This window comes from Nocardia sp. NPDC059154, assembly GCF_042755705.1.
Classification (GTDB): Bacteria; Actinomycetota; Actinomycetes; order Mycobacteriales; family Mycobacteriaceae; genus Nocardia.
This window is the reverse complement of record NZ_JBHZCS010000034.1, coordinates 1-55301: the sequence shown is the minus strand read 5'-3', so window position 1 is coordinate 55301 and position 55301 is coordinate 1. Positions and strand designations below refer to the sequence as shown.

Here is a 55301-nt window from a genome sequence, read left to right as displayed (position 1 = left end):
CTCGATCAGCGGGGTGTTGAACAACTGCTCAGTCTTTGGCGCCGGTGAGGTAACTGCGCAGCATCGACGTCACCTGGGTGATCTGCTCGACGGGCAGGTGCTCGTCGCGCTTGTGGGCCAGATTCGGGTCGCCCGGGCCGAAATTGACCGCCGGGATGCCGCGGGCGGCGAACCGCGAGACATCTGTCCAGCCGTACTTGGCGCGGACGCCGCCGCTGCCGTGCGCGTGCGCGATCTCGATGAGGTCCTTGGCAGCCGGATTGGACAGGCCGGGCAGGGCGCCGGGCGCGCCGTCGGTGCGCTCGAAATCCAGTTCCAGACCCGCGAATACCTCACGCACGTGCTCGGTGGCCTGATCGAGGGTGCGGTCGGGGGCGAAGCGGAAGTTCACGTCCACGGTGGCCACGTCCGGCACCACATTGCCGGCCACGCCGCCCTCGACGCGGACCGCGGACAGGCCCTCGCGGTAAGTGCAACCGTCGATCTCGACCGCGCGCGCCCGGTAGCGGGCCAGCCGCTCCAGGATCGGGGCGAGACGGTGAATGGCGTTGTCCCCCAGCCAGGCTCGCGCGGTGTGCGCACGCACGCCGGAGGTGGTCAGCCGCACCCGCAGGGTGCCCTGGCAGCCCGCCTCGATCCAGCCGCCGGAGGGCTCGCCGAGAATGGCCAGATCGCCCGCGAGCCACTCGGGCAGTTCGCGTTCGATGCGGCCCAGGCCGTTGAACTCGGCCGCGATCTCCTCGCAGTCGTAGAAGATCAGGGTCAGGTCGTGGACCGGATCGGCCACGGTGGCCGCCAGGTGCAGGAAGACCGCGTCACCGGACTTCATGTCGACGCTGCCGCAACCCCATAGCTGCCGTTCGCCGTCCGCGGTGGTCTCGAAGTGGCCGGGGACATTGTCGGCGATGGGCACGGTGTCCAGATGCCCGGCGAGAATGACGCGAGTGGGCAGCCCCCGATTGGTGCGCGCCAGCACGGTATTGCCGTGCCGCAGGATTTCGAATCCGGTGGTCTGTTCGTGCAGCGCCGTTTCGACGATGTCGGCGATGACCTTCTCGTTCTTCGACACGCTCGGAATGTCCACGAGCGCGGCGGTGAGTGAAATGGGGTCGGCACTCAGATCGATGGTCACTTGATCCACCATAAAGGAGGAATAACCTCCGCTCTTCGCACGGCCGCTGCGTTGGCACAAATCGGCACCGCATGCGTTATGAATTCACAGCCCGGTAACGTAGGGGGACGTGAGTACACAGGGAGCATCTGCAGTCGGCCTAGCCACCATCACAGTCAACGGCACAGTCCTGGACACCTGGTACCCGTATCCCAGCCTCGGGACCTTCTCCGCCGACGAGGTCGGCACCGTCCGGCTCGACGCCTCGGATCCCGAATTCGCGAAGTTCGCCGCGTCGGTCGGCACGGACGAGGCACGCCGCGTGGAGGTCGTCGCGGTGCGCACCGTCATCGCCGATCTGGCCGCCGCGCCGATCGACACGCACGACGCCTACCTGCGTCTGCACCTGATCTCGCACCGGCTGATCCGCCCGCACGGCGCGAACCTGGACGGCATCTTCGGCCTGCTGGCCAATGTGGTGTGGACCAACCACGGCCCCTGCTCCAACGAGGAATTCGAGCTGACCCGGCTGAAGCTGCACGCCCGCGGCCAGGTCACCGTGTACGGCGTGGACAAGTTCCCGCGCCTGGTCGACTACGTGCTGCCGTCGGGGGTGCGCATCGCCGACGCCGACCGGGTGCGGCTGGGCGCGCACCTGGCCTCGGGCACCACGGTCATGCACGAGGGCTTCGTCAACTTCAATGCCGGCACGCTCGGCAATTCCATGGTGGAGGGCCGGATCTCGGCCGGTGTGGTGGTCGGCGACGGCTCCGACGTCGGCGGCGGCGCGTCCATCATGGGCACCCTGTCCGGCGGCGGCAAGCAGGTCATCTCGCTCGGTGAGCGCTGCCTGCTGGGCGCGAACTCGGGCCTGGGCATCTCGCTCGGCGACGACTGCGTGGTGGAGGCGGGCCTGTACGTCACCGCCGGCACCAAGGTCGCGCTGCCGGACGGCGCGGTCGTGAAGGCCGGTGAGCTGTCGGGCAAGTCGAACCTGCTGTTCATCCGCAACTCGCTGACCGGCGCGGTCGAGGTCAGGCCCCGCAAGGGCACCGGTATCGAGCTGAACGCGGCGCTGCACGCCAACGACTGACTCCAGTGCCGCGAAAACCCCTGCCGGCTCGCGCCGCAGGGGTTTTCGTCATTTCGCGCTCAGTGGTAGAGGCCGCACCAGGGCGCCGCGGAGCCGTCCATGACGGGGAACGGGATGCCGCCGGAGTTGCACTGGCCCGACCCGGTCTGGAACGCCTTGATCAGGTTCGACGAGCCGGTGGACGACGGGTCGAAGGATCCGGTGCCGGTGGGCCCGGTGTTCACCGAGCCGGTGCCGGTGGTGCCGGCGATCTGCTCGGCCGGCTGCTGCATGGGGGTGAGGGGCAGCGCATCGGCGGTGGCCGCGGCGGCGGGAGCGAGCAGGCCGGCGAAGACGGCGGCGGCCGCCACGGTGGTGCGCAGAGAGGTGTGCATCGAGCGAATCTCCTTGGGAACGTGACTATTTCGCTTCACGTAAGCTAGAGGTTCGCTCACGGACCCGACGAGACCCCGAAACCTCCGGCACCGGAACTCCGGTGTCAGAGGCCGAAGGCGATGACCCGTTCGGGGGTGATGCGGATCAGCTCCGGGGACAGGCCCGGGTACCACGGCTCCACGTCCCGCAACGCCTGCGCGGTGCCGCGGATTTCGAGGCACCGCACCGTCCAGGGATCGACGGAGGGGACGTCGTCGACCACGAAGGCGACCCGCTCCTCCTTCAGCAGATTGCGGAACTTCTGGCTCGCGCCCAGATCGCGTCCACCGATGTCGATGGTGCCCAGGGCCGGGTTGTAGCGGAAGCCCACCGGATTGTTCTGCGGTGAGCCGTCGGGACGGATGGTGGCCAGCCGCCCCAGTCGCTGGCTGTTCAGGTACTCGATCTGGGCGGGCGACAGAGATGCGGTCATACCGATCACGGTAGGACCTCGAGTGCACTCGAGGTCAAGACAGCAGTTTCTTCTGGACCTTGCCCATGGCATTGCGCGGCAGGCCGTCCACCACGCGCACCTCGCGTGGCCGCTTGTGCGCCGAAAGTTCGCCCGCCACATGGGCGATGAGCTCGTCGGCGATCGCCGCGCCCGCCCCGGGGCGCAGCACGACATAGGCGACGATGCGCTGCCCCAGATCGTCGTCGGGGACGCCGACGACCGCGGTCTCGGCCACCGCCGGATGCCCCAGCAGCGCGGTCTCGATCTCGCCCGCGCCGATGCGGTAGCCGCCGGACTTGATCAGGTCCACCGATTCCCGGCCCACGATGCGGTGGAAGCCCCCGGCGTCGATGACCGCCACGTCGCCGGTCCGGAACCAGCCGTCGGCGGTGAAGTTCTCGGCGGTGACCTCCGGCTTGTTCAGATAGCCGTCGAAGAGCATGGGGCCGCGCACCTGGAGTCCGCCGACGCTCTCCCCGTCGTGCGGCACCGGGTCGCCCGCCTCGTCGCGCAGCCGGGTCTCGACGCCCGCCACCGGGGTGCCGACCCAGCCCGGGCGGCGTTCCCCGTCGGGCCGGGTGGAGAGGGTGATCATGGTTTCGCTCATGCCGTAGCGCTCGATCGGGGCGTGCCCGGTGAGCTCGGCGAGCCGCTCGAACACCGGCACGGGCAGCGGCGCGCTGCCGGAGATCAGGATCCGCGCCTTCGCCAATTCCCGTGCGGCGTCGGGGTCCTCGGTGATTCGCGACCACACGGTGGGCACGCCGAAGTACATGGTGCCGTGCGCGTCGGCGTACGCCTTCGGGGTGGGCTTGCCGGTGTGGACGAGCGGACTGCCGGCCCGCAGCGGGCCCAGCATGCCGAGGATCAGGCCGTGCACGTGGAACAGCGGAAGGCCTTGCACCAGAACATCTTTCGATGTCCAGCCCCACGCCTCGATGAGCGCGTCCAGGCCCGCCGCGATGGCGTCGCGACTGAGCATCACGCCCTTCGGCGCGCCGGTGGTACCGGAGGTGTAGAGGATGAAAGCCGTTGCCTTCCCGGCGGGTTCGGCGTATCGATGCCAGGACCGCGCGTGCTTGCGCACCGGGATCACCGGCAGGTCGGAGCCCTCGGGAGCCTTGCCCAGCCAGGCCTGCGCACCCGAATCCCGCAGGATGTGCGCCAGTTCCGCACTACCCGAGTCCGGCGGCACCGGCACCACGGTCACCCCGGCGATCAGGCAGCCCACCACGGCGAGCACGGTGGTGACGGTCGGTTCGGCCAGCACGGCCACCCGGCGCGCCTGGGCCACGCGTTCGGCGACGGAGGTGGCCGCGCCGAGCAGATCACTGCGCGACAACGTCTCCCCGTCGATGGTGACGGCATCCGGGATATCGGCTCCGGCGGCGATGGCGGCCGGGTTCAACGAGCTCAGCAACAGCGGCGACACGGGCCCACGCTACCGGAGCCGCTCGGCAACGAATCGCTTGCGAACCCGCCGAGCCGGTTGACAGGCGACCCGAGTGGGTAAGAAAGTTTCTATATAACTTTCTCACCCGAGGATGTGGTCGACGATGACCAGGCCGCTGCCCGACCGGTTCGAATCCGCAGCCCCCGCACCGGAGATCGACGTCCGCCGCTATCTGGACGGTGCGGCAGGCTTCTTCGGCGCGGCGGCGAACGTGATCATGCAGCTCTCGCACCCGCCGGTCGGCTACGGCGTGGTGGAGAGCCCGGTGGAATCCGGGAACGTCATGGTCCATCCCCTCAAACGGCTGCGCACCACCCTCACCTACCTGGCCGTGGCCCTGCTGGGCACCGAGGAAGACCGCGCGGCCTATCGGGAGGCCGTCGATTCCGTACACAAGTACGTCCGGTCCCGCACGAGCAGCGCCGTGAAGTACAACGCCTTCGATCCCCGGCTGCAGCTCTGGGTCGCGGCCTGTCTGTACTGGGGTGCGCGTGATCTCTACGAGCGCATGCACGGACCCATGGCCGACTACGACGCCGATGCCTTCTACCTCCACGCCGCAAGGCTCGGCACCACGCTGCAGGTGCGCCCGGACATGTGGCCCGCCGATCGCGCTGCCTTCGACCGCTATTGGGACGAGAACCTCGCGACGACCCGCATCGACCCCAAGATCCGGGCCTACTTCGAGGATCTCATCGACCTGAAGATGCTGCCCCGCCCGTTCCAGCTGGCCTTCGGCGGCGTACACCGCTTCTTCGTGACCGGCCTGCTGCCGCAGCACCTCCGCGACGAGATGGGCATGACCTGGACGCCGCGGCAGGACCGCGCGCTGGCCCGGATGCTGCGGCTGGCAGGTGCGGCCGAATCGGTCGTGCCGCCGTCATTGCGGGCCTTCCCGCTGAACGTCTATCTCACGGATATGCGTCTGCGGCGCAGGCTGGGCCTGCGGCTGGTGTGAAACCCGGTGCGGGTCAGAGGATCCGGAATCCGGGAATGATGTGGTCGCGAGCGAACTGCCGCAGCGCGACGGGATCGTCGAGCGGAATGACCGTCTGCGGCGTCAGCGCCAGCGACAGCGCCGCGCGGGCGATCATCTCGGCCAGCGGCAGTGGATCGTATTGCGGCAGTTTGCCTTCCGCCTGCAGGCGGGCGATGAACTCGGCAAGGTAATCGCGGCCGAGTTCGATGACCGGCGCGCCCTGCACGGTCAGATAGGGCAGCACCACCTCGGGCTCGGTCTTGAGCAGGCGGCCCAGCAGCTGATTGCCGCGCAGACCCTCGATGAACGCGATGAACAGGACGGTGATCTGCTCCTCGGCGCTGGCGTCGCGTTCGACCGGAACCTGCACCGCGGCGTCGATGTCCTCGACGAGCTGGCGGGCCTGACGCAGGCCGACGGCCTGGATGAGGTCGTTCTTGCCCGCGAAGCGACGGTAGAGGGTGGCCAGCGACAGCCCGCCACGGCGGGCGACCTCCACCATGCTGGTGCGTTTGATGCCGAAGTCCAGGAACGCCATGAGTGCGGCATCGAGGACCTTGGCCTGGTTGTGATCCTCGGGGCCGGATCCGCGGACGAGCGGCAGCAGTTTGGCCAGTTTGGCCATGGTCCGGACCCTTTCCGGTCGCAAAGAAACGGTGAGGCACTAATCTTCGCACATTGACATGACCACCTCGCGGTGAGAAGGTGAGTAACGAAATTTCTCACACTCTCCTCATGGGCGAGGAGTGACGACGAGGAGCCGAGTCGACGATGACCGCCCCCCTGCGCAAGTTCGACGAGTTCCCGCCGGCCTACGAGCCGATGACCCCGGAATCCGTGCGTGAGCACATCGACGGCGTCGCGGCCTTCCTCGGCGGTGCGGCCAATGTCGTCATGCAGCTGTCGCTGAAACCCGTCGCGTACGGCGTCATGGAGAGCGACGTCGACAGCGGCAAGGTGACGCTGCACCCGATCAAGCGGCTGCGCACCACCCTCACCTATCTGTCGGTCGCGCTGCTCGGGAACGAGGATGACCGCCGCGACTACCGCGAGGCGGTGAACCGCTCGCACCGCAGCGTCCACTCCAAGCCCGGCAGCGCGGTCAAGTACAACGCCTTCGACCCCAAGCTGCAGCTGTGGGTGGCGGCCTGCCTCTACTGGGGCGTCGACGACCTCTACCACCGCATGCGCGGCCCCATGAATCCCGAACTGGCGGAAGCCTTCTACCGGTACTGCGCGCGGCTGGGCACCACCCTGCAGATGCGCCCCGAGATGTGGCCCGCCACCCGCGACGAGTTCTACGTGTACTGGGAGGAGAACCTCGCGACCAAGTCGATCGATGCTCCCACCCGCAAGTACTTCAACGACCTCACCGACCTGAAGATGCTGCCCTGGCCCCTGCAGATCACCCTGGGCGGGCTGCACCGCTTCATCGTCACCGCCCTGCTCCCCCCGCACCTGCGCGAGGAGATGGCCATGACCTGGTCCGCCCGCGACGAGCGCATCTTCGCCGGCTTCCTGCGCCTGATCTCCGCGATCTGGACCCGCATGCCCACCCCGATCCGCCTGTTCCCCTACAACTTCTACCTCGCCGACATGCGCCTCCGCCGTCGCCTCGGCCGCCCCCTGGTCTGAACCAACTCTCGGACTCTCAGGGGTTTCACCCCTGAAACCCCGTCCGGAGGAGGGCCGCACGCTCGAGTGTGCGGCCCTGGCGCGCGCCGGGAACGACCCGCGACCGCGAATTCTCAGGCGCGGTCAGCTAGGGCACGCAGGAAGAAGGCGAGGTTGGCGGGGCGTTCGGCGAGGCGGCGCACGAGATAGCCGTACCACTGGGTGCCGTAGGGGATGTAGACGCGCAGGGAGTGGCCGTCCGCGACGAGGCGGCGCTGTTCGGCGTCACGGACGCCGTAGAGCATCTGGAACTCGAAATCGCCTGGGTTGCGGTGGTTTTCGATGGCGAGGGCGAGGGCGGCGTCGATCATGGCCGGGTCGTGGGAGGCGATCATGGGATACCAGGCGCTGCGAAAGAGGACGCCGAGGCAACGCAGGTAGGAGACGTCGACCTCGGCGCGGCGCTGATAGGCGACGGTCGCCGGTTCCTGGTACGCGCCCTTGCAGAGGCGGACGCGGGTGCCGTCGGCGGCCAGGTCGCGGGCGCGGTCCTCGGCCTGACGCAGGTACGTCTGCAAAGCGACTGCGAGCCAGGGGAATTCGGCGCGGGCCTGGCGGACCGCCTCCAGGGTGCCGGCGGTGGTGGTGTGGTCCTCGGCGTCGACGGTCACCCAGACGTGCCGCTCGACGGCCTTGGCGCACAGCTTGTGCAGGTTCTCCGCGGCGATGGCGGGCCCGTCATGACCCAGCGACTGGCCGAGCGCCGACAGCTTGAGCGAGACCTCCACCCGGGGGATGTCGGTGTGCGCGCCGGGCCTCATCTGGTCGGCCTCGGCCAGATCGTCGATGAGCGAAAGGTATTCCGCCACCGCGGCATCGGCCTGGGCGTGCTCGGTGGTGTACTCGCCCAGGAAGTCGACACTCACCGCGCGGCCGCTCGCCAGCAGCTCACGCGCCACCGGCACCAGCTCGGTCCGGCTCTCCCCGGCCACGAACCGCCGGACCACCGCGGCGGTGACCGGCACCCGGGTGATGGCGTCCTTCATCCGCGACGATCCGGCCGCGGCCAGAATCGCGGGCCGCAGCGGATTCATCGCGTCTCCATGTGGGGGTAGCGGTAGTCGGTCGGTGGAACGAAGGTCTCCTTGAGCGTGCGGGGCGCGACCCAGCGCAGCAGGTTGAGGTAGGAGCCCGCCTTGTCGTCGGTGCCGGAGGCGCGGGCCCCGCCGAAGGGCTGCTGCCCGACCACCGCGCCGGTGGGCTTGTCGTTGATGTAGAAGTTGCCAGCGGCGAATCGCAGTGCGTCCGCGGCGGTTTCGACGGCCTTACGGTCGCGGGCGAAGATCGCACCGGTGAGAGCGTAGGGCGAGGTCCCGTCCACCACCTCGAGGATCTCGGCGAACGAGTCGGGGGCGCTGTCGTCGTAGACGTACACCGACAGAATGGGCCCGAAGTACTCGGTGGCGAAGGCATCGTCGCCCGGGTCCTCGCCGAGCAGCACGGTCGGCCGGACGAACCAGCCCTCGCTGTCGTCGTAGCCACCGCCCGCGGGCACCGTGAGCCCCCGGTCCCTCGCCTTCTCGATGGCGGCCACGCACTTGTCGTAGGCGCGGTTGTCGATCACGGCCCCACCGAAATTCGACAGATCGGCGACATCGCCGTAGGTCAGCGACTCCACCTCGGACAGGAAGTCCTGCCCCATGCGCTGCCACACCGACCGGGCGATATAGGCGCGCGAGGCGGCCGAGCACTTCTGCCCCTGGTATTCGTAGGCGCCGCGAATCATGGCCGTGCGCAAGGCATCCGGGTCGGCGGACGGGTGGGCGAGGATGAAGTCCTTCCCGCCGGTCTCCCCCACCAGCCGCGGATATCCGTGGTAGCGGCCGATATTCGAGCCGACGCTCTGCCACAGGTACTGGAAGGTGCGGGTGGAACCGGTGAAGTGGATGCCCGCCAGCCGCGGGTCGGCCAGCGCCACCTCCGAGAGCTGCGCGCCGCTGCCGGTCACCATATTGATGACCCCGGGCGGCAGGCCCGCCTCCTCCAGCAGCCTCATCGTGTAGTACGCCGAAAGTGTCTGTGCCGAAGAAGGTTTCCAGACGACGGTATTGCCCATGAGCGCGGGCGCGGTGGGCAGGTTCCCGGCGATGGCGGTGAAGTTGAACGGAGTGATGGCGTAGACGAAGCCCTCCAGGGGCCGGTAGTCCATCCGATTCCACACGCCCGCCGCCGATTCCGGCTGGACCGCGAGAATCTGCCGGGCGAAGGCGACATTGAAGCGCCAGAAGTCCACCAGCTCGCAGGGTGCGTCGATTTCGGCCTGCTGCACCGTTTTCGACTGCCCGAGCATGGTGGCGGCGGCCAGGGTCTCGCGCCAGGGCCCGGCCAGCAGGTCGGCGGCCCGCAGCAGAATGGCGGCCCGTTCCTCGAAGGGCATGGCCTGCCAGCCGGGCGCGGCGGCCGTCGCCGCGGCGATGGCCGCGCGCGCTTCGTCGTGGGTGGTGTGGGTGTAGGTCCCGAGTGCCTGGCGGCGCCGGTGCGGCATCACGATGGTGTGCCGCTCGCCGCCGCCGGGCTGATGCTTGCCGCCGATGACGAGCGGCACATCCACGGGGTCGGCGGCGAGAGCGGCGAGCCTGCCGGCCAGCAGCTCGCGTTCGCGGCTGCCGGGGGCGTAGGTGTGCACCGGTTCATTGCCGGGAGCAGGGACAACCGTGACAGCGTCCATATCCAAGGCTAACGCGATCGCCGCTGCCCGACCGGAACGAACACGCCCCGGCCGGCCCCGCCGACGGAATTTCTCCGTCGGCGAGGCCGCTTCCTCAGTGGAAGTCCTGCGAAATGATCGTCTCGATATTGCGTTCCGCGAGCGCGGTGATCGTGACGAACGGGTTGACGGTGGTGAGGCCCGGAATCAGGGAGCCGTCGATGACGTACAGGCCCGGGTACTGGGTGAGCCGCCCGTAGTTGTCGGTGGACACGTTCAGCACGCAGCCGCCGAGTGGGTGGTAGGCGAAATCATCGCCCCAGGTCTTGTATTCGCCGAACAGGTCGGTCCGGTAGATGGTGGCTTCCTTGCTGTTGATCTTGTCGAAGATGCGCTTGGCGCAATCGATGCTGGGCTGGTTCCAGGCGGTCTGCCAGTTCAGGTCCACGCCACCGGTTCCCGAGTTGTAGGAGAAGGTGCCGCGATTCGGGTTCTTGGTGATGGCCAGGTACAGGCTGGCGAAGGTCTCGATGCCGGCCGGGAACGGCGATACCTCCGCGAAGGCCGGGCCGCCACTGTCGGCCCAGTTGTCGATGCCGACGCAGGGGATGCAGGACTGCAGGCTGCCGGTGGCGTCCCAGGCCTGGTTCTGCCGGGCCACCATGACATTGCCGTTGTTGCCCCAGCCGGCGCCGATCGAGTCCGGCAGATTGCCCAGCTTACCGGTGGCCTTCTGGGTAACCAGCAGCTTGCTGGTGCCGACACTGCCCGCCGCGAAGAAGACCTTCTGCGCCGTAACGGTTTTCGCCTTGACGGTATTGCCGCTGGTGTCGATCTGGTTCATCGACACCGAGTAGCCGCCGCCATTGGCCGGCGCCACGGTGGTGACCACGTGCTGCGGCACGATGGTCACCTTGCCGGTGCCCGACGCCGCCGCCAGATAGGTCTTGTCCAGCGAGTTCTTGCCGTAGTTGTTGCCGTAGATGACCTCGGCGTTGAGCGCCGACCGCGGGGCGGTGCTGGCCTGCTCCTGTTTCATGTAGTTGAAGTCGTAGACGTTGGGCACGAAGGTGTACGCGAACCCGGACCGCTGCGCCTGCTTGATGCCGACCCGCGCGAACTGATAGCAGTCCGCGCCCTGGAACCAGGTCTGGTCGATGTTGTTGACCTTCAGCCCGGCATTGGCGCGCGGGTAGTAGGTGCTGTACATCGAGCCGGCGTCCACCGAGGGCAGGATGCTCGCGAAGTTCTCCTGCTTGGGCGTCACCGCCATACCGCCGTTGACCAGCGAGCCGCCGCCCACGCCGCGGCCCTGGTAGATCCGGATCCCGCTGAACTGTTCGGAATCCAGCACACCGGTGTAGCTGGAGATGGACTTGTTGTAGGGCGCGCCCATGAAGTGGTTGATCGGCTGATCGGTCTCGGTGCGCAGCCAGAAGGACCGGCCGTCCGGATTCAGCATGTTGCAGAAGACCTTGCCGTCGGACCCGGGCTGGGTCCAGGACATGCCCTTCTCGACCATGATCACGTTCTGCCCGGCCTGCGCGAGCCGCAACGCCGCGACCGCGCCACCGTAGCCGGTGCCGATGACCAGGATCGGCATCGTATCGCCGTCATTGATCGATCCCGTGGGTAGCGCCCGCGCCAGAGGCGCCTTCGGTAGTAGCGCAGCCGCCCCCAGAATGACACCTGTTGCAGCTAGGAACCCGCGCCGGCTGACATTGCTGCCATAGACACTCTTACCGGGGGTTTCGTAAGACAGACCACGCACTGAAAGACTCCTCATCGAGTTGCGATGAGAACCTGTTATAGAGGTTGTGAAGAGAACGTGTGTCAGTTTTGCGCAAAATTAGGGAGGCAACAGCTGATTTCGCGAGATGGGGGTAACTCCCCGGGCACGCCCAGAATGGTGTCGGCACCCAACCGCCGGCACGGATTGCCGGCTATGAACGGCTCCCAGCCCCCCGCTGAATATGCGGGGAGGCGGAACCGTGAGGCGGAACAGTGCGACCCTGACGGGACTCGAACCCGCGACCTCCGCCGTGACAGGGCGGCGCGCTAACCAACTGCGCCACAGGGCCTTGCAAATCGCTCGGCCACCGGGCCTTGCAACGTCGTAGACGCTATCACGGGCCCGGTGGTAACGGGAAATCAGCTGGTCAGACGATCAGCGGCCGCGGTGATTCGTTCGTCCGTGGCGGTAAGGGCAATGCGCACATGCTGATTGCCGCGCGGGCCGTAGAACTCGCCGGGGGCCGCCAGGATGCCGCGCTCGGCCAGCCAATCCAGGGTCGTGCGGCATTCCTCGCCGCGCGTCGACCACAGGTACAGACCCGCCTCCGAGTCGTCGATCCGGAATCCCGCGCGCTGCAGGGCATCTCGCAGCACGACCCGCCGCGCCCGGTAGCGGTCCTTTTGCTGAACCTCGTGCGCGTCATCGCCGAGGGCCGCGGTCATGGCCGCCTGGATCGGGAAGGGCAGCATCATGCCGGAGTGCTTGCGCACCTCCAGCAGCTCCGCCACGAGCGCCGGATCACCGGTCACGAAACCGGCCCGGTAACTGGCCAGATTCGAGGTCTTGGACAGTGAGTGGATGGCGAGCAGGCCGGTGTGGTCACCGTCGCTGACCTCGGGGTCGAGGATCGACACCGCGCGGCCCTCCCAGGCCAGCCCCAGGTAGCACTCGTCCGAGGCGACGATGGCCCCGCGCTCGCGGGCGAACTGCACCACCTTGCGCAGGTGGTCGACGCCCAGCACCTTGCCGGTCGGATTCGACGGCGAGTTGAGGAAGATCAGCGCGGGCCGCTCCGGGCCGAGCTGCGTGGTGCCGTCGGCGCGCACATAACGAGCCCCGGCGAGCAGCGCGCCCACCTCGTAGGTCGGGTAGGCGACCTCGGGGATGACGACCAGATCCTGCGATCCCAGGCCGAGCAGCCGCGGCAGCCCGGCAATGAGCTCCTTGGTGCCGATGGCCGGCAGCACCGCCGCCGGGTCCACCCCCGTGATCCCGAATCGCCGCTTCAGCGCCGCGACAACGGCTTCGCGTAATTCGGGCGTACCGTGCGTGGTCGGGTAGCCCGGCACCTCCGCCACCGACGAGAGTGCCGTGCGGATCAGCGGATCCACCGGATCGACCGGTGTCCCGACCGAGAGGTCGACGATGCCGTCCGGATGCGACGCCGCCTTCGCCTTCACGGAAGCGATGGTGTCCCAGGGGAAATCGGGTAGCAGAGCGCTGACCCGGCCACGCGCGGTCAAATGCTCGTCCTACTCGCTGGCCATCGGCGGCAGCGCGGCGATGAACGGCGGGTCGTAGTCGACCTTGCCGACCTTGGCGGCGCCACCCGGCGAACCCAGGTCGTCGAAGAAGTCGACATTGGCGTTGACGTAACCGGCCCACTGATCCGGGGTGTCGTCTTCGTAGAAGATGGCTTCCACCGGGCAGACCGGTTCACATGCACCACAGTCCACGCACTCGTCCGGTTGGATGTACAGCATGCGGCCGCCCTCGTAGATGCAGTCCACGGGGCATTCCTCGATGCACGCCTTGTCCTTCACGTCAACGCACGGTTCAGCGATGATGTACGGCACTGCCGTTCTCCTAGTCTGTCCTCACATGCGGGATACTCCGCCCGGCAAAACCCTATCCCGGCCTGACAACATTACTCCCGCAGAGCCTGCCCTAACTTCCGCCCTCCACCACAATGGTGAGCGGCTCTCAGCCGTCCGCCGAAGTCACGGAGAGGCGGGTCCGTGGCACACCGTAGGTGGTGGTGCGCTGCCGGACCGGGCGGCCGATACCCGACGCGATCTCCGTCAGTTCCTCGATCGTCTTGGCTGATCCATGTTCGGAACCGGCCATGCGGGAGATGGTTTCCTCCATCAGCGTGCCGCCGAGGTCGTTGGCGCCGCCGTTCAACATGAGCCGGGTTCCGGTGATACCAAGTTTGACCCAGCTGGTCTGAATATTCTCGATCCGGCCGTGCAGCATGATCCGCGCCAGGGCGTGCGCGGCCCGATTCTCCCGCACGGTCGGGCCGGGCCGGGAGGCGCCCGCGAGGTAGAGCGGGGCGCTCTGGTGCACGAACGGCAGCAGCACGAATTCGGTGAATCCACCGGTCTCGTCCTGGATTCCGCGCAGCACACGCAGGTGGCCCACCCAGTGCTTCGGATTGTCCACGTGGCCGTACATCATGGTCGAGCTGGAGCGCAGGCCCAGCCGGTGCGCGGTGGTGACGACATCCACCCAGGCCGAGGCGGGCAGCTTGCCCTTGGTCAGCACCCAGCGCACCTCGTCGTCCAGGATCTCGGCGGCGGTGCCCGGAATGCTGTCCAGCCCGGCCTCTTTCAGCGCCGACAGCCAGTCGTGCACCGACTGCCCACTGCGGGACGCGCCATTGACGATCTCCATCGGGCTGAACGCGTGCACGTGCATCCCGGGGACACGAGCCTTGATGGCGCGCACCAGGTCCGCGTAGCCGGTGACCGGCAGCTCGGGATCGATGCCGCCCTGCATGCAGATCTCGGTCGCGCCCTCGACCCAGGCCTCCCAGGCGCGGTCGGCGACCTCGGCCGGGCTCAGGCTGAAGGCGTCGGCATCGCCCTTGCGCTGCGCGAACACGCAGAAGCGGCAGCCGGTGTAGCAGATATTGGTGAAGTTGATGTTCCGGTTGACGATGTAGGTGACCTCGTCGCCCACGGTGTCGCGGCGCAGCTGGTCGGCCAGCGCGGTCACGGCCTCCAGGGCCGGGCCGTCGGCGGTGGCCAGGGCCAGGTACTGGTCGTCGGTCAGGCCCGCGGGGTCCTGCTCGGCGGCCCGCAGGGCGGCCATCACGTCGGCGTCGATACGCTCCGGGGCGGAACCGGCCAGCTCGAGCACCTGCTCACGGACGCTCTCCCAGTCGCCGAACGCCCCCAGCACTGTGTCTTTTTCAAGCGCATCAGCAATCCCTGCGTCACTGCGGGATTCGGTCAGGCGGCCCTCGGCGTCGATGGCGGTGTGCAGGTCGATGCGGCCGACCGATTCCCAATCCTGGTCGGGCTCCTGCCAGGGCAGGCCGGACGGCTTCACGTCCGCGGCCAGGCCGGTCTTCGGATCCATCAGTGCCGCAACATGTTCGGAAATCCGCGGATCGATCCACGGATGGCCCGCCAGTACATACTTCGGGTGGGCGGTGATGCGCTCGGTGAGGACATAGCCGCAGTCGGCGGTGATCTGCGCGAGGGTCTCCAGATTCGGCCACGGCCGTTCCGGATTCACGTGGTCGGGGGTGAGCGGCGAGACCCCGCCCCAGTCGTCGATACCCGCCGCCAGCAGCGCCCGGCATTCCTCCAGCGACACCAGATTCGGCGGCGCCTGGATGCGCATCTTCGGCCCCATCAGCAGCCGGGTCACGGCGATGGCGGCCCGGAACTCCTCCATCCCGGCATCCGGGCTGTGGCGCATGGCGGTGTTCTGCTTGGCCAGGAAGTTCTGCACGATGACTTCCTGCACGTGCCCGAAAGCCTTGTGCACCTTGCGAATCGCGAGAATGGACTCGGCGCGCTCGACCACGGTCTCGCCGATGCCCACCAGGATGCCGGTGGTGAACGGCACCGACAGGCGTCCGGCGTCGGTGAGCGCGCGCAGCCGCACCGCCGGGTCCTTGTCCGGCGAACCGTAGTGCGCCTGACCGGGTTCGGTGAACAGCCGCGTCGAGGTGGTCTCCAGCATCATGCCCATGGACGGCGACACCGGCTTGAGCCGCGACAGCTCCTCCCAGCTCATCACGCCCGGATTCAGATGCGGCAGCAGGCCGGTCTCCTCCAGCACGCGAATCGCCATGGCGCGCACGTAGTCCAGGGTGGAGTCGTAGCCGCGCTCGTCGAGCCACTGCCGCGCCTCGGGCCAGCGCTCCTCCGGGCGGTCACCCAGGGTGAAAAGCGCTTCCTTGCAACCGAGTTCGGCGCCCTGCCGGGCGACCTCGAGAATCTCGTCCGGCTCCATGTACATGCCCTTGCCCTGCGCGCGCAGCTTGCCGGGCACGGTGACGAAGGTGCAGTAGTGGCAGCGGTCGCGACACAGATGCGTGATGGGGATGAACACCTTGCGGGAGTAGGTGATCGGCAGCACCTCACCCGCGTAGCCGGACTCCCGCAGCCCGGCATCGCGCACCCGAGCGGCCGACGCGCACAGATCCTCCAGATCGGCGCCACGCGCATGCAACAGCACCACGGCCTCGTCGAGATTGAGGGTCGCACCGTCCCGGGCCCGGCGCAGCGCGCGGCGCATCGCGGAATCGGTGGGCACAGCAGTATCGGCGGGCACAGCGGAACCATCGGACATGGCGGAACCCGCGGGCGCAGCCGAACTGCTGGTGGGCCTCGGCGGCAGACTCGGGTTCGGTAGATCCGTCACGGTCTCGATCATGCGCCATCCATCCGGCTGTTCCGACTCGGGTGCCATGGAACGAGCCAACCTGCCGCCCACGTCCGGTATTCCGAGTTGATTATTCGTATCCTCGAGTTCATCTATTCAAATCTCGGTTCCGATGAAATAGCCTCGCGGGCGTCCACTTCGCAGAAGAAGAGGGAGACCTTCGTGCTCGCGAAAATCCGCCGCGCCGCTGTCGTCGCCGGGCTGGGCGCCACCGCCCTGCTGACCATCGCCACCAGCACCGCCTCCGCATTCGGACCGGTGCCGCCCGCCAATCCGTACCTGGGACCGGTGGGCACCGCGACCATGCACGGCGACGCCGAGGCCTCCGACACCACACCACTGCCCGGCGTCGGCACCGGCGGCGTGAACGCGGACTTCCATGAGGAGGGCGCGGCCTGCCCGACGATCCTGCAGGGCGCGGACGGCTTCCCGCAGGCGCTGTGCACGAAGATCACCGATCGCGCGCCGGAAGTGCTGCTGCTGGACCCGAGCAACGGCAACACCCTCGCGCACCTCGACCTGGCCAAGGGCAGCCTGCTCGGCGGGGTCTACGCCTACCTGGACAACCACGACCAGATGGTTACCGTGGACGGCTCGGGCAGCCTGCTGCGGATCGGGCACCAGCGCGGCTCCGACGGCTCCTGGTCGCTGTCGATCGCCTCGAAAACCGATGTGACACAGGCGGTCACCGGACACTGCGGCGGCGGCACCTGTGACGCGGTCAGTTCGGTGTCCCCCGACTACCAGGGCCGGGTGTGGTTCGCCACCGACAGCGCCGCGGCCGGATTCGTCAACACCGACGGCACCGCGCACTCGATCGTGCTCGCGCCCGGCGAGAACGTGGCCAACAGCATCGCCACCGCGCCCCAGGGCATGGCCGTGGCCACCGACCACGCGCTGTACCTGCTGAACGTGGACGGCAGCGGCAACCCGCAGATCGTGTGGCGGCAGGCCTACGACCGCGGCCCGGCCCGCAAGCCCGGCCAATTGAGCTGGGGCACCGGCGCGACGCCGACCTTCTTCGGACCCGGCGACGGCACCGAATACCTGGCCATCACCGACAACGCGGCCACCAAGGAGAACCTGCTCGTCTTCGACACCGCCACCGGCCGGCCGGTGTGCTCGGTGCCCGCCATCGACGGCACCGAGAACTCCCCCATCGGATCGGGCAACAGCGTGTTCGTGGCCAGCACCTACGGCTATCCCTACCCGGCGCTGCCGCCCAACGCCGGCACCAGTCAGCCCGCGAGCGCACCGATTTCGGGCGGCATGACCCGCATCGACGTCACCGGCTCCGGCTGCACCGTGGTCTGGACCAACACCGTGCCCTCCTCGGCGGTGCCGCGACTGTCGGTGGCGGACGGCAAGATCTACACCTTCACCCGGCACTCCCTGCTCGGCAGCGGCAGCGGCGCACTCGGCAGTGGCAGCAGCAGCGGCAGCAGTGGCCTGGGCAGCGGCAGCGCGGGGGTGACCGACAACTACAGCTTCGCGGTGATCGACGCCGATACCGGCAAGGTCGACACCGAGCAGTTCGTCGGCGCGACCACCGTGAACGACACCCTGGAAATGGTCGGGACCATCGCTCCCGGCCGAATCCAATACCAGGGCACCACGACCGGACTGTTCCGCATTACGCCCAAGTAGCGGACCCACGCCGCGGCGGAAAAACCGGGCGTCCGGTCCTCTCCGGTACAACCGCCTCCGCGGCCGGATTCATGCAAGCATGGGCAGCATGTCCCAGCCCCTCGCTCCCGGCGGCATCCTGGCCGACCCGTCGCGGCGTCCCAGCCCACGCGCCAAACTGCTGTGGGCGCTGAGCGCCGCGCTGTCGTGGGCGGTGCCGATCCTCGGAGTGGGGGTCTGGGCGCTGTTCGACTCGCACCGGCGCGGCCTGCAGGCGCTGGTGTTCGGAATCGTGCTGCTGGCAGCGATATTCAGCATCGTGGCCATCCCGCTGTGGCGCTACGCCGTGCACCGCTGGGAGATCACCGACGAGGCCGTCTACACCCGGACCGGCTGGTTCACCCAGGAGAGCCGGGTCGCGCCCATCACCCGCGTGCAGACCGTGGACACCTACCGCGGACCGCTGGAACGGCTGCTCGGACTGGCCACCGTCACCGTCACCACCGCCTCCTCGGCCGGGGCCGTGCACATCAGCGCGCTCGCCCTGGCCGACGCGCGCGACACCGTTGCCCAGCTCACCGCCATCGCCGCACAGCACCGGGGGGACGCCACATGACCCAGCCGCCACCGCCGGATCCGGACGTGTTCCCGGATTCCTATCCGACGGAAGTGCTTTCACCGATCACCGCGGCATCGGGGCCGGGCACGCCCCTCGGCCCGGACGCCGAGAACTGGCAGCGGCTCGACAAGCGCATGCTGCTGGTCCACCCGGTCACCGAGCTCATCCGCTTCATCCCGGTGCTGATCGCCACGCTGGTGGCGGGTGCGAGCCGGGACAATCCCGGGTGGAGCCTGGCCGTGGTGGCGATCATCGTCGGCTTCGCGCTCACCCGCTGGTTCACAACCACCTATCGCATCACCCCCGACAATGTGGAGCTGCGCACCGGACTGATCCAGCGCAAACGACTTTCGGTGCCGCGCAACCGGGTCCGATCGGTCGACGTGCAGGCCGACCTGCTGCACCGGGTGCTCGGACTGGCGGTGCTGTCCATCGGCACCGGGCAGCACGCGGAGAAGCGGGAACAGTTCAAACTGGACTCGCTGGATGCCAAACTGGTGCCGGAACTGCGGCTCACACTGCTGGCGCACACCCGGGCAGGCACGGAATCCGTTGATGCCCAGTCGGTTACGACCGAAGGTGAAGCACCGGATGCGACGCGCGGCCATCCCGTTGTGGAAGTCGCGCACTGGCAACCGGATTGGGTGCGGTACGCGCCACTCTCGTTGACCGGCTTCGCAATCATCGCGCCGGTCGTCGGCCTGGCCTTCCAGTACGGGTTCGCCCAGCTCTTCCTGAAATCCGGTACGGTCCAGGATGTCGGGCACCGTAGCGCGACCGTCATCGCGGGGGTGATCGCGCTGCTCGTCGTGATCCTGGTCGTGGTGGTCAGCCTCGCCGCCTGCGCGCGCTACCTCATGACCTGGTTCAGCCTGAACGTACTGGACGACGGCAAGACCCTGACCGTGCGGCACGGGCTGTTCACCACCCGCCAGACCACCCTCGACCTGGCCCGCCTGCGCGGCGCGACGGTCAACGAGCCCCTGCTGCTGCGCCTGGCCGGAGCCGCCGAACTCGAAGCCATCATGACCGGCACCAGCCCGCGGCAGAAGATCCTGCCGCAGGCTCCCCGCGCCGCCGTGCACCGCACCCTCGCCCATCTGCTGGGCACCTCCACCGTTCCGGCCGAAGCCACCCTGCCGGTACCCCCACTGGTGACCGTGCCGCTGGTCCCCCACGGCCCGGCCGCCCATCGCCGCCGCTACACCCGCACCCTGAGTCCGCTCGCGGCCATCGCGGCGCTGCTGCTCGTCATTTCCTTTGCGGGCGGCCACATCCCGCTCTGGATGTGGATCACACTCGCCATCGCCACCCCCATCGCCGCCGCCCTCGCCTGGGACCGCTACCGCGGCCTGGGCCACGCCGTGCTCCCCGCCGCCGACGGCAAACCGGCCTGGCTCATCACCCGCAGCGGCTGCCTGGACCGCGACCGCGACTGCCTGGAGGCCCCCGGCGTCATCGGCTGGACCGTCCGCCAGACCCTCTTCCAGCGCCGCGCGGGCGTGGCCACGGTCGTGGCCGCCTCCGCCGCGGGCAAGAAGCGCTACCGCGTCATCGACCTGCCGATCGACCAGGCGTGGTCCCTCATCGACGCGGTCACCCCCGGACAGCTGGGCACCCCCGCCGGGCGGTGACCGAACGGCTCGGCGGCGGATCGAATGCTCTACCGCCGAGCCGGAATTCAGCACGGTCAGCCGAGCACCGGGTAGTTCGAGCGAATCACGTTCTGCGGGTCTCGCTCACGCTTGATCGCGCGCATGCGGTCCATGGTCGCCGCGTCGAAGGCCGCGGCGGCCGACTCACCGGGGGCCAGGAAGGTGAAGGGCTTCTTGCCCGTCACCAGCGCACCGAACTCCGCCACCAGCGCATTTGTCCTGGCGTGCACCGCCTCTCGCAGGTGGGGCAGACCGAGGCCGAGGGTGGAGACGAGATAGCGGTCGGAGAGCGCACCGCGCGCACCCGCGGCCGGGCGGGCCAGCGCGCCGCCCAGATGGCGGACCTGAAGGCTGACCAGCGGTGCGAGGGATTCGCCGAGAATGATCTTCTCCGCCGCCGGGGACAGGTCGTCGAGGAGTTCGCCGCGGGTGATGGCCGGGCTGGGATCGACCGGCTCCTGGGTGATGTCGCCGAGATCGGCCACCGACAGAGCGGCCCGCGTGTCGGTGAGCGCGCCGCCGATCCGGTCCAGCGCGGACACCAGGGTCCGGCCCTGCTCCGGATCGCCCAGATAGGCGAGGTCCACGCCCACCATCTCCGGCGCCTGCGGAAACTGGAAGCGGTTGAACCACACCGACAACTCGTCGGGGGCCCGAGAAGTCAACTCGCGGAAGGCTTCCCACACCTCGGGCAACCGATCGGCGGTCCAGGTGATGCGGCCGCCGTACAGCCCCGGCGCGGGGAAGAGCTCGAACTCGAGACCCGTCACCACGGCGAAATCGCCACCGCCACCGGACAATGCCCAGAACAGGTCCGGATCGCTGTCCGCGGTCACCCGGGCCTGGCGGCCCTCGGCGTCCACGATCTCGAAGGCGCGCACCGCATTCGACGCCCAGCCGTACTTACGGCCGAACCAGCTCTTGCCGCCGCCCAGCGTGTAACCCGTCACGCCGACCACCGGATTACTGCCCGCGAGCCCGGTCAGACCGTGCCCGGCCGCGGCCGCCTGGACCTGCCCCCACCGCACGCCCGCACCGACCCGGGCCACCCGCGCGACCGGATCGATCTCGAGGCGATTCAGCGCCCCGGTCCGCACCAGGATCGCGGTGTCGACGCCACCGGCCGCACCGTGCCCGGTCGGCTGGGTCACCACCGAGCGGCCCGCGGCGCGTGCGTACCGCACCACGGCGGCCACATCCGCGGCGTCGGCGACCTCGGCGACCGCCGCCACCGGCTGCGTCACGGCCAGGCTCCACGGCCGCGCGGCCTGCTCGAAGTCCGCGTCACCGGACTCCAGGACGCGGCCCCGGACAGCATTGCGCAGTTCGTCGAATCCCATCGTCTTCCCTCGTTCCTGATCGTGATTGCGATTCACGAGGGGGACGAGACAGGGCGCCGAAGTGTGACAGCGCGGCGGAAAAGAGTCGAAAAACCGCAGGACGGTCCGGTCAGGCTCCGGTCCGGGCCAGACGGACGGTCGCCCGGTAGTAGAGGTACATGCCCGCGGGCAGCAGACCGCAGATGAGCAGCAGCATGGTCGGCCAGTCACCCATGAGCAGGGCGTACCCGCTGGGACTGAAACCCGCGCAGATCAGGAAGCCCAGGACCCACACCAGGATCGGCAGGGCCATCACCCCGATCCGCTTGGTGATCACACCCATGCCCATCACCAGCAGCACGTTCACCACCGCGGCCGCCAGAGCCGTGAGCGGCACCGCGATCGCGCCGTCGGTCATGCTCGAGGCCAGGGTGCCCGCGGCCAGCACCGGCGTCGGCTCCGGGATGTGGGCCCGGCCGGCGTAGATCGGCAGGAACAGCACCTCGAACCCGAGCGTGATCACCGCGTCGGCCAGCAGCAGCGTGCCGATCAACGCAGTCAGCACCCCGCGCACCGGCCCCGCCGCCATCACCGCATCGCCCGTCCGGGCACCGACGGCCGCCGTCACGGCACCGGCGGGAATCCGAGCAGCGTCAGCAGCTGACTCTGCATGTCCACGAAGCCGTAGAGCACCGAGAGGTACAGCTCGTGCTGCCACTCGAAGTAGGGGCGCTGGCTCTCGACGAACGCCGCGATCGCGTTCTGCAGGTCCCAGTTGTACATAGCCTCAGTCTCTCATTCCAGGCCACCGAGAAGATCATGTTCGCGGCCGTCGGGGCCCAGCGGGCCGCGCTCGCCACGCACCAGAATGTAATGCTCCTCCGGCAGCACCGGCTGGGCGACATCGTTCGACAGCGCGAACTCCCGGCCCGAGGGGGCCACCGTCACCTGGGTCGCGTGCGCCCGCAGGGCCGCGCGCTTGGCCGCCAGCACATCCGAGACATCCACCGTGGTGGTCACGGATTCCGCTGGCACACAAGCCAATTCACCCGTATGCGGCAGCCGCCAGCCGCGCGGCAGCGCACCCGGCAGCTGATCCACCGTGCGGCGCTTCAACGACTCGGTGTGCATGGCCAGCACCGTGCGATCGGTGACCGTCCAGTACACCTTCGGGACCGTCCAGCCCCAGTCCGAGGCGGCGTCGATGGCCGCCATGGTGATCTGGTGCGCGCGAACGTGATCCGGATGCCCGTAGCCGCCGCGCGGGTCGTAGCCGATCACCACGCGCGGGCGCAGCTCCAGGATCACCTGCACCAGCGCGTCGATCGCGGCGGTACCGGAGTTCACGAAGGCGCGGGGATTGCGCGCAGACGGCGTCCCGGCCATGCCCGAATCCCGCCAGCGGCCCGCGCCGCCCAGGAAATGCGGCGCCCCGGCATCCAATTCGGCCAGCGCCCTGGTCAATTCGAGAATGCGGTAACCGCCCAGCTGATCGGCCTGCCCGGCCACCAGATGCGCGTAATCGTCGCCGATGACCTCGCCCTCTTCGCCGAGCGTGCAGGTCACCACGGTGACCGGGAGGCCGCGCTTGCGATAGTGGGCGATGGTGCCGCCGGTGGTGATGGACTCGTCGTCCGGATGCGCGTGCACCAGCAACAGACCGTGCCGGGAAGCATCGAGAGGATTCACGGCAGCCTCCGCCAGTTGGCGGCATCACCGAAGATGCCGGTCTGAATGGCGCCGCTCAGCGAGGCCCCGTCCACCCGCGGGCCCGCGGCGGCGACCTGGGTGTCCTGCACGATGGGCAGCACCGTCGCCAGTTCCCACAGCTTGGGCTCGGTCTCGCCGATCACCTTGCCCACATCGATGCCGCGCAGGGCCGCGTCGATGGCGGGCTGCAGGGTCGGATCGCACACGCCGGACACATTCGACGGGGACTTCTTCGCCCCGTCCGCGACGGTGGTGTCCGCGGTGTCACCGGGCGGCGCCACCGGCGTGCACCCGTACCGCGACGCCAGCACGGTGGCCGGATCCTCACCGGTGCGTTCCCAGCCGACCACGGCGTCGACCCCGACGTCGGTCAGCTCCTTGCCGTACAGCTGCGAGGCCGTGACACTGCGCACGACGACATCGATTCCGGCACTGCGCAATTGGTCGGCGGCGGTATTGGCCACCGCCAGCGTGGTGGTGTCGCCGTCCACCGCGCCGATCCGCACCGTCAGCGATTTACCGTTCTTGGCCAGCGACCGCGGCTGCGGGGCGGGCGAGGTCGCCGACTGCGTGGCCGGCGTCTCCGCGGCCCGCGCGAATCCGGCCTCGGCCAGCAGTCCGAACGCCTCCTCCTGGCTCAGGCGCGGCGGCTGGGTCGCGACATAACCCGGATCCGAGGGCGAAAGTACCTGCGCCCGAGCCGGTTCCACCCAGCTGCCGGTCTGCGCGCCGACCGTGGCCAGCAGCACCGGATCCAGCAGCGCCAGCACCGCGCGCCGGACCCGGACATCGGCCAGGTCGCCGCTGCGGCCGTTGAGCGCCAGCTGCATCTCCCGCGACTGCGGCATGGTGGCCGTGCGCACCGACGGAATCGCCGCCAGCTGCGCCTGCAACGCCACACCGCCGTGCACCAGCGCCATCTGCGCGTCCCCGACCCGCAGCGACTCCGCCACCTGCGCGGGAGTTCCGCCGCGCCGCAACAGAATCTGATCCGGCACCGCGGGCTGACCCCAGTACCGGTCGTTGCGTTCCAGCAGGATCTCCTCGCGGCCGCGGTCGGCCTGCTTGATCCGGAACTGGCCGCCGGAGATCCGGATGGTGTCGATCAACCCCTGCTCGAAACCCGAGTCCTTGACCAGATGCTGGGGCAGCAGATCCGAGAACAGCTGCCGCCAGGCGGGATACGGCTGCGTCATGGTGACCGTCACCGTCTTGCCGCCCGCCGACGAACTGACATCCGAGATCAGCCGATAGCCCGCGGGATCCACCGTGCCCGGCTGCGTGATCATCTGCTGCCAGAGGTATTTGAAGTCCTCGGCCGCGATGGGCGCGCCGTCGGACCAGGACGCCTCGTTCTTGAGCTGATAGGTGATGGTGAACGGCTCCTGCGCCGTCACATCCGCCGACACCATGAGCGCCGGATCCAGCATCCAGTCCGTGCCGCCCGGCACCCCCGGCGTCGGGCCGGGCCGGAACGGGCTCGGCAACACCATCGACGCGACCGCCGCCGTCGCCGGCGACTGCTGCGACCGCAGATGCGGATTGAACCCGATCCCGATGTCGTCGACCGCGACCACGACGGAGTTCTTCCCCGGCTTGGCCGGCTGCGTCTTCGGACTGTCGGTGGATTCGATGGGCGGTGGCGGATTCGCGGTGCATCCGGTCGCGACCGCCAACAGGGTCGCCACCAATACCAACACCGCGCGCCACGATGCACGCATCCGCGCCCCCGTTCTCACGTTCGGCACTTTACTGGATCTACCCTTCACGACCCGGCCACGGCAGCTGTCTGCGGGTTCGCCCAGCGCCCGATACCAATCGGCGAGCCACTCGAAAGCGGCTCGCCGAGAGGTCGGAGCGTTGTTACTGGGCGGCCTTGTCGCGGGCCTTGCGGCGCGAGATCTCACGCTGGCGGTCGTTGGCATTCAGGGTGACCTTGCGGACCCGCACGATCTCCGGGGTGACCTCGACACACTCGTCGTCGGTGCAGAACTCCATCGCGCTCTCGAGATCCAGCTGCAGCGGCTTGGCCAGGGTCTCGAGCACGTCACCGGTGGCGGACCGCATATTGGTCAGCTTCTTCTCGCGGGTGACGTTGATGTCGAGGTCCTCGGCACGCGGGTTGATGCCGACCACGTGGCCCTCGTAGGTGTCGGCGCCCGGCTCCACGAAGAACTGGCCACGGTCGGCCAGCTGGATCATGGCGAACGGGGTGACCGAACCATTGCGGTCGGAGACCAGCGAACCGGTGTGGCGGGCGCGGATCTCACCGGCCCACGGCGCGTAGCCGTCGAACACGGCGTTGGCGATACCGGTGCCGCGGGTCTCGGTGAGGAAGTCGGTGCGGAAACCGATCAGACCACGCGACGGGACGATGAACTCCATGCGCACCCACCCGGCCGAGTGGTTGCTCATCTGGACCATCTTGCCCTTGCGGGCGGCCAGCAGCTGGGTGACGGCGCCCAGGTACTCGTCCGGGCAGTCGATGGTCAGCTCTTCGAAGGGCTCGTGCACCTTGCCGTCGACGGTCTTGGTGACCACCTGCGGCTTGCCGACGGTCAGCTCGAAGCCCTCGCGGCGCATCTGCTCGACCAGGATGGCCAGCGCGAGCTCACCACGGCCCTGCACCTCCCAGGCGTCCGGGCGGCCGATGTCGAGCACCCGCAGCGACACGTTGCCGACCAGTTCCTGGTCCAGGCGCGACTTCACCATGCGGGCGGTCAGCTTGTGGCCCTGCACCCGGCCGACCAGCGGCGAGGTGTTGGTGCCGATGGTCACCGAGATGGCCGGCTCGTCGACGGTGATCCGCGGCAGCGCGACCGGGTTGTCGACGTCGGCGAGGGTGTCGCCGATCATGATGTCCGGAATGCCCGCGATGGCGACGATGTCACCGGCCACGGCCTCTTCGCCGGGCTGACGCTCGACGCCGATGGTCTTGAGCAGCTCGGTGATCTTGACAGTCTTGACGCCGTCACCGTGCATCCATGCGACGTTCTGGCCCTTCTTCAGGGTGCCGTTGTGGATGCGCACCAGGCCGATTCGGCCCAGGAACGGGGAGGCGTCGAGGTTGGTGACGTGCGCCTGCAGGGTGGCCTTCGGGTCGCCCTTGGGGGCGGGAACGTACTTCATGAGGACCTCGAACAGCTCGTCGAGGTTCTCCGCGTCCGGCACCTGGCCGTTGTCGGGGCGGCTGGTGGACGCCACGCCCGCGCGGCCGGAGGCGTAGAGCACCGGCAGGTCGAGGGCCAGCTCGGCGGCCTCGGAGGCCTCGTCGTCGAGGTCGGAGGCCAGGTCCAGCAGCAGGTCGTGGGATTCCTCGACGACCTCCTCGATGCGGGCGTCCGGGCGGTCGGTCTTGTTGACCACCAGGATCACCGGCAGCGAGGCCGCGAGGGCCTTGCGCAGCACGAAGCGGGTCTGCGGCAGCGGACCCTCGGACGCGTCGACGAGCAGCACGACGCCGTCCACCATGGACAGGCCGCGCTCCACCTCACCACCGAAATCGGCGTGGCCGGGGGTGTCGATGACATTGATGACGGTGACCGATCCGTCGGCGTTATGCCGGTGAACAGCGGTGTTCTTGGCGAGAATGGTGATGCCCTTCTCGCGCTCGAGGTCACCGGAGTCCATCACTCGGTCGACGAGTTCGGCACGTTCGGCGAACGCACCGGATTGCCGGAGCATGGCGTCGACCAGTGTTGTCTTGCCGTGGTCGACGTGCGCCACGATGGCGACGTTGCGGAACTCGACAGACGACACGTTTGATTCCTCCTGGTGAAAAAGTCTGTTGCCGACCCGGATGGGTCTCATGCGTGGGGCTGCCTACGACGAGACATGGCGAACTCCACCGGGCATGCGGCGAGCTACAGACTACCGGGCGCACTAGATCACATGGTCAATGGGCGGAGGTTAGGTTAAGCTAACCAACCATGGGCAAGGTGAAGGCCAAACATGTATCCGGTCTGAAGCCGAAGAAGAAATGCTGCCGCAAGAAGACGCGATGCCTGAAATGCCCTGTTGTGATTACGCGGATGAAGAAGGCCGAAGCCGCAGGCTGCTGCGGCAAGGAACTCAAGAAGTGCCTGAAACTCGCGCGGGCGGCCTGAATCCGGAGTACACCGGAGTCATGAGTCCTGCGCTGCTCTCCGACGACGACATCGCCAAGGCCCTCACCGAACTGCCCGAATGGACCCGTGAGGGCAACAGCATCACGCGCACCATCAAGGCCCCCTCGTTCCTGGCCGGCATCGAACTGGTGCGCCGGGTGGCCGCCGCGGCCGAGGCCGCCGACCACCATCCCGATATCGATATCCGCTGGCGGCGGGTCACTTTCACGCTGTCCACCCACTCCGCGGGCGGTCTCACGACACGCGATATGGCTCTCGCTCACGAGATCGATCAACTACACGCTCAGAGCTGAGCCGCCCGGCCCGGATCATCCACGCATAGAGGGCCAGCACCCCGATCGCGTTCGCCGCGCCCAGCCAGGCCAGATAGCCCGGACGCGAGATATCCCACATCGACTTCTGCAGGGTGCCCAGCATCCAGGGCACCCCGATCACCGTCGCGAACAGCCAGTATGCGGCCATCAGGCGCGCACCGGCGCCCTCGCGCAGCGGACCGTGGAGCAGCCACAGAATCAGCGGGACCAGGCACACCCAGTGGTGTGACCAGGAGATCGGCGACGCCATCAAACCGAACAGCTGCACGATGATCAGCGTGCCCAGCCGATCGTCGGAACGCAGTGCGCGCCAGGCGAAGAACGCGAGTACGGCCGTCACCAGCACGGATGTCTTCCACAGCAGCCCGGACCCGATGTCGTGGCCGGCCAGGCGGCTGAGCGCCCCGCGCAGCGACTGATTGATCACCGAACCGACCGGCCCGATACGGCCCGGGTCGCCGACCAGTTCCCCGAAGTACCTCCTGGTCTCACCCGGCGTCAGCAGGAAGGTCAGGCCGATGGTCCCGGCAAAGGCCACCGCCGACCAGATCACCGCGAGCCACTGCCGGCGGGCCACGAAATACAGTCCGGTCACCGCCGGGGTCAGCTTGACCCCCACACCCAGGCCGACCAGCGCACCCGACACCCACCACCGGGCACTGCGCGCCGCGACCATGGCGAGCAGCACCAGGAACACATTGACCTGGCCGTAGTCGAGGGTGGACCGCACCGCTTCCAGCCACATGCCGCCCGCGGTCCACGCCACCGCGGTGGTGCGCCAGGACTGTTCGTGCATGGCCTCCCGGCCCACGGTCATCTCCAGCGATATCCACACGATGCCGAACAGCGCCGCCGCCGTGGCCAGCAGCCAGCCGACGGCCACCATGCCGAAGGGCAGGAAATGCAGCGGATACAGGACGAGCGCCGCGAACGGTGGATATGTGAACGGCAGCGGAAATTGTGGTGACCGACTGGAATCGGTCCAGTCGTAGAGGTTCCCGCGGAACAGATTCGCGGCCCCTTCGACATACACGTGCAGGTCCACGAGGATCAGATTGCTGGGCCAGAACAGCGCCCACAGCAGGCGGACCAGCACCGAGATGCCGAGGGTCGGCGGCAGCCAGGCGGAAACGTCGATTCACGGCACGGACTTTCGGTCGGGTGGATCACCGACCGGAATTCACGGCTGGCGAGCAGGCCTTTCAGGCGCTCGATGAGCGTAACTGGACCAACGATTATCCCGCGCACCCCAAATATTAAGGGCACCACCGACATTCGAGGCGCCCGAGATATTCGGGACGCGGCTCTCGCGCTGAAAATCTCACCTCACCGGTCGGACAGCTCTTGCTCGCGAGATCGATCGACCGGATGTCCGGGGCTGAGCCGGCCGGACCGGATGATCCAGGCATAGAGCGCCAGCACGCCGAGCACGTCCACCGCGCCCAGCCAGGACAGGATGCCCGGACGCGAGATGGTCCAGATCGAATCCTGGAAGAAGCCCAGCACCCAGGGCACGCCGATCAGCGTCACCACCAGCCAGTAACCGGCCAGCCCCCGGGCGCCCGCCGCCTGCCGCAGCGGGCCGTAGCACAGCCACAGGATGACCGGCAGGAGCCAGATCCAGTGGTGCGACCAGGAGATCGGCGACACCATCAACCCGAACAGCTGCACGATGATCAGCGTGCCCAGCCGGTCGTCGGAATCCAGTGCGCGCCAAGCGAAGAACGCGAGCACGGCCGTCACCAGCGCGGCCGCGATCCACACCGGCCCGGACACCACGTCGTGGCCGAGCAGCCGACTGAGCGCGCCGCGCAGCGACTGATTGGTCGCCGATCCGACCGGCCCGATGCGATGCGCGTCGCCGAGCAATTCGCGGAAGTACTTGTTGGTCTCACCGGGGGCGAACAGATAGGTCAGCAGAATGGTCCCGAAGAAGACCACCGCCGACCAGATCGCCGTGAACCAGCGTTTACGAGCCGCGAAATACAGCCCGGTGACGGCCGGGGTCAGCTTGATGCCGGCGGCCACGCCGACCAGCGTGCCCGACACCCACCAGCGCGCGCTGCGGACCGCGATCATGGCGAGCAGCACCAGGAACACATTGACCTGGCCGTAGTCGAAGGTCGAGCGCACCGGCTCCAGCCACATGCCGATCGCCGTCCACGCCACCGCGGCGGTGCGCCAGGACCGTTCACGCATGGCCTCGCGGCCGACCATCATCTCCAGCGCCAACCACACCACGCCGAACAGCGCCGCCACCGTGGCGAGCAGCCATCCGATGGCTACCACCCCGAAGGGCAGGAAATGCAGCGGATAGAACACCAGCGCCGCGAACGGCGGATAGGTGAACGGCAGTGGAAAGTCCGGCGTCTTACTGGAATCGGTGTAGTCGTAGAGATTCCCGCCGAACAGATTCGCGGAGCCGTCCACATAGACGTGCAGGTCCACGAAGTTCATGCCATTCGGCAGAAACAGGACCCACACGAGACGGGCCAGCACCGAAATACCCAGTGCCGCGGCGGCCATGTGGAAGTGTCGATTCACGGCACTGTCTTTCAGCTCGGGCGGGTCACCGGCCGAGTGCACGGCTGGCGAATGCGGCTTGCGGGCCTCACGAATGCGGCGTTGCGGTGGCCCCGGCAAGCGTAGTCGCCCAGCAGAATGTCCCGTACAGCGCGGACCCTCCGCTGTAACATTTGCATCACCGACCCCATCTGTAACAGGCACTCCGGTCGCCCGTTCGATAGCGTCAGCTGATCGAGTTCGCCAAGATCACACCGCGGCTGTACAACACGGCAGCCCGGTCCCTAGAGTGGCGCGGAGCGATGGCTCCATCGCTGCTAGATGTCCCTGAAGGTAAGGACGGCTACACCAGTGCTTCGCACCCGAGGATCGCGGTTCGCAATGTCCGCATTGGCCCTGGCGGCCTGCGCCACCGTCGCCGTGCCGACGGCCTACGCGAACCCCGCGCCGGCACCCAAGAGCGCGTCGATTCCGATGATCCCCGAAGGGGTTCCGGTCGACGCGCTGGCCTCGCTGGTCCCCGCCATCATCGGCGCGGCCACCGGTCCCGCCGATATCGCGGACGCAGGCCCCAAGAACGCCATTCTCGCCCAGGCCAAGCAGCTGCTGGAGAGCAGCAACCTGCCGGCGCAGGTGAAGACCACGCTGCTCGCCGTCATCACGTTCCTCGACGGCAGTGGCGGTGGCGGCCCCGACATCCCGAAGGACGGCCCGGTCATCTCGCAGTTCCTGTGGCCGACCATCGGCAAGGGCTGCATCTCCTCCACCGCCGACTCGGTGGGCACCGCGCTGGCCGTCGGCGGTCCGGCGCAGCTGCCCCCGCCCGGACCGGCGCAGGGCCAGGCCGGTTTCGTGTTCACCGCGCTGGGCACCAAGCAGCCCACCGATGTGCAGCCCACCCCGATGACGGTGCAGTGGCTGAACCTCGACACGCGCGCCACCGGCACCCAGAACCTGACCAATGACGCGCACATCAACCCGGACGGCCCGGCCACCCTGTCGGCCATCGCCAACACCGGTTCCGGTCGCGTGGTCGCCATCGTCTCGGGTTCGCTGACGACCCAGGCCGATCCGGAATCGCAGCCGATCACCTGCTCGTTCCTCCCCACCATCGGATTCTTCACCGTCACATAGCCGCCTCCCCGCATATTCAGCGGGCAGCTAAGAGCCGCCCACCGTCAGGCACCCGTGCCGGCGGTGGGGAGCCAACCCGATTTTGGACGTACCCGGTGAGTTACCCCAACACTCACCAGATCAGTTGTCACGTTCCATACTCTCTCGGGGTTTCCTGTGGTAGACCGACATCTATGGCCGCTGTGACCAACCCCGTACGGGGACTGCATTCGCGCCGGTCGATCCTCTCGATTCGTTCCGAGGGATCGATCCTGTCGATCGGCTCGGCCTATTCGATCCTGTCCATCGGCAGCGTGGGCTCGGTGCTGTCGATCGGGTCGGTGGGCTCGTTCGGCTCTCTCATCTCCTCGGCTTCCTTCGGCAGCCTCGGCTCCGCCTTCTCGGCGCTGTCCCGCTGGTCCCTGTTCTCCTGGAACGGGGACGGTGAGGTCTTCGCCGACGGCAGCGGCGAGGACGAACACACCGATCCCCACCTCATGCTCCGGGTCGTCCCCGACGAGCCGGACCTGGCGGTCGACCCGACCTGCCACTGCCAGACCTAACGGTTTTCCTTCAGCAGAGTCGGGTTACCACCATTGGCCGTACTGCGGGGCGAGTACGGCATTGACGTCCACGGAGACGCCGTCGACCTCGCGCTTGTCGATCTCGAACTGGTGCAGGGTGGCGGCGGGGTGGACGTAGCCCTTCGGGGTGCCCCAATTGTGTTGCCAGAAGAAGGAGCACAGGCCCGCGTCGCGAATGTTGTCGATGCTCGGCGAGTTCGCGTAGACGCCGGTGCGGTCGTGTCCGATGACGGTCTCCCAGCCGCGCAGGTACGGCTCGATGAACTGCTCGAAATCGTCGTCGCCGGGGTTGTCGTCGATGGAGGCGTAGATGGGCGCGGTGTCGGGCCCGCCTGCGGCCTTGTGCAGGATCAATCCCCGTGCAGCGTGCTGTAATCCGGCCGCGTAACCGCCGCGCCAGTCGGCGGTCGGGCCCTTGCCGAACTGGTAGCAGGAGACCACCGTCAGGCCCGCGGCGCGCAGGGCGTCGACCTCGCGGGCGAGCAGCGGTTTGCCCGCCATCCATTCGGCGCCGGGCCGCCGGTCGGAGACGTAGCGGATGACGCCGATATCGCCGTCGTCGCTGATGGATTGGGCGGAGGGAACGCCGCCGGCGTAGTCGAGGAGGGTGCCGAGCTGTTGCTTGGCTGCCGCGGTGGCGGGTGGGAGGGTCAGTCCGGCGGTGATTCCGGCGGCGAGAGCCGTGGCCCCGGAGAGGAAGTTCCGTCGATTGACATGGGCAGGACGCATCACGGGCTCCTTCGCACACACTCGCTGGTCGAACATTCCAGTCGTGACGATTGGGAGACGGCGTCTCACCGGTGACCGGTTGGAACTACTTGCGGCGTGCCCGGCGCACCTTCCCCGATGAAAACAAGATCATCCGTGCGCCGGGAGCCCTGAACGTGCTCTCATTTCACCATATTCACATTGGAATCGCCAGGCTCATCGAGCACATCGGCACCATATGTCACATCGGGGCGAAACCGGGCAACGACCGGCCGATGGCGAACAAACAGCTATCGAATTGCCGCGGCCGGGGACCTCAGACGCGCGTCGAGTCCAGCCGGGCGCCCACATCGATGGTCCGGCGCGACACGTCGGCCACCTCGGCGCGCACGACCCTCGCGACCTGGGCAGCGATCTGCTTGCGCATGCCGGCCAGCTTGCCGAGCGCGGCCGCCCGCCAGCCCTCGGCGGTCATCTCCAGATCGATGTCGCGGGCGCGCGGCGGCACCGCGTCGATGACGATCAGCAACGGCTCGGCGGCACGCGCGGTGAGGGCCACCGGCACCTGCACCTCGGCCCGATAGCGGTTGGTCTTGAGCACGTCCACGGAGATGTCCAGGCTCACCGGAATGGTGAGGTCGAAGCGCACCAGCGCGGGATCGTGGGAGTTCGCGTGTGCCTCGGCCGCCGCGGCCGCCGCCGATTCGGCCGCGGCATGCGGCAATTCGGCGATCCGCGGCTCGGGTACCGGGGTGACGGTGACCGGGCCGGTGGCAGCGACCCGGGGCAGTCGCACACTGCCCTGCACACAGACCTCGGCCTTGTTGCCCGGGCCGGTGCGCAGCGGGCCGACCTCGATGGGCTTGCCCGCCATCGATTCCACCACCTGCCGCACCCGTTCCGCGGTCACGATGCGCGCGAAGAACCGGCGGCCGAATTCGTCGTAGCCGATCCACTCGTGGGTCGGTCGCCCGCGGTAGGCCGAGCGGGTGCCGTCCATGATGGCCTGCACGTCGAAGGTGCGGCCGCGCTGCGAATCCGGGTCGGCCAGAATGGCATTGATGCGATTGGCGACCTCGCGCTGCACCAGTTTGGCGATGGGGTCCAGCAGCAGTTCCCAGGCGGTGCCGATGGCCTGTGCGCGCATGACGAAGCTGACGTCGCGCCCGGTGACCGGGGGAATGTCGATGACGATGAGCAGCGGATCGGCGGTGCGGGCGTGCATGCTGAGGTCGATCTCCACCACCGCCTCCAGCCGCAGCCGCTGCCCGCCGAGGGTGACGTCGACCCGCAGTTTCACCGGGAGCATGACGTCGAAGTGCACGTGTGGCCCGCGTCGGATGACGGTGGGTTTGCCGATGCTGCCCTTGGCCACGAACCGGGCGAGCCCGGCGGGCCCGATTCCGAAGGGGCCGATGGTGATTCCGCGCCCGGCCACGCTGGAGACCGCCGATTCGATCCGGGTTTCCGTCACCGCCGCCGCCACGAAACGTTCGCCGAATTCGGCGTAATCGATCCAGGTCGGTTGGTCGGACGACGTCATCAGCTACTTTCGTCGGGCGGGGACCCCTGTCCTGCCGATGAGGGGGCAGCAGGACAGGGATCAATCGACGACGCTGCCGGGCGCCGCCGAAACCCATCGTAAGCGGAAGATGCGCTCAGTAGTACACCCCGCCCCGCGTGTTTCCAGAATGTGGAATCAGCGTGTTCCCAATCGCCCGAAGCCGACCAGCCCTGATGTGCCGGACGGGCGGAATTTGTGGATGGCGACACCGCCGGATTCACCGGCCTCATTGCCGCCCACCGTGGTGATGGTATCCGAATCCGCCGCGATAACGATATTCGTGTGCTGATGGAACACACTGGAATCCGAGTACATCACCACATCGCCGACCCGCGGTAGATATCCGTTGTTCGCCTGCTCGAAACGGTGTTGTTCCCGGTAGTACTCCTCCAGGGTGTAGACGCCGGGAATCCGCCAGGATCCGGAATTCGGATTGCTCAACGGTTGTCCGGCCGCGCGCATCACCCAGCTGACGAAGTCGGCGCACCAGGGTTCGGCAATGCCCTCGGAGTATTTGTCCCGGCCGCTCTGTTCGTCGAATTGCTGTCGCAGAACATCGACCACCTGCGCCTGCCCGGGACTCAACCCGGTGGAATCGACCTCCGGAAAGTCGTGCAGCAGACGCCCGTCCAGCTCGCGCGGGCCGTAGGACTCCTCGTGCCGGTGCTGCTGCCACCACCGCATGCCGAGCACTCCCCCGGCACTCAGCGCCGAAATCATCACCAGCGCAACGGTGCTCACCACCAGCCAGCGCCGCCGTCTGCGCTGCGGGCGCTCGAGCTCGACTGTCATCCGGTCCTCCCCTGTTCCGGCCGGCCGTCGGCCTTACCAGTAAGGACGTTCCACCTGGCCGCGGAGTTCCCTCAGGGCCGGTGGACCAGCCGGCTGCGGCCCATCGGACCGAGGCGGCTGGCCTGCATGAGCCCGACTCCCCGGGGTGCGAGTTCGGCCAGCTCGGATTGCAGTCTGCCCTGCAGTTCCTCGGCGGCGGCGCGGTGACCGGCGGCGCGCTCGTGGTCGCCGAGGTAGGTGGCCAGCTCGGCGAGGATGCAATCCATGGGCCCGAGCACCGAGGCGCCGGTCTCCAGACCGCAGACGGTGCCCGAGTACGGCAGCAGCTGCTGGTAGACGCCGAGCGCCATGGCCGGATCCTCGAGGGCGATGGCGAGGCGGGCCTTCACTCCGGTGAAGGTGGACCAGAACTGCGGGGCCAGTGGAGGTGCGGCGGCCAGCATGCGACGGGCCTCCTCCGGACGGCCCGAATGCACCAGGGCCAGTGCGTAACCGTGGATGAACAGCTCCGGTTTGAGGGCGGTGCGCTCGCGCAGATCGTTCAGGTAGACGGACATGTCGTTGCGCAGCCAGCCGATGGAGACGGCGATGCCGACGTGCAGCGCATTGCCATCGCGGGTCGGTTCGGCCGCACCCTCGCCGGAGTGCGCCACCAGATCGTCCAGTTCGCCGAAGCCCTCGCCGAGCAGGCGCAGCACCTCATCGGTATTGCCGCGCAACAGTTCCAGCACCATGCCGAAGGGCGCGATGGCGTCCAGCAGGTGCCGCAGCTGTCCGTCGGTGGCGTATTCGCCGGCCCGTCCGGCGTGTTCGGCGGCGGCCACCAGGTCGGCGTCGGCCAGGGTGGCGCGGAACAGCAGATAGTGTGCGAGCGCGCGGAATTCGGTGAGTTCGGCCGCGGTGGACACCTCGAGCAGCCGGGTCGCATACCGTTCGAGGTCGTGAGCGCGCAGGAAGCCGCCCGCCGCGAAGGCCGCGAACGCCTGCGCGTTGAGCACCGTGCACAGCAGGTCCGGGTCGTGGAGCGGTTCGGCCAGGGCCATGGCCGAACCGGCCAGGATGCGGGCCGCCGAGGGTTCCTCGACGGCGCGATCGAAAACGGCGGTGACATGCAACAGAATTCGCGTGCGCACCGGCAGCCCGGTATCGGCGCAGGCCAGGCGCAGCGGTTCGCGGATGCGCGGGTCCGGGGTGTGCCAGTCGTGCACCGACCAGATGAGCGGCGTCGGCCAGCAGGTGACGGCGTGCGCGAGCAACTCCGTCCCGCCCGGCGATGACGCTGTGCCGCCTAGTGATTCGGCCAGATCGAGCGCCTGCTCGCGGGCCGCCCGCGCGGCGATGTGCTGCCCGTCGTAGGCCAGCGCCACCACCAGCTCGCAGCGCGCCTCGAGCACCGCGAGCCGATCCGCGCGCGCGGCTCCCGCGCCGGCGTGCCCGGCCAGATCGTGCAGCGCGAGTACCGATCGCCACCGTCGCACGGCGTCGGCGCGCATCCGCCGCTCCACACACCGCCGCGCCGCCGCGCGCACGTATGGCAGAGCCACCGTGGCGGTTTCGGCATCCGCCCCCAGCGCCGCGTGATGTGCCAGCGCGTCGATGTCCCGCCCGCGTGGTACGTATACCGCATCGTGCGCGGAACTTGTTCCGGTGTAAGCGAACTCGGGGATTCGGCCGCGGCCGGACGGTGTCGCCGTGCCGGGGTCTGCGATGCCCGCGGCGTCCGGTTCCGTCTGTCCGGTCGACGAGTCCGTGGCCACCTCGTCGGCCCCGCGGAGGGCTGCGAGCGTCCGGTCGGTGCGACGCGCGGCCCTGGGCCGTGGCGACCCGAGGAGCGCCGCGACCAGGTGATCGGCTCCCCACAGCGCGCTGAGCACTCGATTCCCCATGCCCGGAAGGTCTTCCGTCCCGGCCGGGGTGTCGGATCGTCCCTCGTCCTGGCCGGACGCGACCGCCGCGTGGGTCGAGCCCGGCGCTGCCGCGCCCGGTTCCGGGTCGCTGCGCAGGTATTCGAAGGCAGCCCAGTGCATTCGGGTGCGGCGCAGGGTGGGGAGGTCGTAGTAGACGGTTTCGCGGACCAGGGCGTGGTCGAAGGTGACGCGGCCGGCCCGGTCGGTGCGCAGCAGGCGCGCGGATTCGGCGGTGGCGATCAGGTCGATGACGGTGTCGACGGGGCGGTCGGCGGAGGCGGCGAGGGTGGTGATGTCGCTGTCCTCGCCCCAGACCGAGAGGTGGCGCAGCAGGTCCACGACGTCGGCGGGAAGCTGGCCGATGCGCCGGCCCAGCAGGTCGCGCACGCTGTCGGGCAGGCCGTCGGTGGTGCCCTGGGTGGCAACGAGTTTGGCGAGTTCGCGCACGAACAGCGGGTTGCCGCCGGTGCGCCGGCGTAGCAGTTCCACGGTGCGGTCGTCGGGGGCGGCGAGCCCGGCGGCGGCCGCGGCGCGGCGGGTGCCCGCCATGTCGAGGCCGTCGAGTTCGAGGCGGTCGGCGGTGAACAGGGCCAGGGCAGCAGCGGTGTCGCGGACGCCCGGGCCCGCCTCGGTACCACGCAGGGTGGCGACGATGAGGATCGGGCGGTCCCGCAGCCAGTTCACCACCTGCCGCAGCACCTGCAGGGTGGCTGTGTCGGCGCCGTGCACGTCCTCGAGCACGATGGCGATCGGTCTCCCGGCCGAGCGTTCGCGGCAGGAGCGGACCACGCGCCGGGCCAGGGTGAAAGCGTCGGCGGCGGTGAAGGTTTCGGGGTCGGCCGCGTCGAGGCCGGTGAGTACCTCGGCCCAGGCCCAGGCGGGCGGCGCGGACTCGACCTCGGGGCAGCGGCCGAACACGGTGGTCCAGCCGCGGTCGCCCAGGTGTGTGGTGAGGGCGGTGGCGAGGGTGGTCTTCCCGGCACCGGCCTCACCGGAGAGCCAGACCAGCTGAACGTGCCCGGCCGACGCGGCGTCGGCGGCGGCCAGCACAGCGGCACGCTGCGCGGCATATCCGGTGTCCGGCAAGGGTTCCGGATCGGGCAGCGGTTCGGGTTCGGCGGGCCGCACGGGTGCGGGCGGGGTGACCGTCTCGGTGTCCACCGAGTGGGTGAGGATGGCGGTCTCCAGATCCCGAAGTCCCGGACCGGGATCCACCCCGAATTCCAGGGTGAGGAATTCGCGGCTGCGGCGCACCGTGGCGAGTGCGTCCAGCGACTGTCCCAGTCGGTACTGGGCGACGGCCAGCAGCCGCGCGCATTCCTCGCGTCCGGGATGCTCCTCCAGGATGGGCCGCAGCGCCAGCACCACCTCGGCCGGCCGGTTCAGCTCCAGCGCCGCCTGGGCTCGCAGTTCGGCGGCGGTCAGCCGCAGGGCCTGCAGGCGGGCAGCTTCCTGTGCCGCCCAGGGCATCCCGGGGAAGGATTCGAAGGCGCCGCCGTGCCAGCACGCCAGGGCGACGTCCAGCACCCGCACCTGCTCCAGCGGGTCGGGCCGCCCGGCGGGGTCGCGCATGGCGGCCTCGTGCCCGTGCAGCAGTTGCTCGAAGTGCCAGGAATCCACTTGGGACGGCTCGAGATTGAGCGCGTAGCCGTGTGATTCGGACACGATGACGCGCGAGTGCGCCCGGCGCGGCCGGTCCGGCTCGAAGACCCGGCGCAGGTTGTGGATGTACACCTGCAGCGCGGCAACGGCTTTGGCGGGCGGGTCACCGTGCCAGAGGTCGTCGATGAGCCGTTCGGTGGGCACCACCCGGCCACCTGCGGCGACCAGTCGTCCCAGCACCGCGCACTGCATCGGCGCGCCCGGAGGCACGCGCTGACCGTCGATGCTGATGTGCAGTGGGCCCAGCACCCCGATGCGTATGAGCGCCATGTCGCTGTGCGACCCCCGTACCCACTTCGAATAAAACCAAACAGGATCCTCTCAATATGACAGAAATTCTGCGACAGTACCCAGTCTTGTGACGGGGCTTAACTCGATACGAAGACGCTCCGAAGAGTCGTCCCGCACACTGCCTAGGGTGTTCGACCCCTCCCCGCCGCCGGACTCCGATCTCGCGGTCCTGCACAGCCTTCCGCATCCGGCCTGCCTGCACGACGGCGGCTACGACGTGCTGGCCGCGAACGAACCCTTCCGGAAACTGTTTCCGGGCACCGGTCCGGGCGCGAACCTGATGACGGCGATCCTGCTGGAACCCATGGCCCGCTACCGGCTGGGCGACTGGGAGGCCGAGGCGCAGGTCATGGTGTCGGCCTTCCGGTCCGCCGCCCCCGACCTGCGGGCGGACCGGGTCGAGGAGATCGTCAATCTGGCGCGCCGCTCCCCCGACTGGGATCGCTTGTGGCACAGCCACGTCGTCCCCCCGGAGCCGCGCGAGCGCACGGTGCTGATGACCGATCCGCTGACCCGCCGGGAACGCCGGATGTACGTGCAGACCTTCGAGTTCCAGTCGCCGCAGCGGCCGTGGTGGCTGTTGACGGTGGTGCCGTTCGACTAGCCCGGTCAGGCCTCGGCGGCGGGGACCTCGAACCAGCCGTCCTCGGGTTCGGCATAGCCGTGGTACATGAGCGGTATGCGCCGGTCCACACCGAAGTGCCGATAGACCGCGAGCATGGTGCTGCGCACGGCCAGGTCGTGGAAGTCGTCGATGCGCCGCGGGCCGAGCCAGTGCTCGGGGAGCAGTGCGAGCCGGGTCATCTCGTCCGGATCGTCCATGTCCAGCCCGATGGGGCCGGGGTCGACGATGAAGTGATCGTGCAGCACCGCGTGCACATCGTGCGGGTCGTGCTGCCCGGCCGCGAAGGCGAGGAAGCGGGTGCGGATGGCGGGCGAGCCGTGCTCCTGCAGCCACTCGATGAGATGCGGGTTGGGGCGCGGAATCGACCTCGCGGACAACGGGGTCTGCTCCAGCAGGTGCAGAATGCTGGCGCCGGGCACGCGGGGTTCGGGGACGAGGAAGAGGCTGAGCACGGGGGATCCGGACAGACTGTCGCAGAGGCAGACCTTTGTGCGCATGGGGTCGGTCATGCGCCACTCCTTACGCGGGAGGGGTTGCTGGCTTCGTCATCCGAATCGTGCCGGTTCGCCGAGTTACCAGACTCGGACAGATCTCTCCTCGACGCCCGACCGGTGCAACACCCGGAATTATAGTCTCCGGGCACCGATCGGACCGACCGGTCTGACGGTCGATCCGATCGGTCACCTGGGTGCCGTACGGTGCGGTTTACGCGCCCACCAGACGGCTGCGGTTGCCCTGCCGAGCCGACAGTGCAGCCAGCTGGCCCTCGATAGTGGCCCGGACAGTCGGCCACTCCTCGTCCAGGATGGAGTAGAAGGCGGTGCTGCGCACCTCGCCGTCCAGCCCGCGCGAGTGCGCCCGGCGCACCCCGTCGCTGGTGGCGCCGAGGCGCTCGATCGCCATGCGGGACCGCAGATTTCGGACATCGGCCCGCATGGCGATCCGCCGCACCCGCCACACGTCGAAGGCGTGCTGCAGCAACAGCAGCTTGGACTCCAGATTGATGCCGGCGCCGCGCGCCTGCGGAGACAGCCAGGAGTTCCCGATCTCGGCGGCGTCGGGCACCGCGAGCAGGGGATCTCCGGTCGGCATGCCGTGCACCAGCGGCCACACCACCGGGCCCTGCCAGTAGTCGAAACGGGTGAACCGGGTCGAGCCCAGCACCCGTCCACTGGCGACGGCGATGATGGCGAAGGCCAGCGAGGTGCCCGAGGCATGCCCGGAGAGCGCCTGGGCGACGTATTCCAGCGCCTCGTCCACACCGTGTGGGACGGGCGTGAACGCATAGTCATCGCGATTCCCCGCAGCAGCCTCCGCGAGCCCCGTGGCATGCTGCGGCGCAAGGGGTTCCAGCCGTACCAGACGGCCGGTCAGAGTTACGGGTACGGGCACGTTCCCTCGATCTTTCAAGTCGGTCGGGGGCTCGCGTCAGGCAATGGCCGCCCCGGCCACACACTCCGGATCGACGAACCAGCCCTGGCGCGCCAGTAGCAGCATCGGATAGTGGGATGAACGATAGCGGAACACCAGCGCACCGCGCCGCAGGCGGCATGTAAATTTCATGCGCTCTACCGCGCGTCGCGCGGGTTATTTCACAGGTGTCTTACAGCCTTTTCCGGCACGGCCATCCGCTACCTGCCGGCGACCCCCTTTCGGGCTGCCGGAAATGCGAATACCTATGCGGTGGAAGGTATTACTACGCCGGTCCTCCCCGCCAGAAACCGTCGTGGACCGCCCTTGCCTCCGCGAGCTCGGTCGGACCGATGACCGGCAGTGCGCGCTGACCGGCGGCGAATACCGCACGGCAGGGCAGCGCCATGGTCGGGTTCTCGGGATCCGCACCGGTCAGGGCCAAGAGCTGGTCCTCGCCGAGTGCATAAACCACCCGCCCGATATTTCCCCAGTAGATCGCCCCCGCGCACATTGCGCAGGGTTCGGTACTGGTGTAAAGCGTGCAGCCGCGCAGAAACTCGGCGTCATAGGCGGCGCTCGCCAGCCGCACCAGATTCGTTTCCGCATGTCCCGTCGCATCACGCGCGGTGATCACCGTGTTCTCCGCCTCCAGCAACACCCTTCCCCCGGGCTCGGCCAGCACCGCCCCAAATGGATGATTGCCGTGCTCACGCGACCGCCGCGCAATGCCGACAGCCGTCAGCAGATTTTCCATATCCCGCTCGCTGAGCGATTCGACCACCCGAACACCTTGCCACACAACCCCTTCGGTGGCACCGGAGGGGTTCGAAAACCGCAGGGAGGCGGGCTGCGGCCACAAACGCAAGTACACCTTGCTTTCAGTAAGCAGCCCGCCCATGCTCAACGCCGGTTCATCTAGCTTCAGGGAGGCGCTGGCGGGCGCGGAAGAACAGCGGAGCACGGCGGATCCCCTCGAGATCGGATGATCGCGGCGGGCCCGGTCGCGGCCGGATCGTCGCCGATGCGGTGATCACGGCCGCGGACCGGAGATCGCGCCGTCGAGCAGCAGGTCGACGAGGCGGACGCACAGCTGCGGATCGATCGGTTCCCGGGTGACCAGCGTGCGGAATTGCAGTGGCGCGATCAAGGTTTCGAGCAGCAGCCGCAGGTCGGTCCCAGCGGGCAGCTCGCCGCGGTCGACGCCGCGCTCGACGATCGGCCGGGTCAGTTCCAGCCGCGTGGTCCAGGACGCCTCCCGCACGCGCGCCCACCGCGGTTCGCCACCGCCGAACGACAGCGCCTGATTGAGCGCCCGGCCGTGCGGCGTCCCGAGGTAGGCCGGGGGTTGTCGCAAGGAGATCATCGGCGGAAGATCGATTAGACAGCTGTTCCGGGTCGGGGTCTGAACCGCCATCGCTCATCCAAGGAACGGAACTCAGAAATGAAGACCAAAATTGCCTCGATAATCGCCGCGACCGGCATCGCCATGTCGCTGGCCGGGCTGGCCGCTCCCACCGCATCAGCCGCGCCGCCCACACCCGCGCCGGTCACCGACACCGTCGGTTCGGTCACGTTCTGCTTCGGCATCCCGCTGGGCGTCTTCATCTTCAACATCTGCATCTGACGCACAGAGCGAGGTCACGGCCCAACCGCGTACCACGCGGTGGGCCGCTCGCTCGGACGCGGCTATATCTCGCCCGTCTCCGAAATCACTGTCGCACAACCCCTTCAACTGCGACTGATGCACAGCGGGCACAGTCGGATCCGAGCCGGGCGGCATTCCGAAGCTGGAGCGACCGTTCACGACCGTGGAACGCAGCCCGGTGACCTACCCGCGGCAGGCTGGAGCGTCTGCTCGCCTCGCGGCTATCACACGAACTCGACAGCACCGCCGCCGATTTGCCGCGGGTCACGGTCGACATCGTGCTCAACGGAGCGGATCACAAGGAGGTCGCACCATGATCACAGGTACGGGGCGAGTGGCATTGGTGACAGGGGCCAGCAGCGGAATCGGCGCGGCCACCGCGCGTCTGCTGGCGGCGCGAGGAATGCGCGTGGTGGTCAATTACCTGCACAGCGAGGCAGCGGCCGGGGAGGTCGTGACCGAGATCGGGGAGGCAGGCGGCCGCGCGCTGGCTGTACAGGCCGATGTCCGTGAGTCCGCCGCGGTCGAGAACTTGATCGAACAGGTGCAGAAACAGTGGGGTGGCGTCGACGTGCTCGTGCACAACGCGCTCACCCCGTATGCGATCAAGTCGTTCCAGGACATGACGTGGAAAGAACTGGGCGGCAAGCTCGATGACGAAATGCGCGCGGCGTTCACCGTTACCAAGGCCGTCCTGCCGGCCATGACCGCCCAGGGCTGGGGGCGCATCATCTACATCGGCACCGGCCTCAGCCGCCGGCCCCGAGCGGGCATGATCGCGCTGGGCACCGCCAAAGCCGCGCTCGCGCAGTTCGCCCGTTACCTCGCCCAGGAACTCGGGCCGTGGGCCATCACGGTCAATGTGGTGGAGCCCGGCCCGGTGGAGGACACCCGCATCGCGGGTGTGCTCGACGACGAGATCAAACGGCGACAGGTGGCGGCGACACCGCTGGGCCGCCTGGCCCTGACCGCGGACGTCGCCCAGGCGGTCGCGTTCTACGCCAGCGAAGACAACTCCTTCATGACCGGCACCACCGCCGCGGTGAACGGCGGCATGGCCATGTACTGACGAGGGATGAACGCTCATGGACACGATCGATCTCGCCTACGTCGGCCGGGGATTTCACGAGGAACTGGTTGCGTATATCGCCGACCAACAGGACTTTTACGCCGACGAAGGCGTCCACGTCGCCCTGCGCGACGGCTGCACCTGGGATGAGGAACGACTGCGGCGGTGCGCCACCATCGGGCTCGGCCGGGCCCTGCTGTCCCGGTTGACCAACGGAATTCCCTGGGTTGCGCTGACTGTCAACACCCACCGGCCACTGTTCTGGTTCCTGGCCCGCTCCGGCATGACCTCGCCCGCGGGCCTGTCCGGCAAGCGGGTCGCGGTACACGCGCCCCACACCGCGCCCGGATGCTTTGCGCGGATCGCGTTACGCCGGGTCGGTCTGGACCCGGACCACGACATCCACTCGATCGTCCGCGCGCCCGGCGACTACGGGATGGACCTGCGCATGCTGCACGACGGCACGATCGATGCCGCCGTCGTCGGCAGCACCATGGCACCCGAAGCGGTTGCCGCAGTGGAGGGCTGGCAGGTAGTGGCCTGGGTCGGCGACCTCTTCCAGATCCCCACCGTCGGTGTAGCCGTCGATCCGACCTACCTCAGTCCCGACGCTCCCACGGTCCAGGCCGTCGTACGAGCCCACCGGCGTGCGCTGCAGGTGATCCACGACGACACCGATACCACGGTGCGCCATCTGCGAACCTTCCTCGGCCGGCACACCGCGGACGAAGTCCGAGCCCACTACAAGACTTTCATCGCACCGTATTTCACCACCGACGGCCGCGCCGACCTCACCGTCGGCGATACCGCGATCACTGCGGTAGCCACCGAACTCGGGGTGCCCGTCACCGTCACCGCGGCCGACTTCTACCGCACCACCTAGCAGCCGGAAGCGGCGACGCTGAGACGTATTCGCCGGAACCACAACAGGTTTCACGAAACCAGGCAGGTCGATACACCACCCGGAAGGACATCTCATGAAACTCGCAGTCATCGGCGGCACCGGATTGATCGGATCGCAGGTCGTCGAGGATCTGAACGCCGCCGGACACCGGGCGATACCGCACTCGCATTCCACCGGTGTCGATGTCATCAGCGGCAACGGATTGGACGAAGCCCTGGCCGGTGCCGACGTCGTCGTCAACCTGACCAATTCCCCGACCTTCGACGAGGCCTCTCCGGCGTTCTTCCAGACCTCCATGGACAACCTCCTGACCGCTGCCCGCAGCCAGGGCGTGGGCCATTTCGTCATCCTGTCGATCATCGGCGCGGACCAGGTGCAGGACCTGGACTACTACCGGGCAAAAGTGCTGCAGGAGAACATCCTGGCGGCCGGGTCGATCCCCTACTCCATCGTCCGGGCCACACAGTTCATGGAGTTCATCGACGCCGTGCTGTCGTGGACCACCGACGGTGACACCGTCCGACTGCCCCCGACGCCGATCCAGCCGATCGCCGCGAAGGACGTCGCCGCCGCGGTAGCAGAAGTCGCGACCGGCGCCCCGCTGAACGGCGCCCGCCACATCGCCGGACCCGATATCTTCCCCCTCGACGAACTGGGCCGAATCACCCTGGCCCGCAAAGGCGACAGCCGAACCGTAGTCACCGACCCCACCGCCGGCATGTTCGCCCAAGTCAAAGGCGACGTCCTCACCGATAGAAACGCCCACCTCGCCCCCACCCACTACTCCGACTGGCTCTCCTGACCGGCTTACGCGACGAACAGCGACACCCAGCGGACGGGCTCATACCCGACGCCGGCTCAGACGTTGAAGCGGAACTCGACCCGCTCGACCTCCACCCGCAGGCGCGCGTCGCAAGCCACTCGCACGGACCCTACGCACGCCGATCGGGCAGCAAGATGCCCTGGTACACAACATCTTCAGCCGACTTACCAACGGCTGTAGGGCGGCCCGGACAAGGCCACGTCAACAGATCGTGCCGGGCCGGGCCGCGGTTGCCAGGAGCAGATCTCGCAGCAGGTCGAAGTCGATGCTCTCAGGGTTGCGGAACCGCAGGCAGCCCTTGCCCATGTCCTGCCCGGCCAGCTGTTCCCCGAACGCCTCACGGATGTCACTGCGCATGAGATAGAAAGAGATGTACTGCTTCTGGCTGGCAAACGCGATCTCCGCGACACCGTCCCGCTCGTATGCCGGCATCCCGTACGCCATGACCTCGTCGAAGCCCACCAGCTCTTTTCGGCACAGCCGCCGCAACTCGGCCAGCACGGCCCTGCGTTCCTCGGGAACCTCGGTCAGATAGCCATCGACGTCGCGTGCCTTGCTCTGCACCATTCCATGAGGCTATCCAGGAATGGAGTAGCGCGCCCGCGGTGAGCTGCTGACCTGGGTGGCATGTGGCGTGGAGGCTGCGGTGGGCCGCGAACCGCTGGAATCCTGGCCCGAGGCCCACAGGATCAGCGAGTACCACGCAACCAGGCCAGTCATCGAGGCGTGCAATCCGCGCTCCGACCACGCGCCACGGCTCTCGAGTCACGTAATACCCTTGCCGCACAAGAGCTTCAGCTCGGCCGACCTCAGACCGCGGCGAGTTCGTGCTGCAGCACTTCGCTCGCGGCGCGTTCACCCGAGCGAATGGCTCCGTCGACCCAACCGCACATGACGGCCGAGCTCTCGGTTCCGGCCCAGTGGATACGGCCGCACGGTTCGCGCAGCGTACGGCCGAACTGGGTGAGCACACCGGTCGGCGTGTGACTGAGCATCCCGCCACCGGAATAGCGCTCGGCAGTCCAGTCCTGCTCGATGTAGTCGACCGGGACACCGGCTTTTTCGCCGAATCGCGTGACCAATTCTTGGAGTATCACCGTCCTGCGTTCGGCGGGATCGAGTCGACCGATCTGCCGTGCGATGGGCCCCTCGGAAATGACGCACAGGACCCCGGGCCGCCCGGCGTCGGTGCAGCCGTCGATGGTGACGGTGGCCGGCGATCCCGGCGCGGCCGACTGACCCGACAATCCGTCGCGCCGCCAGAACGGCTCGTCGTACAGGACGGAAATCTTGATGATCGAGCCGCTGGGCACCCGCTGATGCAGAAGCGAGCGATCGACCGGCAACATCGGCTCGTACCGGATCTGACCGGCGATCGCCAGGGGGACGGCCACGATCGCCCGACGTGCGCGCACCGTCGATCCATCCGCATGCACCCTCACACCGGCGGCGTCCTGCTCGATACTGTGCACCGGCTGCGACAGGTGAATCGAGTCGCCGAGCTGGGCCGCCATCGGCTCGTAGATCGCACCCATGCCCCCGACCGGCCGGGCGTCCTGGGCGCCGCCCTTGACGCCGAATACGAAGTTCGGCCCACCTCCCGATGCCATCTGATACAGCGCGAAAAGCATCGACACTTCCGAGGCAGCCGAGGTGTAACTGCCCGCGATGGCGGTCTCGAGCAGATCGTGGGCGGGCTTGGACCAGACGGTGCGATCCAGCCACTGCGCCAGGCTCATCCGATCCCACTTGTCGGCCTTCTTCGCCTCCCACGGTGCCTCGAGCGGGATCGACTTGCACATGTGCCCCAGCTCGACAAAGCTCGCGCCGAGATTCATCGATGCCCAGGGGCTCATCGTCCACGGGATCGTGCCGCTGTAGCGGTACTGCTTGCCGTCGACGACCATCATGGCCTCACCATCGGTGTACTGCCGGTAACTCCGTACCCCGAACTCGTTCATCAAGGCATGGATGCGGTCCTGTCCCGGCCCTATCCAGGCACCACCGCGGTCGATCCAGCAACCGTCCGCGCGCACCTCGGTGAATGTGCGCCCGCCGAGCCGGTCGCGGGCTTCCAGCACCGCCACCGATCGCTCCGCCTGCTTCAGCCGCAACGCAGCCGTCAATCCCGCGAATCCGCCACCGATTACGCAATAGTCGAAGTCTGTCATCGAGCCGCCTTCGTCTCGAAGTTCTCCTGGCCACCATCGGGCCACGGCACTGCTCGCACCCACGACTCCACGGATGCGAACCACCTTCGATCAGACCCACACCCGAACCGGCAATTCTATAGCAAATTTCACAGGCGGATCGGACCAACGAAGGTCATGACAGTTGCGCATGAGTTCGCCGGGACATCAACACTCGCCGATCGCAGTTGAAACAGAGTTGAGTGGGCCGGGTTCGAATCGGCCAGAGTGGGCGCGGCCGGCAGCGAGACCGACTGCGGCCCAAGTCATCCTCTTCTGCCGTTTGTGCGATGTTGGACAAGCATTCCGTGTCAGAGGCCTCGGGCGGGTCAAGTGTCGAGTGATTGCCGATCGGCGAGCCAGGTCTGTGGGTTTTCGCCGGTGGCGAGAAAGATCGTGCGGCGTCCGACTTGCACGGCGTGATCGGCGAACCGCTCGTAGTAATGGGCGAGCAGAGCCAGATCGACAGCGGCAGTGACTCCGTCGTGCCAGTCCGGACCGCGCACCGTAGTGAACAGTTCGCGGTGCAGTTCGTCCATCACGTCGTCTTGCTGATCGAGTCGTGCGGCGTCTTCAGGATCGCGGGACTCCAGAACCGCTGCGGCGCTGGTGACTATGGCAACCGCAGCCGCACCCATGCTCGCAACAATGGGGCGGACCGAGTCCGGGACGGCATGGCCGGGGTGCCGGCGCCGGGCGGTCCTGGCGATGTGGCTCGCCAGGGTGCCCATGCGGGCGAGGTCGCCGACGAGCTGGAGGGCAGTCACGACCTGGCGCAGTTCACTGGCGACCGGGGCTTGCCGGGCCAGAAGATCGACGGCGGCCTGTTCGCAGTGATCACGCATGGTCTCGATCTCCGCGCACTCGTCGATAGCGTGCTCGGCCTGTTCGATGTCGGCGTCGAGCAACGCGTTCGTCGCCGACGCGACCGCGTCGCGATCACGCAGACTCATCGCCACGAGCAGCGTGGCGAGACGAGCGAGACTCGCGTAATACTCGGTCCGCATGGCTCCATCTTCGTCGAACCACGACAATTTCGTTGACCAGCAGAAATAAGCTAACGGCGGGGCTCGGTGAATGTCTCCACCCATGCCGCCGACTCCGACTCCTCGGCGGCGTGTCTGGTCGCCGTCGAACCGCGATAGCTTTCACACCGCGGTGACCCGCCGGGTCCGGCCTGCAACGCCAACAGCCGCGCGCCCCGGGAAACGTATGCCCGCCAACCCGAACCGAGCACCCCACCGGAGATACCGCATACCGCGCGGACCCAACCGGCCGGCGCGGACCCTCGGAAGATCAATGGTCGGGGCGGGTGACCGACAGCCGGCAGTGCGGCCACCTAGCAACGCACGAAGATGCCTGTGGTCTCAACGGGTCTGCGTGTGTGCCGACCCGTTGAGACCACACTGACTTGTCGGCGTACTTCAGCGCTGTCCCGGGGCCGCCGAGTAGATGTGTCCGGCAAATTCGGCGAGTTGATTGTCAGGCAGATGCCTGGCCAGATCTGCCTCGCTGATCATGCCGACCATCCTCTTGTTCTCGATCACGGGCAGTCGCCGGATTCGATGGCTCACCATCTCGTGCAGTACATCCTGTACGTCGGCATCGGCATCGATCCAACGTGGTGTGCCCTCGCACAGCTCGGCGCAAGACATCTTCGCTGGATCGCGGCCGTCGGCAGTGCATTTCACGACGATGTCGCGGTCTGTGATGATGCCGATCATGCGCTCGTTCTTGTCGCCGATCGGCAAGGCTCCAACGCCTAGTTGGCGCATTACCTGCGCCGCGCGCTGGACGGTATCTGTGCTGGTCATCCAATGCGCACCCGGGTGCATGATGTCGCGAGCGGTAGTCATGGTCACCTCCAGATAAGGGAGCTACGGACCTCTCCAACGGTAACGACGTCGTGGTCAGCGGCGCAGCAGAATCGATCGCTGGATGTCCTGTCCTGCCGCTGACCGCGGCTGACAGCACCGGCCATCGCGCAGTGCCAAGTGAAACGACCGACGTAGGCGGCGGCGAGTCGGCTCGAATATTGGGCTGCCGGGGACCGAGGGCTCCGGGGTGTGGCGGATTACGCGTCGCGAATGCCGACGTTGAGGAGGTGCAGGGCTGCGTCGACTGTGGCGGCGACGAGGGTGTCGTCGAGGGGGCCGGTGGCGGGGAGCATTGCGTGCAGCAGCAGGGGGCCGGTCAAGATGTCGGAGACGACGGTGGGATGAGTGAACGGTGGGATCTCGCCGCGGTCGACGGCGCGCTGGAACATTGCCCGGGTCGATCGGCGGCGTGGCGCCATGAAGGCTTCGTGGAACAACGCACTCCATTGCGGGTCGCCGCTGAGGTCGCCGAGCAGGCCGGCGATGCCTGCTGCGACGACCGGGGTGCGGAAGAACTCGACCTCGGCTGTTCATCTGGGGAACCTCCTTCGCCGGCATGCACATCCTCGATATCGCCACCACCGATCCGGCACTGGCCGGAGCCATCGCACAATGCCCCCTCGTCGACGGTTTGGCCGGGATGGGAAATGTGGCTCCACCGCGCGCGCTGCGCCTGACCGTCACCGCAGTGGCAGACGCGCTCTCGGGCGTCGTCGGCAACCCGCCGAAATACCTGCCGCTCAGCGTCGGACCCGACAGCCTCGGCGTGATCGCGACAAACGACTCACTGTCCGGACTACATCGACTCACCCCAACCGACGGCGAGCCCTGGCCCAACCGCATCACCGCACGATCACTGCTCGACATCGCCGTCCACCGCCCCGTCCGGACGGCCCACCGAATCCAATGTCCCCTACTGATGGTCGTCGCCGAATCCGACACCATGGCCCCCACCGGACCCGCCGCCCAGGCCGCCGCGCGAGCGCCCCGCGGCGAGCTCTACCGCAGCCGCGGCGGGCATTACGACGTCTATGACGGCGGGATCGACCACTCCGACGTGCTCCGAGTAGAGCTGGAATTCCTCACCAGGCACGCCCGATCGGCACGCCAAACCTCCTCGTAGCGCGAACAGGATGAATTTCGCCTGGTTCGCCTCGACCCCGTCGGCGATTCGGCGACCGTTCGAAAGATCCCGCGATGAAAACATCGAGCCGTACTGTTGTTTCCACAGTGTTTGCGCTTACCGCCGTCCTCGCTGCAGGTTGTCAGTCGTGGCACGACTCGCTATCCCAGCAGCACTTCACCGCGGACTTCCTCAATATCGCGGGCATGTTCGAGGGCAACCCGATCACGGTGCTCGGGTCGAGCTGGACACCATGATCAAGACCATCGACAGCTTCGCGGCCGCGCTCGAGCCCGAGCTGGGACAGGAAGGCATCGGCCCGCTCTCGGGTCGCGTGCTGTACCCGATGATGAACGGCAACGGCGAGAAGATGCGCGATGTGCTCAACGCGCTCTCGGGCGCGTTGAAGACCGGCGTCGACAACAAGGACGCCATCTCCACCATCATCATCAAGCTCAACGAGCTGACCACCATGCTGGCCGACAACGACGACTCGGTGCGCGGATTCAGCAACAAGATCACCCAGATGACCGGTCTGCTGGCCGCGTCGACAGCGGAAGATCAACCGGCCATGCCCATCTGACGTCGACCGAACGTCCGCAAGATGACGGTCATCGTCCCTCCCTTGTCCGGCAATGTGGTGTCCGTGCGGGAGGGCACCGCTAGTTCGAGCATGGGGCAGGCCCCTCTTCAGCCACTCCCTGCACGGCACCCGATGGGAGGCAAGCCAGTTGAGAGCCACACCAAACCAGGCGGTGGGCAGCCGAATATTGGGAGCATCCCACCGGGCACCTGGATCAAATCCTGGCCGGGATCCGATCCTGGCACCAGTTTCTAACTAGCCGAGTTCCGTGTATTCAGGGCGGCCCGCCGCGGTTCGGGTTGTTGACGGAACTTCGGGAGCGGATGGCGAGGGTCAGGCCAGTTCCGCTCGGGCATCGGCATAGTCGGGGAAGCGTACGCGGAGCGCGATGTCGAAGGCTGTTGCCCGATCGAACGAATCGAAGTCGTCGAACCTTCCGCCGCGGAGGTACCAGGCGATCAGATCCGCCGCGTCTGCGGAGTGGTTGTTGAGTGCGCAGAGAATCACGATCATCCGCAAGTGTTCACCACTAACACCACTCCACACTGACGGTCGGTCAGAACGCACTCATCTGCCGCTACCTGCACGGTCCGAATCGGCCAGCCCGGACCTGCGGAAGATCAACTGCCCGTGTCCATCCGAGGCAGCCCGAACACACGCGCATGCTGCGCTGACCTATCCCGCAGAGCGCACTGCTCAGCTCGTCCGTCTGTGTCCCCGTTCAAGCAGATGGAATGAATAGATCGCGGCCGTCGAGCACCTCGATCCCGGTCACCGATCTCCCTGCAGGGTCGAAATTCAGCAAAACGATAGGTTCGCCATCACGCTCCAGCACAATGACTCCCGGGCTGGGCGAGCCGACCGGTGCGGTCAACAGGACCGGACAGGTGGGTGTGCAGGTGCACCGACCGTAGAACCGCAGATCCTGGATGGTCCGGGCGAGCCGTGTGTCCTCGGCTACCAACAACTCGGCAACTTCGATTGCCAGGCCGGGAAAAACCTCAGCCAGGCGCGGGAACGAATCCGCCGTCATGCCCGAACGGTACGCCACAGGCGTGCAAGAGATCTCGGCCTGCTCCCTGCGATCAGTACGGCACGGCACGCATCCACTCATGCCGCATACCGCACTGACCGAACCGGGCAGCGCGGGGCATCGAAAGATCAAGTGGCCGTGACTATCCGAGGTCGGCCGAACGGACCATAATGCCGATTTTCGGGCTTGTTCCAGAGCTGCTCGTCTTGTTCGGTCCGCGCCAGTGCCCAGACTCCGAGGTTCTGCCCGATGCTCAGCGTCTGCGACGTCGCGTGGGTGTGGGTTGCGCGAGTCGATCACCGTTCATGAGCGCACCCGCTTGCTTCAGCTGCCGCAGCACCGGCGATATTTCGGCGGTATGGATGCCGGTCAGATCGGCCAGTTTGGTGGTCATGTGCCGGTACAGGTCGTTGGTGTTGCCGAAGGACAGCGTCGCGATCAGGTTGAACGGTCCGGTGATCGCGGCCGCGTAGGTCGTGTTCTCGTGTTCGACGATGGCCTGCGCGACTGGTTCCAGTTGTGCTGGAGTGACAGTGAGCCACAGCAGTGCCGCGAGCCGGGTGCCCAATGCGGCGGGAGCAATGTCGAGGTCGAAGTAGAGAAGCCCGGAGGCTTGCAATGCTTCGATGCGACGCATGACTCTTCCTGGACTCAGGCCCGTCGAGCGGGCCAGCATCGCATAGCTTGTCCGTCCGTCGCGGGCAAGAAGGTCCAGCAGTGGACGATCAGCGTCCTCGATTCGGGTATCGCCCGGGGCGACGGGCGTGGCGGCCGGATCAGCGAGCCGACGACCACGCGAATCGACCGGACTCGCGCCGACGAAGCGATGCAGAATCATCGACGCCGAGACGTCCAGGACCGGTGCACTCCGCTGCAGTCGTTGCGCCAGAAGGTCTTCGCGCGCGTGCTGGGCACGTGGATGCAGCGAAAACACCACCTCGGCGCCGCCGCCGGCGAGGCTGACCCACGCCGTGTCGTCGCGGCGCGCGAGCGCCTCGGCCACTTGTAGTGCTCCCTCGGGGCGACAACGCACCCGGACGATCCACTCCGTCTCGCCGATCGCGCGGGCATCGACCGCCCCGATCACCCGAACCAAGCCGTCGCGACGCAGTCGCCGATACCGGCGCGCAATCGTCTGTTCCGCGACACCCAGTTCGTCCGCCACGACATTGAATGGAAGGCGTGGATCGAACTGCAGCGCACGCACAATTCGCTTATCGATCGGATCTAGCACGGAGTTTTCGCGCATGACAGAGTCGCTCACTGCACAAAATCTACGCTGAGGACGACCGGAGGCGACTTCCTCCGATGCCGAGAAAGATACTCGACGCCGCATATCCAATCCCCTGAAAGGACAACGGAATTGCGGAAGTGGCTACCGCTGCTGACGGTCTGTCTCGGCACCTTCATGCTGCTCATCGACGTGACGATCGTGAACGTCGCGCTACCGGACATGCAGCGCGACCTCGACGCTTCCTTCAGCGCGCTGCAATGGGTGGTCGACGGCTACGCGCTGGCCATGGCGGCGTTGATGCTCGGCGCCGGATCGATCGGTGATCTGGTCGGGCATCGACGCACCTACCTGGCGGGTATGGCGCTGTTCACGGTATCGTCGCTGATCTGCGGGATCGCACCGAATCCGGCGATACTCATCGCGGCCCGCATCGCACAGGGTATCGGAGCGACCGCGATGGGCTCGATGAGCTTCGCGCTGTTGAACAGCTCCTATACCGGCCGCGACCGGGGTGCCGCGTACGGAGTATGGGGAGCGATCGCGGGCGCATCCTCCGCCGTCGGGCCGATCATCGGTGGCGTGCTCACGAATTGGGCATCGTGGCGGTGGATATTCTTCGTCAACCTCCCGGTCGGCATCGTGGCAATAGTGTTGTGCGCCTGGGTAATCGCCGAGTCAGGTGCGTCGCACGGCGCCCGGGTCGATGCGCCAGGTGTCCTCACGTTCGCCGGCGCCGCCGGTGCCGCGACGTACGCGCTGATCCGGGCCAACGAGCACGGCTGGTCGGATGCCGGGATCCGGTGGACACTGCTGACCGCGGCGCTCGCGCTCGCGCTGTTCCTCACCATCGAACGGCATTCGACACATCCGATGCTCGACCTCGCTCTGCTGCGGGACCGTTCGTTCATCGGCGTACTGATCGCCGGGGTCGTCTTGTTCTTTGCAGCGTTCGGGGCGCTCATGTACACCCAGATCTGGCTGCAATCGATGCTCGGGATGAGTCCCATCGGTGCCGCCCTCGTGGGACTCCCCTTGTCCGCACTGGCATTTGCAGTGTCCGGCGGACTCGGCCGACACCTGCACGGCCCGAATACTGGGCGCATCATCGGTACCGGGCTGCTGATCACCGGTGCAGGCGGGATAGTGGGCGCGCTGCTGGTCCACGGCGGCGCTGGTTGGCCTGCGCTGGTTCCGGGGTTCCTGCTGCTCGGCGCTGGGGTTGGGCTGGCCACGGCAACCCTGAATTCTGCTGCGGTATCGGCGGTTCCGCTGCAGCGGGCCGGAATGGCGGCCGGTGCGGTCAACACCGCACAGCAGCTCGGCATGGCCGTTGCCATAGCCACGCTGGGCAACACATTCACTCTACGAGCTCAGCACGTGCTCGCGGCCCAATCGATGCCCGACCCCGCCGCCACAGCGCGTGCCGTGGCAGGCGGCCAAACCCCACTGATACTGGCGCGCACTCCGGCCGCGGTGCAGCCCATCGTCCGCGAAACCCTGCATACAGCTGCCGCCGCCGGCATCCAGAGCACACTCGCCGTCAGCGGAATCGTCGGACTGCTGGGAGGCCTACTCGTTCTGCTACTCACCCGCCCCCTCCAAAAAGCAGGTCTCACACCCGAAACTGCCTCACCCGGAGTCGAATCCACCAGCCACTGAGCACGGAGAGCCGGACAGGTGCACGACACCTGCCCGGCTCGCCCAGACTGGAGCCGATCCACCGGCCCAGACAAGATCATGACGTCCGCGGCGCCAACGCACGATATTGGCTCCCCTCTCGTGTCGAGGCGCGGTTTGGAGGGCAGGGCTGGTCTGGTTGATGGTGAGTCCGGGTTGTGGCTTTTCCGAAGAGCCGGTGTGCGGGGTCGAGCCGGTCGCGCTGGAGTCAAGAGTCGCCCCCGATTGCCCTCCCGGGCTTGCCTTTTCGCGCTGCTGCTGGTCGGCGAGTATGCGGGCGTAGACGACATTCGACAGCCGTCGTTTCAGCGCCCGCATCGCTTCCATCGAGGTCTTGCCCGCGGCTCTG

General features: G+C 67.8%; 55 protein-coding genes, 1 tRNA gene and 1 pseudogene. 19 read left to right on the top strand and 38 right to left on the bottom strand.

From position 1 onward, the window contains the following. Positions 1-28: 28 nt before the first annotated feature. Positions 29-1132 (bottom strand): succinyl-diaminopimelate desuccinylase, encoded by a 1104-nt coding sequence (gene dapE, locus ACFXN1_RS27480; protein ID WP_379441079.1) that lies wholly within the window; start codon positions 1130-1132, stop codon positions 29-31. A gap of 109 nt (positions 1133-1241) precedes the next feature. On the opposite strand from dapE, the gene dapD reads away from it, so the two are divergent. Continuing rightward, complete coding sequence (gene dapD / locus ACFXN1_RS27475) at positions 1242-2204, top strand: 2,3,4,5-tetrahydropyridine-2,6-dicarboxylate N-succinyltransferase (RefSeq protein ID WP_379393956.1); 963 nt, start codon at positions 1242-1244, stop codon at positions 2202-2204. Positions 2205-2263: 59 nt separating this feature from the next. Here dapD and ACFXN1_RS27470 read toward each other — a convergent pair whose 3' ends face one another. The 3 genes from ACFXN1_RS27470 to ACFXN1_RS27460 all read right to left on the bottom strand — a co-directional run bounded on the left by ACFXN1_RS27470 (position 2264) and on the right by ACFXN1_RS27460 (position 4495). Continuing rightward, positions 2264-2578, bottom strand: a complete 315-nt coding sequence (locus ACFXN1_RS27470) for a hypothetical protein (RefSeq protein WP_379393954.1) — start codon at positions 2576-2578, stop codon at positions 2264-2266. Positions 2579-2682: 104 nt separating this feature from the next. Then, the gene (locus tag ACFXN1_RS27465; RefSeq protein WP_379393952.1) at positions 2683-3051 is read right to left on the bottom strand and encodes a PPOX class F420-dependent oxidoreductase; all 369 of its coding nucleotides are present in this window, start codon (positions 3049-3051) and stop codon (positions 2683-2685) included. Between the two features lie 34 nt (positions 3052-3085). Continuing rightward, a complete protein-coding gene (locus ACFXN1_RS27460) occupies positions 3086-4495 on the bottom strand; it encodes an acyl-CoA synthetase (RefSeq protein ID WP_379441109.1) in 1410 nt (469 codons plus the stop codon). 133 nt (positions 4496-4628) lie between these two features. Between ACFXN1_RS27460 and ACFXN1_RS27455 the strand changes: the two genes are divergently transcribed. Further along, complete coding sequence (locus ACFXN1_RS27455; protein WP_379441078.1) at positions 4629-5483, top strand: oxygenase MpaB family protein; 855 nt, start codon at positions 4629-4631, stop codon at positions 5481-5483. Between the two features lie 13 nt (positions 5484-5496). On the opposite strand, the gene ACFXN1_RS27450 is transcribed toward ACFXN1_RS27455, so the two are convergent. Then, positions 5497-6129, bottom strand: a complete 633-nt coding sequence (locus ACFXN1_RS27450; protein ID WP_354833597.1) for a TetR/AcrR family transcriptional regulator — start codon at positions 6127-6129, stop codon at positions 5497-5499. A gap of 146 nt (positions 6130-6275) precedes the next feature. On the opposite strand from ACFXN1_RS27450, the gene ACFXN1_RS27445 reads away from it, so the two are divergent. After that, positions 6276-7139, top strand: a complete 864-nt coding sequence (locus ACFXN1_RS27445; RefSeq protein WP_379441076.1) for an oxygenase MpaB family protein — start codon at positions 6276-6278, stop codon at positions 7137-7139. Positions 7140-7252: 113 nt separating this feature from the next. Here the strand turns inward: ACFXN1_RS27445 and ACFXN1_RS27440 are convergent, their stop codons facing one another. The 7 genes from ACFXN1_RS27440 to ACFXN1_RS27410 form a co-directional block, all read right to left on the bottom strand. Beyond that, positions 7253-8212, bottom strand: a complete 960-nt coding sequence (locus ACFXN1_RS27440; protein WP_379441075.1) for a proline dehydrogenase family protein — start codon at positions 8210-8212, stop codon at positions 7253-7255. Next, positions 8209-9846 carry an L-glutamate gamma-semialdehyde dehydrogenase gene (pruA, locus tag ACFXN1_RS27435; protein WP_379441074.1) on the bottom strand — a complete coding sequence of 546 codons (1638 nt, stop codon included), beginning with the start codon at positions 9844-9846 and terminating at the stop codon, positions 8209-8211. Before pruA ends, ACFXN1_RS27440 begins: the two co-directional genes overlap by 4 nt. A gap of 94 nt (positions 9847-9940) precedes the next feature. Then, positions 9941-11611 (bottom strand): GMC oxidoreductase, encoded by a 1671-nt coding sequence (locus ACFXN1_RS27430; protein WP_379463699.1) that lies wholly within the window; start codon positions 11609-11611, stop codon positions 9941-9943. 221 nt (positions 11612-11832) lie between these two features. Then, positions 11833-11906 (bottom strand) — tRNA-Asp (locus ACFXN1_RS27425). 70 nt (positions 11907-11976) lie between these two features. Next, positions 11977-13083 carry a succinyldiaminopimelate transaminase gene (dapC, locus tag ACFXN1_RS27420; protein WP_379393940.1) on the bottom strand — a complete coding sequence of 369 codons (1107 nt, stop codon included), beginning with the start codon at positions 13081-13083 and terminating at the stop codon, positions 11977-11979. Positions 13084-13092: 9 nt separating this feature from the next. Further along, positions 13093-13416 (bottom strand): ferredoxin, encoded by a 324-nt coding sequence (gene fdxA / locus ACFXN1_RS27415; protein ID WP_379393938.1) that lies wholly within the window; start codon positions 13414-13416, stop codon positions 13093-13095. Between the two features lie 127 nt (positions 13417-13543). Next, complete coding sequence (locus ACFXN1_RS27410) at positions 13544-16234, bottom strand: bifunctional FO biosynthesis protein CofGH (RefSeq protein ID WP_379441073.1); 2691 nt, start codon at positions 16232-16234, stop codon at positions 13544-13546. 171 nt (positions 16235-16405) lie between these two features. Here ACFXN1_RS27410 and ACFXN1_RS27405 point away from each other — a divergent pair, with 171 nt between their 5' ends. The 3 genes from ACFXN1_RS27405 to ACFXN1_RS27395 all read left to right on the top strand — a co-directional run bounded on the left by ACFXN1_RS27405 (position 16406) and on the right by ACFXN1_RS27395 (position 20122). After that, the gene (locus ACFXN1_RS27405; RefSeq protein ID WP_379441072.1) at positions 16406-17890 is read left to right on the top strand and encodes a hypothetical protein; all 1485 of its coding nucleotides are present in this window, start codon (positions 16406-16408) and stop codon (positions 17888-17890) included. Between the two features lie 88 nt (positions 17891-17978). Then, positions 17979-18485 (top strand): PH domain-containing protein, encoded by a 507-nt coding sequence (locus tag ACFXN1_RS27400; RefSeq protein ID WP_379441071.1) that lies wholly within the window; start codon positions 17979-17981, stop codon positions 18483-18485. After that, positions 18482-20122, top strand: a complete 1641-nt coding sequence (locus ACFXN1_RS27395) for a PH domain-containing protein (protein ID WP_379463698.1) — start codon at positions 18482-18484, stop codon at positions 20120-20122. Before ACFXN1_RS27400 ends, ACFXN1_RS27395 begins: the two co-directional genes overlap by 4 nt. 56 nt (positions 20123-20178) lie before the next feature. Here the strand turns inward: ACFXN1_RS27395 and ACFXN1_RS27390 are convergent, their stop codons facing one another. From ACFXN1_RS27390 to typA, 6 genes are all read right to left on the bottom strand, one after another. Then, a complete protein-coding gene (locus ACFXN1_RS27390; RefSeq protein WP_379443295.1) occupies positions 20179-21483 on the bottom strand; it encodes an FAD-binding oxidoreductase in 1305 nt (434 codons plus the stop codon). A gap of 109 nt (positions 21484-21592) precedes the next feature. Beyond that, positions 21593-22090: a hypothetical protein gene (locus ACFXN1_RS27385; RefSeq protein WP_379393926.1), complete on the bottom strand. Its 498-nt coding sequence runs from the start codon at positions 22088-22090 to the stop codon at positions 21593-21595. Continuing rightward, complete coding sequence (locus ACFXN1_RS27380) at positions 22087-22245, bottom strand: hypothetical protein (protein ID WP_326306468.1); 159 nt, start codon at positions 22243-22245, stop codon at positions 22087-22089. Before ACFXN1_RS27380 ends, ACFXN1_RS27385 begins: the two co-directional genes overlap by 4 nt. 12 nt (positions 22246-22257) lie before the next feature. Next, positions 22258-23151 (bottom strand): N-acetyl-1-D-myo-inositol-2-amino-2-deoxy-alpha-D-glucopyranoside deacetylase, encoded by an 894-nt coding sequence (gene mshB, locus ACFXN1_RS27375; RefSeq protein WP_379393924.1) that lies wholly within the window; start codon positions 23149-23151, stop codon positions 22258-22260. Continuing rightward, positions 23148-24893: an ABC transporter family substrate-binding protein gene (locus ACFXN1_RS27370; protein ID WP_379393922.1), complete on the bottom strand. Its 1746-nt coding sequence runs from the start codon at positions 24891-24893 to the stop codon at positions 23148-23150. Before ACFXN1_RS27370 ends, mshB begins: the two co-directional genes overlap by 4 nt. A 142-nt stretch (positions 24894-25035) precedes the next feature. Next, positions 25036-26931: a translational GTPase TypA gene (gene typA, locus ACFXN1_RS27365; protein ID WP_379379915.1), complete on the bottom strand. Its 1896-nt coding sequence runs from the start codon at positions 26929-26931 to the stop codon at positions 25036-25038. 170 nt (positions 26932-27101) lie between these two features. Here typA and ACFXN1_RS27360 point away from each other — a divergent pair, with 170 nt between their 5' ends. Beyond that, positions 27102-27278 (top strand): hypothetical protein, encoded by a 177-nt coding sequence (locus ACFXN1_RS27360; RefSeq protein ID WP_354833569.1) that lies wholly within the window; start codon positions 27102-27104, stop codon positions 27276-27278. Between the two features lie 20 nt (positions 27279-27298). Further along, positions 27299-27592 carry a 4a-hydroxytetrahydrobiopterin dehydratase gene (locus ACFXN1_RS27355; protein WP_379443331.1) on the top strand — a complete coding sequence of 98 codons (294 nt, stop codon included), beginning with the start codon at positions 27299-27301 and terminating at the stop codon, positions 27590-27592. Here ACFXN1_RS27355 and ACFXN1_RS27350 read toward each other — a convergent pair. Both ACFXN1_RS27350 and ACFXN1_RS27345 read right to left on the bottom strand, forming a co-directional pair. Continuing rightward, positions 27534-28709: a mannosyltransferase gene (locus ACFXN1_RS27350; protein WP_379443296.1), complete on the bottom strand. Its 1176-nt coding sequence runs from the start codon at positions 28707-28709 to the stop codon at positions 27534-27536. The genes ACFXN1_RS27355 and ACFXN1_RS27350 overlap by 59 nt on opposite strands. 230 nt (positions 28710-28939) lie before the next feature. Then, on the bottom strand, positions 28940-30139 hold the full coding sequence (locus tag ACFXN1_RS27345) for a mannosyltransferase (RefSeq protein WP_379443333.1): 1200 nt from the start codon (positions 30137-30139) through the stop codon (positions 28940-28942). 378 nt (positions 30140-30517) lie between these two features. Between ACFXN1_RS27345 and ACFXN1_RS27340 the strand changes: the two genes are divergently transcribed. Further along, the gene (locus ACFXN1_RS27340) at positions 30518-31270 is read left to right on the top strand and encodes a hypothetical protein (protein WP_379443298.1); all 753 of its coding nucleotides are present in this window, start codon (positions 30518-30520) and stop codon (positions 31268-31270) included. Between the two features lie 173 nt (positions 31271-31443). After that, on the top strand, positions 31444-31812 hold the full coding sequence (locus tag ACFXN1_RS27335; protein WP_379443299.1) for a hypothetical protein: 369 nt from the start codon (positions 31444-31446) through the stop codon (positions 31810-31812). Between the two features lie 24 nt (positions 31813-31836). On the opposite strand, the gene ACFXN1_RS27330 is transcribed toward ACFXN1_RS27335, so the two are convergent. From ACFXN1_RS27330 to ACFXN1_RS27315, 4 genes are all read right to left on the bottom strand, one after another. Further along, the gene (locus tag ACFXN1_RS27330; RefSeq protein ID WP_379443300.1) at positions 31837-32562 is read right to left on the bottom strand and encodes a DUF1906 domain-containing protein; all 726 of its coding nucleotides are present in this window, start codon (positions 32560-32562) and stop codon (positions 31837-31839) included. A 295-nt stretch (positions 32563-32857) separates the two neighbouring features. Next, positions 32858-34084, bottom strand: coding sequence for a hypothetical protein (locus tag ACFXN1_RS27325; RefSeq protein ID WP_379443302.1), 1227 nt, complete (start codon positions 34082-34084; stop codon positions 32858-32860). Between the two features lie 156 nt (positions 34085-34240). After that, positions 34241-34897 (bottom strand): CHAP domain-containing protein, encoded by a 657-nt coding sequence (locus ACFXN1_RS27320; protein ID WP_379443303.1) that lies wholly within the window; start codon positions 34895-34897, stop codon positions 34241-34243. A gap of 71 nt (positions 34898-34968) precedes the next feature. Beyond that, positions 34969-38736: a BTAD domain-containing putative transcriptional regulator gene (locus ACFXN1_RS27315; RefSeq protein ID WP_379443304.1), complete on the bottom strand. Its 3768-nt coding sequence runs from the start codon at positions 38734-38736 to the stop codon at positions 34969-34971. Positions 38737-38884: 148 nt separating this feature from the next. On the opposite strand from ACFXN1_RS27315, the gene ACFXN1_RS27310 reads away from it, so the two are divergent. Beyond that, the gene (locus tag ACFXN1_RS27310; RefSeq protein WP_379393906.1) at positions 38885-39361 is read left to right on the top strand and encodes a hypothetical protein; all 477 of its coding nucleotides are present in this window, start codon (positions 38885-38887) and stop codon (positions 39359-39361) included. 5 nt (positions 39362-39366) lie between these two features. Here ACFXN1_RS27310 and ACFXN1_RS27305 read toward each other — a convergent pair whose 3' ends face one another. From ACFXN1_RS27305 to ACFXN1_RS27285, 5 genes are all read right to left on the bottom strand, one after another. Beyond that, a complete protein-coding gene (locus tag ACFXN1_RS27305) occupies positions 39367-39891 on the bottom strand; it encodes a hypothetical protein (protein ID WP_379393904.1) in 525 nt (174 codons plus the stop codon). Positions 39892-40087: 196 nt separating this feature from the next. Further along, a complete protein-coding gene (locus ACFXN1_RS27300) occupies positions 40088-40774 on the bottom strand; it encodes a GNAT family N-acetyltransferase (protein WP_379393902.1) in 687 nt (228 codons plus the stop codon). A gap of 36 nt (positions 40775-40810) precedes the next feature. Continuing rightward, entirely contained in the window at positions 40811-40945 is a 135-nt protein-coding gene (locus ACFXN1_RS27295; RefSeq protein ID WP_379393900.1) for a hypothetical protein, read from the bottom strand. A gap of 133 nt (positions 40946-41078) precedes the next feature. Continuing rightward, positions 41079-41576, bottom strand: coding sequence for a nucleoside deaminase (locus ACFXN1_RS27290; RefSeq protein ID WP_379443306.1), 498 nt, complete (start codon positions 41574-41576; stop codon positions 41079-41081). A 249-nt stretch (positions 41577-41825) separates the two neighbouring features. Then, positions 41826-42158 carry a TetR-like C-terminal domain-containing protein gene (locus ACFXN1_RS27285; RefSeq protein WP_379443307.1) on the bottom strand — a complete coding sequence of 111 codons (333 nt, stop codon included), beginning with the start codon at positions 42156-42158 and terminating at the stop codon, positions 41826-41828. A gap of 78 nt (positions 42159-42236) precedes the next feature. On the opposite strand from ACFXN1_RS27285, the gene ACFXN1_RS27280 reads away from it, so the two are divergent. From ACFXN1_RS27280 to ACFXN1_RS27265, 4 genes are all read left to right on the top strand, one after another. Further along, the gene (locus ACFXN1_RS27280) at positions 42237-42419 is read left to right on the top strand and encodes a hypothetical protein (RefSeq protein ID WP_379443308.1); all 183 of its coding nucleotides are present in this window, start codon (positions 42237-42239) and stop codon (positions 42417-42419) included. A 334-nt stretch (positions 42420-42753) separates the two neighbouring features. Then, on the top strand, positions 42754-43509 hold the full coding sequence (locus tag ACFXN1_RS27275) for an SDR family NAD(P)-dependent oxidoreductase (RefSeq protein WP_379393892.1): 756 nt from the start codon (positions 42754-42756) through the stop codon (positions 43507-43509). 16 nt (positions 43510-43525) lie between these two features. After that, on the top strand, positions 43526-44392 hold the full coding sequence (locus tag ACFXN1_RS27270) for an ABC transporter substrate-binding protein (RefSeq protein WP_379443310.1): 867 nt from the start codon (positions 43526-43528) through the stop codon (positions 44390-44392). A 94-nt stretch (positions 44393-44486) separates the two neighbouring features. Next, on the top strand, positions 44487-45215 hold the full coding sequence (locus ACFXN1_RS27265; protein WP_379443311.1) for an SDR family oxidoreductase: 729 nt from the start codon (positions 44487-44489) through the stop codon (positions 45213-45215). Positions 45216-45437: 222 nt separating this feature from the next. On the opposite strand, the gene ACFXN1_RS27260 is transcribed toward ACFXN1_RS27265, so the two are convergent. The 6 genes and pseudogenes from ACFXN1_RS27260 to ACFXN1_RS27235 all read right to left on the bottom strand — a co-directional run. Then, complete coding sequence (locus tag ACFXN1_RS27260; protein ID WP_379443313.1) at positions 45438-45803, bottom strand: iron chaperone; 366 nt, start codon at positions 45801-45803, stop codon at positions 45438-45440. A 9-nt stretch (positions 45804-45812) separates the two neighbouring features. Next, complete coding sequence (locus tag ACFXN1_RS27255) at positions 45813-45956, bottom strand: hypothetical protein (RefSeq protein WP_379443314.1); 144 nt, start codon at positions 45954-45956, stop codon at positions 45813-45815. A gap of 89 nt (positions 45957-46045) precedes the next feature. Further along, a complete protein-coding gene (locus ACFXN1_RS27250) occupies positions 46046-47407 on the bottom strand; it encodes a flavin monoamine oxidase family protein (RefSeq protein ID WP_379443315.1) in 1362 nt (453 codons plus the stop codon). Positions 47408-47754: 347 nt separating this feature from the next. Beyond that, on the bottom strand, positions 47755-48516 hold the full coding sequence (gene phoU, locus ACFXN1_RS27245) for a phosphate signaling complex protein PhoU (protein ID WP_379443317.1): 762 nt from the start codon (positions 48514-48516) through the stop codon (positions 47755-47757). A gap of 333 nt (positions 48517-48849) precedes the next feature. Continuing rightward, entirely contained in the window at positions 48850-49281 is a 432-nt protein-coding gene (locus ACFXN1_RS27240) for a CBS domain-containing protein (protein ID WP_379443319.1), read from the bottom strand. 218 nt (positions 49282-49499) lie between these two features. Then, a pseudogene (locus ACFXN1_RS27235) lies at positions 49500-49811 on the bottom strand (TetR-like C-terminal domain-containing protein); the annotation flags it as partial. A 47-nt stretch (positions 49812-49858) separates the two neighbouring features. Between ACFXN1_RS27235 and ACFXN1_RS27230 the strand changes: the two are divergent. From ACFXN1_RS27230 to ACFXN1_RS27220, 3 genes are all read left to right on the top strand, one after another. Beyond that, a complete protein-coding gene (locus ACFXN1_RS27230; RefSeq protein WP_379443321.1) occupies positions 49859-50425 on the top strand; it encodes a hypothetical protein in 567 nt (188 codons plus the stop codon). Between the two features lie 107 nt (positions 50426-50532). Further along, entirely contained in the window at positions 50533-50682 is a 150-nt protein-coding gene (locus ACFXN1_RS27225) for a hypothetical protein (protein ID WP_379443322.1), read from the top strand. Then, the gene (locus ACFXN1_RS27220; protein ID WP_379443324.1) at positions 50679-51008 is read left to right on the top strand and encodes a hypothetical protein; all 330 of its coding nucleotides are present in this window, start codon (positions 50679-50681) and stop codon (positions 51006-51008) included. The genes ACFXN1_RS27225 and ACFXN1_RS27220 overlap by 4 nt, the downstream gene beginning before the upstream one ends. A 333-nt stretch (positions 51009-51341) precedes the next feature. On the opposite strand, the gene ACFXN1_RS27215 is transcribed toward ACFXN1_RS27220, so the two are convergent. From ACFXN1_RS27215 to ACFXN1_RS27205, 3 genes are all read right to left on the bottom strand, one after another. Further along, positions 51342-51521, bottom strand: a complete 180-nt coding sequence (locus ACFXN1_RS27215) for a hypothetical protein (RefSeq protein ID WP_379393870.1) — start codon at positions 51519-51521, stop codon at positions 51342-51344. Positions 51522-51729: 208 nt separating this feature from the next. After that, a complete protein-coding gene (locus tag ACFXN1_RS27210; RefSeq protein ID WP_379443325.1) occupies positions 51730-52041 on the bottom strand; it encodes a hypothetical protein in 312 nt (103 codons plus the stop codon). A 253-nt stretch (positions 52042-52294) separates the two neighbouring features. Continuing rightward, positions 52295-53377 (bottom strand): Lrp/AsnC family transcriptional regulator, encoded by a 1083-nt coding sequence (locus ACFXN1_RS27205; RefSeq protein WP_379443327.1) that lies wholly within the window; start codon positions 53375-53377, stop codon positions 52295-52297. A 27-nt stretch (positions 53378-53404) separates the two neighbouring features. Here ACFXN1_RS27205 and ACFXN1_RS27200 point away from each other — a divergent pair, with 27 nt between their 5' ends. Then, entirely contained in the window at positions 53405-54934 is a 1530-nt protein-coding gene (locus ACFXN1_RS27200) for an MFS transporter (RefSeq protein WP_379443329.1), read from the top strand. Positions 54935-55301 lie beyond the last annotated feature (367 nt).

Excerpts from the sequence above, each read along its gene's own strand:
- ACFXN1_RS27470 (WP_379393954.1), bottom strand. The coding sequence starts at position 2,578 with ATGCACACCTCTCTGCGCACCACCGTGGCGGCCGCCGCCGTCTTCGCC.
- ACFXN1_RS27465 (WP_379393952.1), bottom strand. The coding sequence starts at position 3,051 with ATGACCGCATCTCTGTCGCCCGCCCAGATCGAGTACCTGAACAGCCAG.
- ACFXN1_RS27455 (WP_379441078.1), top strand. The coding sequence starts at position 4,629 with ATGACCAGGCCGCTGCCCGACCGGTTCGAATCCGCAGCCCCCGCACCG.
- ACFXN1_RS27450 (WP_354833597.1), bottom strand. The coding sequence starts at position 6,129 with ATGGCCAAACTGGCCAAACTGCTGCCGCTCGTCCGCGGATCCGGCCCC.
- ACFXN1_RS27445 (WP_379441076.1), top strand. The coding sequence starts at position 6,276 with ATGACCGCCCCCCTGCGCAAGTTCGACGAGTTCCCGCCGGCCTACGAG.
- ACFXN1_RS27440 (WP_379441075.1), bottom strand. The coding sequence starts at position 8,212 with ATGAATCCGCTGCGGCCCGCGATTCTGGCCGCGGCCGGATCGTCGCGG.
- pruA (WP_379441074.1), bottom strand. The coding sequence starts at position 9,846 with ATGGACGCTGTCACGGTTGTCCCTGCTCCCGGCAATGAACCGGTGCAC.
- ACFXN1_RS27430 (WP_379463699.1), bottom strand. The coding sequence starts at position 11,611 with ATGAGGAGTCTTTCAGTGCGTGGTCTGTCTTACGAAACCCCCGGTAAG.
- ACFXN1_RS27410 (WP_379441073.1), bottom strand. The coding sequence starts at position 16,234 with ATGATCGAGACCGTGACGGATCTACCGAACCCGAGTCTGCCGCCGAGG.
- ACFXN1_RS27400 (WP_379441071.1), top strand. The coding sequence starts at position 17,979 with ATGTCCCAGCCCCTCGCTCCCGGCGGCATCCTGGCCGACCCGTCGCGG.
- ACFXN1_RS27395 (WP_379463698.1), top strand. The coding sequence starts at position 18,482 with ATGACCCAGCCGCCACCGCCGGATCCGGACGTGTTCCCGGATTCCTAT.
- ACFXN1_RS27390 (WP_379443295.1), bottom strand. The coding sequence starts at position 21,483 with ATGGGATTCGACGAACTGCGCAATGCTGTCCGGGGCCGCGTCCTGGAG.
- ACFXN1_RS27380 (WP_326306468.1), bottom strand. The coding sequence starts at position 22,245 with ATGTACAACTGGGACCTGCAGAACGCGATCGCGGCGTTCGTCGAGAGC.
- ACFXN1_RS27370 (WP_379393922.1), bottom strand. The coding sequence starts at position 24,893 with ATGCGTGCATCGTGGCGCGCGGTGTTGGTATTGGTGGCGACCCTGTTG.
- ACFXN1_RS27360 (WP_354833569.1), top strand. The coding sequence starts at position 27,102 with ATGGGCAAGGTGAAGGCCAAACATGTATCCGGTCTGAAGCCGAAGAAG.
- ACFXN1_RS27355 (WP_379443331.1), top strand. The coding sequence starts at position 27,299 with ATGAGTCCTGCGCTGCTCTCCGACGACGACATCGCCAAGGCCCTCACC.
- ACFXN1_RS27345 (WP_379443333.1), bottom strand. The coding sequence starts at position 30,139 with ATGGCCGCCGCGGCACTGGGTATTTCGGTGCTGGCCCGTCTCGTGTGG.
- ACFXN1_RS27340 (WP_379443298.1), top strand. The coding sequence starts at position 30,518 with ATGTCCGCATTGGCCCTGGCGGCCTGCGCCACCGTCGCCGTGCCGACG.
- ACFXN1_RS27335 (WP_379443299.1), top strand. The coding sequence starts at position 31,444 with ATGGCCGCTGTGACCAACCCCGTACGGGGACTGCATTCGCGCCGGTCG.
- ACFXN1_RS27330 (WP_379443300.1), bottom strand. The coding sequence starts at position 32,562 with ATGCGTCCTGCCCATGTCAATCGACGGAACTTCCTCTCCGGGGCCACG.
- ACFXN1_RS27325 (WP_379443302.1), bottom strand. The coding sequence starts at position 34,084 with ATGACGTCGTCCGACCAACCGACCTGGATCGATTACGCCGAATTCGGC.
- ACFXN1_RS27320 (WP_379443303.1), bottom strand. The coding sequence starts at position 34,897 with ATGACAGTCGAGCTCGAGCGCCCGCAGCGCAGACGGCGGCGCTGGCTG.
- ACFXN1_RS27315 (WP_379443304.1), bottom strand. The coding sequence starts at position 38,736 with ATGGCGCTCATACGCATCGGGGTGCTGGGCCCACTGCACATCAGCATC.
- ACFXN1_RS27305 (WP_379393904.1), bottom strand. The coding sequence starts at position 39,891 with ATGACCGACCCCATGCGCACAAAGGTCTGCCTCTGCGACAGTCTGTCC.
- ACFXN1_RS27295 (WP_379393900.1), bottom strand. The coding sequence starts at position 40,945 with ATGAAATTTACATGCCGCCTGCGGCGCGGTGCGCTGGTGTTCCGCTAT.
- ACFXN1_RS27285 (WP_379443307.1), bottom strand. The coding sequence starts at position 42,158 with ATGATCTCCTTGCGACAACCCCCGGCCTACCTCGGGACGCCGCACGGC.
- ACFXN1_RS27280 (WP_379443308.1), top strand. The coding sequence starts at position 42,237 with ATGAAGACCAAAATTGCCTCGATAATCGCCGCGACCGGCATCGCCATG.
- ACFXN1_RS27275 (WP_379393892.1), top strand. The coding sequence starts at position 42,754 with ATGATCACAGGTACGGGGCGAGTGGCATTGGTGACAGGGGCCAGCAGC.
- ACFXN1_RS27270 (WP_379443310.1), top strand. The coding sequence starts at position 43,526 with ATGGACACGATCGATCTCGCCTACGTCGGCCGGGGATTTCACGAGGAA.
- ACFXN1_RS27265 (WP_379443311.1), top strand. The coding sequence starts at position 44,487 with ATGAAACTCGCAGTCATCGGCGGCACCGGATTGATCGGATCGCAGGTC.
- ACFXN1_RS27260 (WP_379443313.1), bottom strand. The coding sequence starts at position 45,803 with ATGGTGCAGAGCAAGGCACGCGACGTCGATGGCTATCTGACCGAGGTT.
- ACFXN1_RS27255 (WP_379443314.1), bottom strand. The coding sequence starts at position 45,956 with ATGACTGGCCTGGTTGCGTGGTACTCGCTGATCCTGTGGGCCTCGGGC.
- ACFXN1_RS27250 (WP_379443315.1), bottom strand. The coding sequence starts at position 47,407 with ATGACAGACTTCGACTATTGCGTAATCGGTGGCGGATTCGCGGGATTG.
- phoU (WP_379443317.1), bottom strand. The coding sequence starts at position 48,516 with ATGGGTGGAGACATTCACCGAGCCCCGCCGTTAGCTTATTTCTGCTGG.
- ACFXN1_RS27240 (WP_379443319.1), bottom strand. The coding sequence starts at position 49,281 with ATGACTACCGCTCGCGACATCATGCACCCGGGTGCGCATTGGATGACC.
- ACFXN1_RS27230 (WP_379443321.1), top strand. The coding sequence starts at position 49,859 with ATGCACATCCTCGATATCGCCACCACCGATCCGGCACTGGCCGGAGCC.
- ACFXN1_RS27220 (WP_379443324.1), top strand. The coding sequence starts at position 50,679 with ATGATCAAGACCATCGACAGCTTCGCGGCCGCGCTCGAGCCCGAGCTG.
- ACFXN1_RS27215 (WP_379393870.1), bottom strand. The coding sequence starts at position 51,521 with ATGATCGTGATTCTCTGCGCACTCAACAACCACTCCGCAGACGCGGCG.
- ACFXN1_RS27210 (WP_379443325.1), bottom strand. The coding sequence starts at position 52,041 with ATGACGGCGGATTCGTTCCCGCGCCTGGCTGAGGTTTTTCCCGGCCTG.
- ACFXN1_RS27205 (WP_379443327.1), bottom strand. The coding sequence starts at position 53,377 with ATGCGGCGTCGAGTATCTTTCTCGGCATCGGAGGAAGTCGCCTCCGGT.